The organism is Edwardsiella sp. A.80236 (assembly GCF_044540725.1).
GTDB lineage: Bacteria > Pseudomonadota > Gammaproteobacteria > Enterobacterales > Enterobacteriaceae > Edwardsiella > Edwardsiella tarda.
Window position 1 is genome coordinate 57,672 of the sequence record NZ_JBIUCY010000005.1, and the last position, 57,671, is coordinate 115,342.

Sequence of the window (57,671 nt, forward strand, 5' to 3'; positions counted from 1 at the left end):
ATGATTGCAGGAACACCGAGCTGGCGTAATCACGCAGCGAGGGGACGACCACCGCCACCGTCCGGCTCTGCCCCGATGCCAGGATCCCCGCCGCCGAGTTTGGAATATAGCCTAACTCGGCGATCGCCTGATCGATCTTGGCGCGCAGCTTAGCGGAGACCAGTTCGGGGGTGCGTAACGCGCGCGATACCGTCATCGAGCCGACACCGGCTCGTTGTGCGACCTCTTGTAGGGTGACGCGCCCGGTGCCTTTTCTCTTGCGTGTTTTTTCCATGAAGTAGGGTGTATTCACATTGATCACTGACCGTCTTACGGTAGCACAGCTTGCCGCCGATGATCAGCGCAGCGACGCGCTTTGAGCGCCGGCGGATTAATTTCGCAGCAAAATGATAGCGCTATCACGAAATCACTTCCTCGAACTAGATAGCGCTACCATTGCTCTCTACTATGCCTTTCACAAGAGAATCATTTTAAAAAAACAGCCGACATGACCAGGAGCCGATTGAATGTTGACGAAACTGCTTACCCCCAACGTCATTCAGGTTATCGAGCAGGTAACGGACTGGCGTGAGGCGATTCAAACCGCCTGTGCCCCACTGATAGCAAATAATGCGATTACCCCTGGCTATGTCGATGCCATTATTCAGTCGCATAACAAAATCGGCCCCTATTATGTGCTGGGCCCAGGCATGGCCATGCCGCATGCACGCCCGGAAGATGGCGTGAATCAATTGGCATTAGGCCTGACCGTGATTAAACACGGCGTCGAATTCGGCTCCGCCGGTAACGATCCGATTAAATTACTGATCGTATTGGCCGCCACCGATAGTAATAGCCACATCGGCATCATCGCCAAACTCGCCGAGCTGTTCGATAACCAAGACGATATCGATAGGCTGCAACAGGCAGAAAGCGTCGATGAGATCCTGCAAGTCATCGCGCGTTATTAATTACGAATTACACCGAGGGAATAATTATGAATATCACAGTGGTATGCGGTAACGGTTTAGGCACCAGTCTGATGATGGAAATGAGCATCAAGACCATCCTAAAAGATCTGCAGGTCAACGCCGAGGTTAACCATGTCGATTTAGGCTCCGCCAAAGGCACCGCCAGCGATATTTTCGTCGGTACCGCCGATATCGCCGAGCAGTTGGTCGCCCAGCAGGTCGGCGGCGAGATCGTCGCGCTGGATAACATGATCGATAAAGTGGCGATGAAAGAACGTCTGAGCGTCGCCCTGCGTAAACTCGGCGCATTGTAGTGGAGGCACTATGTCATTCTTCCGTTTTCTGATGCAGGATGTGCTATCCGAACCGGCGATATTAGTCGGCCTGATCGCACTCATCGGCTTAATCGCCCAGAAAAAACCGGTTACCGAATGCATTAAAGGCACCATCAAGACCATCATGGGTTTTGTCATTCTGGGTGCCGGCGCCGGTCTGGTGGTCAGCTCGCTGGGTGACTTCTCCGCCATCTTCCAACATGCCTTCGGCATTAATGGCGTGGTGCCGAATAACGAGGCCATCGTCTCCATCGCCCAGAAGAGTTTCGGGCGTGAGATGGCGATGATCATGTTCTTCGCCATGCTGATCAACATCGTTATCGCCCGCCTGACGCCGTGGAAGTTTATCTTCCTCACCGGTCATCACACGCTGTTTATGTCGATGATGGTGGCGGTGATCCTGGCGACCGCCGGGATGCAGGGCACGATGCTGGTGCTGGTCGGTTCGCTGATCGTCGGCTTCTGTATGGTGTTCTTCCCGGCCATCGCCCATCCCTACATGAAAAAGATCACCGGCTCAGACGACGTGGCCATCGGCCATTTCTCGACGGTATCCTATGTACTGGCCGGCTTTATCGGTAGCAAGTTCGGTAACAAAGAGCACTCTACCGAAGACATGAATGTGCCGAAGAGCCTGCTGTTCCTGCGTGATACGCCGGTGGCGATCTCGTTCACCATGTTCATCATCTTTATCATCACCTGCCTGTTCGCCGGCAGTGACTATGTGCGTGAGGTGAGCGGCGGCAAGAACTGGTTTATGTTTTCGCTGATGCAATCCATCACCTTCGCCGCCGGGGTGTACATCATCCTACAAGGTGTGCGGATGGTGATCGCCGAGATCGTCCCGGCCTTTAAGGGGATCTCCGACAAGCTGGTGCCCAACGCCAAGCCGGCGCTGGACTGCCCGGTGGTGTTCCCCTACGCCCCCAACGCGGTACTGGTTGGCTTCTTGAGCAGCTTTGCCGCCGGGGTCATCGGCATGTTCGTGCTGTACGCGCTGAACATGACGGTGATCATCCCGGGCGTGGTACCGCACTTCTTCGTCGGTGCGGCAGCGGGTGTGTTCGGCAACGCCACCGGTGGGCGGCGCGGCGCCATCCTGGGCGCCTTCGCCCAGGGGCTGCTGATCACCTTCCTGCCGGTGTTCCTGCTGCCGGTACTCGGCCAGATCGGCATCGCCAACACCACCTTCAGCGACGCCGACTTTGGCGTGGTGGGCATCCTGCTGGGCATCATCGTGCGCTGATAGCGCGACCGCCCTACCTCACAGACGCCCCGTCACCTCGCGTGATGGGGCGTTTTTTATGGTGCCAGCCTGCCCTCGCGCCCCTCACTCACGCCGACGTGACAACGTGGGCCATCAACGCATCCGCTGATGGCGGAAAACAGCGCGCACATCGCCCACGATCCCTCTATATGGGAAAACAGTACGGCAGCACTCCCGCATGGTGGAACCGTCCGGAGAACGTTGTAACGGCAAAAAATGACCCTATTTTATGGCTGAACGACAGCGAAACCACGGAGAAACTGACCGATGATACCCCGGACACACCGCCAACTCGTCAGCGTTGAAGTGACGTGGCCTGCACAAACGCTGCCTCTTCCCCTGCAACAGGTGGTGGAAGCGCTGACGCAGGGAGAAACGCCCGATCAAATTATCACCCGGATGAATTTTGTAGTGGTCAACTAATTTTGGCCACACGACCTGACTGTTCGTGGAACAGTCGCTCTGATTCATTTGGGGTTAAGCCGCCGTTATACCAGTGAGGCCTGAGAGCACTGTAGTACCCCGTGATATACCGGACTATGGATGACCGTGCTTCACCGAAGCTTTCGTAGCCCGTTGTCGGTACCCATTCACTCTTCAGACTTCGGAAGAACCGCTCCATCGGACTGTTATCCCAGCAGTTTCCCCGCCGACTCATGCTCTGTGTGATCCGGTAGCGCCACAACATCTGCCGGTATTTACTGCTGCTATAATGGCTCCCTTGATCACTGTGGAACATCACGTCTGATGGCCGTCCTCGTAACTCCCATGCCATCTGAAGTGCTTTTATGGTGAGGTCTGAGTCTGGTGAATACGATAGCGACCAGCCCACCGGTTTGCGGGCGAACAGATCCAGCACTACGGCCAGATAAGCCCATCGTTTGCCCGTCCAGATGTAGGTCACATCGCCACACCAGGCCTGATCTGGCTCTGTGGCGGTAAACTGCCGGGCAAGAAGATTCGGGATTTCAACATGCTCATTGCCCCCTCGTTTGTATTTATGCCCCGGTATCTGGCAACTGGTGATACCCAGTTCCTTCATCAGCCGCCCGGCCAGCCATCGGCCGAGTTTTACACCCTTCGTAGTGACCATCGTGGCGATGCTTCTGGCACCGGCGGAGCCCCCACTGGCGTTCCAGACTTCACTGACCAGACTACGTTTAACGGCACGGTCAGCATCAGGCTCAGTGCTGCTTTTACGTGTATAACGGTAGCTGCTTCGGTGAACACCGAACAGTCGGCACAATGAGGCTACCGGGTAGTGCGCCCTCAGACTGTCTATTACCGAGAACTGTTGAGAGAGTCCGACATCAAGAGCGCTGTAGCCTTTTTTAGGATTTCGTTTTCCATTTCAAGGCGCTGTATACGTTTTCTCATTTCCCTGAGCTCAGCCAGTTCTGGAGTTAAAGGTAACCCCGGTGGCATTTTCCCCTGGCGCTCCATACGTAACGATTTTACCCAACGGTTGATGGCAGAAAGACTGACGTTCATCGCCTTAGCCGCTTCGCTGAGGGTGTAGTGCTGGTCGAGGACCAGCTTTGCCGCTTCAAGTTTAAATTCAGCAGTAAATACTTTGCTCATTAGTTCACCTGTAAAATTTTGAGGTGAGCATAGCACCTCAACGCAGGTGGCCAAATTCAGTGTGCCACTACAGTCCCGGGCGGCTCGGTTGGATCGCATTACCTCCCGGCATACGGATTGGCTGTTGCCTCGGCGCATGGCAGCTGGCGATAGCGCTGGAGTGGCCGGGTGAGGCATCTTTTATTGTGCCTATCTGGCCCCCGCACCGCCCTCTGACGTTGGTGTGGCAACGTGGCTAATTAGCTGATCCGCTAACTGCGCCAAATCATGGGCGACAAACTGTGGCTGCGGGCCGACGCCGAGCGGTGCATTACCGGCCCGCAGCAGCATCGCCCCCTGCCAGCCCGCGCTACGGGCGCCCAGAATGTCCCAATGATGGCAGGCCACCAGACACAACGCGCTCCCCGCCAAGCCGAGTCGCTGCTCGACGGCGCGATACACCGCGGGCGCGGGCTTAAAGGCGGCGGCGAGTTCATCGACGCTGAAACACGCCGTAAAGTGGTGGGCGATCGCGGCCGCATCGAGCTGCGCGTGCAACACTTCCGCGCTGTTGTTGGTCAGCGTATACAGGGAGAATCCCGCGGCCTTCAGCCGCGCCAATGCCTGCGGCACCTCCGGCCAGACGGGCAAGGTGGCGATGGCACGCTGCAAATCATGCGACGCCCCCGCCGGAAGCGTCTTACCGTGCGTCGCGGCGACCATCTTTAACACCTCGCCGCCTAAGACGCCAAAGGGCAGCGAGTGGTGATTCAAGGTTAGGGATTGTGCATACAGCACCAACTGAGCGAACCACTCACGCAGCACGTGGGGCGAGCCGAATAGACGGTTAAACAGTGGCGCGAGATGATCGAGATCCAACAGCGTCTCGTTGACATCGAAGATCAGGGCAGGCTTATGATCCATCGTTTCCTCCGCTAGATAGCAACGGCCCTCAAGCTAACCCGCCCCAGCGTCTGAGCGCCATCGTTTTGCCGACAGTCACGCCCCAATCGCACTTTAGCGGTTAATCCGCGGGGGCGGCCTTAACCCGATGGCGGTGACGGATGCGGTGGTATCACCGGCTGGCGGGTGTAGAGCTCCAGCAGATGCGCCGCTAAATCCTGTAACATCATGGCATCCATCAGATGATCCTGTGCATGCACGGTGATCAGGTTAACGGGGAGTTGACCGCTGCCCTCATCCCGCGCGATCAGTTCGGTCTGCATCGCATGTGCGCATTGAATATACCGCTGGGCCTCCGCCAACGCGTGCTCGGCTTCATGCCTATTCCCCTCACGCGCGCGCTGGAGCGCCGCCAGCAACAGACTGCGCGCCGTACCGGCGTTAACCAACAGCTCCATAATTATGCTTTCAGCCTTATCCATGCTTATTTCTCCAGCAGCGTTAACGCCATCGTGAGTACGGCATCCCCATCCATCAAGCCATAATCTCGCATGTCGATGACCGCTACGCGTTTACCTTGCGGCTGCGCGATGGCCTGTACATGCGCTTGCTGGTAACGCACCTGAGGGCCAAGCAAAATAATATCGGCATCGGCCATATTTTCCGCAAAGGCGGCAATCGGCACGGCGCGAATCGCAATATCAACCCCGCGCTTTGCCACCGCCTGTTTCATTTTTTGCACCAGTAGGCTGGTCGACATCCCAGACGCACAACACAGTAGAATGTTTTTCACGGAGATCCTCCGTATGCTTAACGGCAACACGCACTTCGCCAGGCGAGTTAAACCGTCATGGTTTATGCTTACCCTAGCGATTCACGGAAGCGGCAATCATATGGATCGTATGCCGATCGCCACGCAACACCCGCGATGCCTCTAAGATATTGAGGTAAGGCGCCATCCCGCAATAACCCGCATCACCGATATGCTGTATATCAACACCGGCTATTTTATTCATTAGGACAATATCTCTAATGGTGGAAACATCGGCGCTCTCTTGGCTCGTACCAATAGCAGAGAGACTCAACGCCCCGCGTTGCCTGATCACCTTAACGGCTTCCGCGATCATCGCCATGGAGATACCGGGTACGGTACCCACGGCAGGCAACAGAATGATATCCGCCCCCTGATCGATAAAGGCATTAATCACCGCCAGATTGACCACCTCCTCATCGACACCGGCTCCGTGCATTTTCCCGGCAATAATTAAACCGTGATAACATTCCTTCGCCACAGCAATAGACTCGATGATGGCATGATTACTCACCCCGGCACCCGGATTGCCCGTCAAACAGATAAAATCAAACCCCATCTCGTTAGCCTTGCATAAGGTCTCACGCGTCGCCTGCCGACCAGAGGAGATGATGACTCTCTCCTCGGCCATCTTGGCCGCCGTATCGACGGGTTCGAGGTTAACACCGATAGGCCGCCCCACCAGATGCTTCAGCTGTGCAATCGGGGCACGCTCACTCGAAGTTAACCCGGCAATCTCGGGATTAAAGAGATCGAGTTTATTTAAGAGAATTAAATCAGCACCGAATGCTCTGGCCACTTCACTATTGGTGATATCATGACCGACGGGGAAACGTGTGGCGATATTCTCGGAAAGCAATGTACGCCCCTCACTGGCACGGATAGCCGACTTCAACTCCGTAGGAGACATCTGCAAGAAATCGCTAGCAAAACAGTTTAATAGCCGCTTATTCATAATCTGCTTCCTTCTCACTTTCACTCTGATATTGTTGTCTATCTACAAAAATAAAAAATGGATAATAGATTACGGTTGATAGAATAATCCCGACCAACTGAATCACGGCACCGCTCATGTGCCCCCCTGTAGCGAAATAACCACTCACCAAGGGAGGCATGGTCCATGGCATCGTCACCCCGATGGGTTTCTCGACCCAGCCATATAACATGCTGAGATACGTCACCACCGCAATTACCACGGGAGATAATAGAAAGGGGATCGCCATTTTCAGATTAAGCACAATCGGCAAACCAAAGATAAGCGGCTCGTTGATGTTAAAGATCCCCGGCAGCATGGCGAGGGAACCTAATGTTCTACTCTGCCGACTGCGCGAGAAGAATAGGAGGCATATCACCAGGCCTATCGTCGCTCCCCCGCCGCCCATCCAGACAAAATTATCCATAAACGGCTGAGTAATGATGTTGGGCAACTCCAGCCCATTCGCCAGCGCGATCCGGTTTTGATCGGTATTGATCAGCCAGATAGGCGCCATCACGGCATTGATCGTGCCGCCAGGATGAATGCCAATTAACCAAAAGAGTGAGTTGAGTACGATGGCAATCAAGGTTCCCACCAGGGTTCCCCCCAGAAAACTCAAGGGAGCATGCAGCACGGTGGCCAATACCTCATGAATATTCCCTAGGTTCGCCTTAACCAGCACAAACTGCACCCCACCCGCCAGTAAGATCATCACCGCCCCTGGGATCAACGAGATAAACGAGCGATTGACCGCCGGTGGAACCCCCTCTGGCATTCGGATAACGATGTTTCGTTGTATAAAAAAATGGAAGACTCTGGCTGTCACCATGCTGATCACTATCGCCGCAAATATCCCCTTACTTCCCATATAGTTCAGGGGATAACTTGCCGCCCCGCCACTCTCCATCAACGTAGATAAATAGGGGGTGAGGATCAAATAACAGGAGAGCGAGATCACACCGGAGGCGACACCATCCTCCTGCCATGAGGCGGTGAGATGATACGCGATGCCAAAAGAGGCAATCAGACCGATGATACCAAAAGAGCCATCGACGATTTTATCCAACCAGGGGGATACCCCCTGCTCCTTTAATAACGCGATCCAACTGTCTACCGGGAAGTTGCCAATAATGAGAAACAGCGAGCCAATGATAATCAACGGCATACACAGTACAATGCCATCCCGCAATGCGCGCAAATAGCGGTTAGCGCTTAACCGCCCCGCCTCACGTTCGATCGTCTCAATAATCATATGAGTTTATCCTTCCATGAAATCACATATGCTTTTCTTTTATTATTTGATTAATATCGTTACTCGCTAATGACACATAGCCGTCTACAGAATCGAGAATATCCCACTTTGGGATAATTATGTAAATGAACGATATTCGATTTTGGGATAGAGATCGGATATTGACTATGTCATCAATTTATTCATATGAATATCAATCAATTATAAAAACGCTGAAAGCTAGAAGGATCGAGCTGAAGATCACCCAAGCCCAGCTCGCGCAAGAGCTGGGAAAACCACAATCATTTGTATCAAAGATAGAGAGTGGCGAACGCCGACTGGATATCATTGAATTTGTCCATATCGCCCGCCAGTTATCGCTGGATCTTAATGCAGTTTTAGAGAAGATCCGCTGAGGGAAAGTTAATGAACTTTTTTAAATAAATCAGATTTTGGATAAACAGCCCCGCAGAGGATTGCTGCTGCCAGGCAATACGCTCACTTTCCGGTATTCCTGCCTGCGTCGTTATCAGCCAAGCTTGGCTGATATAATACATTACATGGAATAGTTGATAGTATATATACGTATTTTATTATGAGTTATTTAGTACGAATAGTGACCTTCCGGGAACAGAGTAAAATATTAGTGTCCGCCACCGTCATCTCCCTGCCCGGAGATTGCGGTAAATGAATCTGCAGCGCCATATAGGTCATATACGGATCCATATGGCTGACGATCATGCGATACCCGGCACAAAGATGACTCCATCGATCGTTGACCCGATGCTTCGGTCCCCCCTGCCAGGCCAAGCGCCACGGGTAACGATGGCAATCATCCGATCACTGCGCTTTCTGCTGGCCGAACCGTCGTCGTACTTTAGCTACAATCAGCTTTGCAGGAGGCCTGCTGTAGCAGCTTACCCGCCGATGCTCTGCCTCTACATAGTGATCGCAACTGTAAACATCACCGCTCTGCTCAACCACCCGCCCGTATCCATAGGTGGGCTGCAGCGGGCACAACGCCGGGCGTTCGCCCCGCCAGACCGCCAGCGTGTGATCAAAGAGCTGACGATTACCCACCCTGCATCACCACCCCGTGCGTCATACTCCACCACCGAAATAAACGGGAGAAATTCCGCCCCACCTCACGCGTCAGAAAATGGTAAATGTCCAGCGAAGCCTGTGAGGCCACGTTTGGGCTGACCCAAAAAACTATAGGGTAGGATCGTCTATTGGGGTGGGGTCCATCCAAACAGGATTTCGAGGTATCCTGAATTACCGATCCACTACAGTGTCGCAGACTCATACCACGTCTGAATCACCCCGTCATCCAGCCAAAAGTGATGGAGCCTCGAACATACAATCTAGTGATAATCACTTAACTCTTGCAATACAAGCAAGTAAATTCGACTTACAAACGGTGCATCAGTACGCAAAATTTCACGTAAAACGTAAAAAGACTGTGAATCAACCAGATAATTACGTAAAATATCACGTAAATGACTTCAATCAATCTTTTGGACGGAATTTTAAGTATGGCTAGTGTTGATGCAGATTACTGCTACTCTTTTCCAGCTATACGTGGCATCCAGGCGGGTCGACCTTTCTACATCGCTACATGCCCGATGCGCATCATACCAAAAATATTCAGCTTTGATGAAAATGATGTCCCTCCTGAGCTACGCGCACAGCGCACGCTGAATAAATCACGCATCCCCGAAATGGTGCGTTATCTTCTTGAAAACCCAAAAGATTACGTGTTTTCTGCGCTTACAGCATCCATCGCTGTTGACGTCCAGTTTGATGAGTTTCCAGGGACAAACAATCTAGGAACGTTATGCGTACCGATGGATGCACAAATTCTGATCAATGACGGTCAGCATCGTCGTAAAGCGATTGAAGATGCTTTAGAGGCACGCCCAGAGTTAGGGCAGGATAATATTCCTGTGCTATTTTTTGTCGATGAAGGGTTAAAACGCAGCCAACAGATGTTTGCCGATCTGAATAAATACGCTATTCGTCCTAGCCCGTCACTGGCATCCCTGTATGATCATCGAGATGCCAGTTCGAATCTGGCGCGTTATCTGGCAATGTCCGTAGAGCCGTTTGTCGGAATGACCGAGCTAGAAAAATCCGGTATCAGTCAACGGTCAAATAAATTATTCACGTTAAGCAGCATCAAACAAGCTACCCGTGCACTGCTAGGAAAAGATCCTAAAGAGGGTAATTTTGAAGAGTGTACCCAGGTAGCAACCCGTTACTGGCAAGCTATTTATCATGTAATGCCGGACTGGCAGTTAGCCGCAAAAAAAGAAGTTTCACCGGTTCAACTGCGGCAAGACTATATTCACGCTCACGGTATTGGTTTGCAGGCGCTCGGGCAACTGGGATATACACTGCTAACCGATTACCCAGAGCAGTGGCAAGATAAAATTGCTGCACTCAAGGCCTTTAACTGGCGCAGAAATAATCCAGATCTGATCAAACGTGCGATGCAGCACGGCAAGCTGAGTAAAACCAATACAGCGATCCAGCTCACCTGCAATGCGCTAAAAAACGCACTCTCAATTCCTCTCACTCCTGAAGAACAGGAGCTTGAAGCTCAAATGGTTGTCTCATGAGTAAATTAGTTCAGGCCTTTGATCTGGCCGAATACGAAGATTTTATTAATCAGGAGCTGTTCGCCGGACGTCCTCTGGCCGAGTATGTAGCCGAAGTACAAAGAATTTATTGTGCGGATAAGCGTCCGTGGGTGATTGGCTACAGTGGTGGTAAAGATTCTTCCGCCGTGATCACGCTGGTGTATCTGGCCTTGCTCGGTCTCCCCCCTGAAATGCGCAGCAAAGATGTGTTTGTGGTGTCATCCGATACACTGGTGGAAACGCCGGTGGTTGTGGATTTGATAAAGAAAACAATGTTGCAGATTGAAGCAGGTGCAAAACGTAATAACCTGCCAATCACTCAGCACGCTGTGACACCTAAAACCAATGAAACGTTCTGGGTGAATCTTCTGGGGAAAGGCTATCCTGCTCCCACCCGCAGTTTCCGCTGGTGTACCGAGCGTATGAAAATCAATCCGGTCAGCAACTTTATTAAAGAAAAGGTCAGTCAGTTTGATGAGGTAATTGTGGTTTTGGGTTCACGCAGCAGTGAAAGCGCTTCCCGTGCACAGGTCATCGCAAAACACAAAATTGACGGCTCACGTCTGGCCCGACACACCACACTGGCAAATGCCTTTATCTATACCCCGATTGATACTTGGGATGTGGAAGATGTCTGGAAACTTCTGCGCGGTGCGTTTCGCTATGCTCAGGATGATATTGATGAATGGGAAACCCCGTGGGGCGGTAATAACCGCCCGCTCTGGACTCTCTATATGGACTCTTCCGCACAAGGTGAATGTCCACTGGTGATCGATGAAAGCACTCCTTCTTGTGGTAACTCTCGCTTTGGCTGCTGGACCTGTACCGTAGTCACCAAAGATAAAGCGATGGAGAGCCTGATCCAGAATGGTGAAGAGTGGATGTCTCCGCTACTGAAATTCCGCGATCTGCTCGCGTTCACCACCGATCCAGCAAATAAAGACACGTTTCGAAACTACAAGCGTCGTACCGGCAAGGTCAGTTATCAGTATGCCAAAGATGGCGAGGAAATTAGTGCCGAGCGTAAGCATGTTCCTGGCCCCTACTGGCTTAAGTATCGCCAGCAGTGGCTGAAAGAGCTGCTGGAGATTGAGCGCGATTTAAATGCCCAGGGCCATACGATTACGTTAATTACCCAGCCGGAGCTGCACGCTATCCGTCAGGAGTGGTTGAAAGATCCTAATGAGCCAGACTGGTATGACACATTACCCGGTATTTACCGTGACGTATATCAGCGGGATCTGGACTGGGTAGTTGATGATCAATCACGCTTTGACGCCAGCGATGCAGATTTGTTGGTGCAGATAGCTCAGGGATTTGATGTTGCACCCGAGATGGTCATGAAGCTGATTGAATTGGAAGTGTCAATGGAAGGACTAAGCCGCCGTCAGGGGATTTTTGACAAGCTCGGTACCATTCTAAAACAGGACTGGGGCAGTCTAGAGGAGATACAGCAGCAACAGGCAACGCTACAAAAACGTAACGACCGGGATATTCATCAGGAAGAAGTCACTAGGCTGGAAGCTGAACTTCAGGTTTTACAGCGTAGAATTGTCGATTCCAGCGAATCCTCTGTTTTTGTTGAGGAGGAAAACGAACGTGCTCATTAAACAACTGGTATTACATAATTTTCGGGTATTTAACGGTACTCACACCATTGATCTGGCGCCGAGAAAGCGTCCGCACGAAGTGAATCCTCGTCCTATTGTGCTGTTTGGTGGTTTAAACGGGGCGGGAAAAACGTCGATTCTGTCGGCGATCCGTCTGGCGTTGTATGGTCGGCTGGCATTTGGCCTTGCAACTCAGCAACAGGAATATATTGAACAGCTTAGCTCGTTAATTCACAACGGCGCGAACTATAGTGAGCAACCTGAAAAGGCAGCTGTTGAATTAACCTTCACCTACAATAAGGGCGGCCATGAAGCGGAATTTACCGTTACACGAACATGGAAAAAGGGAAAGAAAGACCGACTCTCTCTGCAACAGGATGGGCAACCGCTTAGTGAGTTGGATTACGATCAGTGCCAAGGGTTTCTTAATGAATTAATCCCGCACGGCATTGCCGATCTATTCTTTTTTGACGGTGAGAAAATTTCGGAACTGGCAGAAGATGAATCTGGCAATATTCTACGCACTGCCGTACGTCGTTTATTAGGTTTAGATCTAATATCAAAACTACGCAATGACTTAATAATTTTCGTTAAGCGTCAGCAATCCAGTCAGTTAGCAAGTTCTCAACAAGAGCAGATCTCAGAACTTGAAAAACAAAGTAAAGCATTAGGCTGCCAAACTGAAGAGCTGTTGGAAAAAGCCGATTTTACTAAAACTCGGATTGAGTTTTTGTCTAAAGATATTATCCATTATGAAGGTTTACTAAATGCACAGGGCGGCGCATTTGCCCAGACTAAAGCGCAAGAAAAACAGAAAGTTGATACTTTGCTGAAAGATAAGGATCGTCTGGAAAAAGCACTTCGACAAGAGTGTGATGGATCGCTACCTTATGCGCTAGCTCCGAAAACGTTAGCCCAGTTGCTGGGGAAAATTAATGATGAAGCCCAGATTAAGCAAACTCAGAGTTTTGAAAAAGAGTTGGGTCAGTTTTTAACCAAACTTAAAAATGATATTGCATTACGTTCCAGTACCATAAGTAAAATTGCCACCGAAGCGATTACTGACAATTTGAAAGAGTATATGGCAACTAAACCTAAAGGCGATTTGCTCTTTGATATCTCTGAGCGTGAATCGGGTGTCCTCCAGCAATCAATTGAACAAGACAGCAAAAAGGCATGGCAGCGCTTCGATCTATACCGTACTCAGTTAGCTGAGATTGAACAACAACTAGAACAGGCTGCTGCCAATATTGCCCGCGCCCCGGAAGACGAGCAGTTAATGGATCTCTTTGCAGCATTACGCGATCTCGATCATAAGCGTGAAAAACAGCGGCAAAAATACCGCTCTCTTCTGGAAGAGGCTAAACGGACGAAACAGCAGCAACTGGACTGTGTTCGTCAGGTACAGAAAGCACACGACATCATCCGTAGCCAACATGGTTTGAGCAGCGCATTTAAAAATGCACAGGAGACCATTAACCTTCTCGATTATTACAGCGATGTACTAACGCAGGCGCGAGTGAAAAAATTATCTGCTAACTTTGAAATTGCCTACCACAAGCTGGCTCGTAAAGAGGATTTACAGCTTAATGCGCACATAAATCCACAGACATTTGATGTTGAACTGGTGGATGAAAAGGGGTCGGTGATTAATCGTAAGCTGCTTTCTGCGGGTGAAAAGCAGATTTATGCAATTGCTATTCTTGAAGCGCTGGCAAAAACCTCCGGGCGTGATTTCCCGGTGATTATTGATACGCCGTTAGGACGTCTGGATTCTCAGCATCGGGATAAGTTGATTAATCATTATTTCCCGGAGGCCAGCCATCAGGTAGTGCTGCTATCCACCGATACTGAAGTGGACGAGCGCTATTTCGTCGATCGACTGCGTGATGATATTTCTCATGCTTATGAGATAGTGTTTAATGCACATACCAAATCATCTGCACTAAAACCCGGTTATTTCTGGGAACTAACCAAGGAGGCAATCTGATGCTCCCAAATCGAATGATGCTTAGTCGTCAGACTGAAGACCAGCTTAAAAAACTAAAAGGATATACTGGGATAACACCCAATGTCACGGCTAGACTGGCATTCTTCCGCTCTGTGGAGAGTGAGTATCGCTTTTCCCCAGAGCAGGATAATAAAAAACTGGATGGCTCTCTAGTATTAGATAAAATCACGTGGCTAGGTGAGACTCTTCAGGCAACTGAGCTGATTCTAAAAATGCTCTATCCTCAAATGGATCAGAAAATGTTTAATAAAGCTTGGGCTGCACATGTTGAAGATGGCATAGCTTCGCTTAGAAATCATAAGAATCTTATAGGGTTGATTTTTTCTCTTTGAGAATCATTCACCAATCATATCTAATTGTAAACTGAGTAAATTATGACTTTATCTTACGAACAATTGAAAACCCTAGCAGAGATAATCACTGAAAAAAGCCTTATCGATTATATCGTGCCAGCAGGTAATTTGCTAATATCTTTATTTTTAGTTATATTAAGTTGTTATATATTTATCAAGACTCCAAAACAAACAGCGAAAAGTAAAATACACGAAAAGGAGGTGGATTTGTTATACAAAGCATTTGAGAATTTCTGTAACTTCTCTGATGCCGTGGGCCTTTACATCTCCCATAAAAAAATAAAATATAGTAGACTTAGTGATCCATCAAGTAAACCTTTAGAAAAAAACTTCTATAAAACCGAGGCTGTCTCATCAGAAAAAGCCCATCTGTCATTTTCTGAACAAAAAATGGCTTCAAATATTTTGCGATCAATAGGTTCTAATAAAGCCAACAATTTAATTGATAATTATAAAAACGAATTTGTAAAATTAAGGACTTTAGTTATTAATTTTGAGGAAAGCACTGGCCCCCATCAAATTCATGCTTATAAAATCCTTTTAGAGTCAATAGAAAAAATTGATGATGAAGTTGATAGGCTCACAAATTTAATACTGGATGAAATAAATACTTCTAAAAACATTATTATTGGAAAGATATAAGTCTTTTGGATTAAAATAAACCAAGATCATATCAAATAAAATAACTAATCACGCCCCCAAAAAAACAAGTATAACAAGGTTGCGTGATTTAGTTTAACTTCCAAGATTGATATCATTCAACATTTATCATAAGGGGTCTATCTCCATGAAAGATGGATAATACTTATAATTAGCCTGAAAATCATTGACATCTTTTTCTGCAAAAATACGAAAATCCACATCGAAATTTTCCCCTTTTGGCATTTTTTCCATTAAATATCTGACCTCTTTGCTCGTGAGGTTGGGGACATTTATTTCGTAAGAGTCTTCAGTCGAACTATAAAAATATAAACTATTCAACTTACATGAGGAAAATAATTCACTTTCATTTTGCTTAGTTATCATTATACCAAGTGTCGACATAGGGGCACCATCAGAATAGTCAAAAAAGCATATTTGATGAGCAATAAGTTTTTCCGCTATATCCAAATCAATATTCCTATTCGTTAGGATTTTATCAAGTTGAGATAGAATACATTCTCTGAGGAATTTTGAGTATTTTTTCCTATCAGACCACCCTCTTTCATCAAAGCCTACAGGGATAAACTCACTACCAATTGCCGATTCGAATTTTCTACGGTAATGGCCTGAATCTAGGTCTGGATATTCTTTTTTTAAATCATTTAATTTATACGACTCAGAATTATAGCTAAGGAAGATAACCGTACCAGATGGACATTGTTCCGTTACTGTAGCCAAATCACTAAGCATTGTATTATCAAATAGATAGTCATAATCTAACCAGAGAATTAGTTTTCTAGATAAATTTAATGTTGGTAAAACCTCATTAGAGTGGCCAAATTTAACATCTATACATTCAAAAGGCTTATTAAATCTGTATCTTCTTCTATTATTTACATCGCCTTCAATACTAATCATATCATCAATACCAAGATATTTATGCATAATGATAAAGTCGGTAAAGTACTTTGAACCAAAGCCTATATATTGATAATCAGAAAAAATACCAAAGGGAGACAAACGTAATAATACATCCCTTATCATTTTTCTTTCAATATTTTTCGCTGGCCTTATGCGATAATCGATTTTTCTTCCAGTATTAGCCATTTTTACACTCGTAACTCATATAGTAATTGAATGTCTCTTCACCAACTTCTTTATTTGTCGAAACATTTAGCGATAGTTTCGCTTTTTCAATATCAGAAGCTAATACGGTATATTGAATTGTCGCCACTTCTGGCATATCTTTTCTTTCAGCTGCAGGAGGTCTTTCAAAAACATCTGACGCTTCGATAACATTTAATTGAACATGAGTTGCATGCCCAATTGATTCATTTAATGGTTTAGAATCAAGCAATCCATTTTTAAACTGCATATCTTCTTTCGCACGTTCACGCAAAAAAGAAATAATGGGTCTCATTGCTATTTTCATATTATTCAATGCAACTCTATAGATCGAGTTATCTCTATCTACTCCAGTTTTTGTAGTTGTCCAAGGTAATTTACTTGAATCCTCACAATTAAACTCGACGACCCCTCTAAAAAAAGCATAATCAGGATGGTACTTAGGTATACCATCAAGTTGCCAACCAGTTATTCGGTTTTGGTTCGCACTTTCAACTAAACGGCCATTACAGACTATATACCATCCACCAGCCTCCAATTTTCTTTCAGATATCCCTGCTGTTATTTTTACAGAGACATTGTCAATATTAAATTCCTTACTGTAAACACCTAACTCCTCGGAATGTAGTAAAGTTAAGTGATAATTTGATACCTTTCCATCATTAATATATACATTTAGACCTGAGTTTATACTCATGAAATGAGCAGATGATATTTCTTGGCTTAATGAATTGATAAAGGTTTGCAAACTAAGTTGTTCAGAAATATCAGGGTAAATGTCAGATACAATTATCTTCGTTTCGCCATCATTGACCTCAATTGCATCATTAAATTCGATGTTAAATGTCCAATCTTTATCATCTACTTTCCATTTATCAACATCTATATCTATAGAAAATGCTTCACCTTTCTTTTTAGAGTATACCTTGAATTTTTTTCCTAATTTAAACAAGGTACGTTTCATCCCCACGCCAAATTGACCTACCGAATTTGGCGTGGCTGGATTATTTTTTGGACGACCGAATCTGAACGCGTAATTCTGTGCAGAATATATATCCATTCCACCACAGTTATCATGAATAACAAAGTTACCATCTTTATAATATATTTTTATCCAAGCGTTCTCAATGTTATTTTCTCGCGCCGCATCAACGCTATTATCTATCAAGTCCAATAAGGACCTGTCTAACGCGATATCTCTTGTAAGCATATCGATGAAAAATTCTTTTGTTGGACTAGCATCAATTGTTTTAGTCATGAAAACCCTCTTCGATACAAAATTTAAATATTTACTTAAAGCTCCCAAAACGCCTTATCTCGCATTTTTCTTATCTTTTTATCTCCATCAATGTATAAACTAAAATGCTTCTCAAGCTGCCGAATCTGCCCCATCAAAGACTCCTGCTCACCTTTATCATCAACGTTAAATACCGCCTTGATATCCGCGTTCCTTATCTCAGAAACACGATGGATTACCCAAGTTAAAATATAGGAGGCATAATTATTTTCCCCAGTCTTAAAGTGAGTGATCTCCTGAGTTGACAGGATCGCACCAACGCCATACTCACGGCCTTCTTTAAGGATCTTACGGAGGCTGGAAAAATCCTGACGCATAAAGTTATCGGCTTCGTCCACCAGAATCATTTTGGTAAGCTGACGATAATCCCCTCGCACCACCGGTTTACCGCGTTTTTGCATCTGTGCGTAAAACAGATCCAGCGTGAGCGCGACCACCAGATTTTGCACTTCTGGGGGGTAACCAGCCAGTTCAATCACAGTGACACCGTCAATCAATTCGTACAAACTGGTCATCTTCTCCGGGATTGTCTCGAATATCTTGTAACGCGCCAGTTTAGAAAGTGCTGCGTAAAGCGAATCTTCTTCAACCTTCTCCTGATCGAGGAAACGCTGCCATACATCTTCAATCGTCGGCGCAGTCCGTGACCATGTTGTCGGATCCTCCGGCGAAATGCCTGCCGCTTCGTAGCATTCTAAAATCAGATTTTCTAATTTAAGCTGCTGTTTATGGCCCAGCCCATAGGCTTTTGCCATCGTTTCCGATAGCCCACCAGCGGTATGGATTGGTAGCATTGGCGTGTCACCAAACAGAGATAAGGGGTTGTAAGGCAGCTTAAATAATTTGTACTTTTTGGCCCCTGTAGCATCAAGAAAAGCCTCATCCACATAGTCTGATTTGTAGTCGAAGATCAGCAAACCAATAGGTCTGCCATCAACGTTACAGGACTGATTACGCATCAACTGTGTGACCAGCGATTTAGTAAACTGGGTTTTACCGGTGCCCATCGTTCCAATAATGCCGGTATTGGTATTCATGAACTTCGCGGTGTTGGTTGGCTCCCAATGTAACGGACTCTGACGCGCAGCATCATGACCAAACAGGATCCGTAATGGAGTATCGCTTTTATCAGAAGTCGCCACCGGTACAGCAGGCTGTAACGACTCCGGTTCAGAAATGGACTGTGCAGTAGCCGGCGTTGTGACTTCTACCACAACTTCGGGTTGTGACGGAGTGGCATCACACTCTGGCTTAAGTCGGTATTTTTCCGGCACCCGATAACGTTCCGCCAGCGGTGGTTCATTCCCCTGCGCAGCAATTAGCGAAGGCAGCAGTGAATAAGGGATTTCAATCTGTAAGATATTCTCCGGTGTCTCTTTATAAGAGAGATCGAAGCAGGTTGCGCTGTCCACATGCGCCACGACGAAGCCGTTCGCATAGTCGGTCAACTCACCTAACTGATAGTCACCCGTTAACCACCATTCGCGTCGATCCAGCAAGGGAGCCAGTTTGTCGCTGTCCAGCACTCCATACAGGCGCAGTTTCTCCACCTGCATCAGCACCTGACGTATAAAGAGCGCCCGGTACAGCTGTGATGCCAGCGTCTGTGGTTCCAGAATGTCCTGCTGTAAGTAGCGTTTCAACTCACGAGCCTGTTGGCCTGCATAGCTGTAGTCCGGTCGCGCCCCAGTTTTAACTTCCAGCGGCAACAGATAGAGGCGGTCTTCTTTGAATCCCACAAAGAGTACATCATCAGAGATGGCACCTTTACGATAACCCTGTAAATTTCTCGATAAATCAGTCTCTTTCATTTTCAGCCCGACATTGCCGGACACGCGGATCATTTCGGCCACCGATAGCGGAATCCAGCAAATATCGGACTGGTGCAACATGGATTGCACAAATTTGTACGCGCCTATAATGCCGTGTTTCTCTTTACGCTCCCTTTCACTGGAGCGCAGCATTTTCAGCAGCCATTCACCGTTAAAGGCATTAAATTCAGCCAGCAAATGCTGACTATCAACAGCAGGTTGCCCTGTCTGGCTTCCTGTCTGGAGCAACCGCAGGAACAAATCAACCTGCTTCGTGACGGTGACGGCATCGTAGCCTGCGCAACTGGTGTACTGGTCAGAATAGTGGATAAGCACCACATCTTTCTGACTGGTGAAAAAGTCGAGGGTGACTTTAGGATCAATGATGGTGGTCCAGAGCGCGCTATTGTAAGAGTAATTGAGCAGCTGTTTAAAATTGCCACTCACGGCCAGGCCGATCCCTTGTCCATGATACTGGCTGTTGCTTTGACGTGCGGGTTGCCACAGGCAGCCGATTAGTCTGGCAAGACGCAGGGCGCAATAAGACTCAGTATCCACATCTCGCAGTCCAAAGGCGGTAAAGTAAGCATCCCCCTGCGTTTCGGCACCTTCCCCAGCGATCAACCCATGACACAATACCCCGCTTGATGCATCTTCAATGCGGATCTGGCGGCAATCTACAGGTGCTGTATTGGTGAAAAATGCTAGATGCGCATAGGCCAGCTTGTCGCTTTCTGACGGCAGGACAAACTTGCTGAACGTTAACCGGCTACGCAGCAGGTCAATCAGCATATCGGCTTCTGCCCGCCATACGCCGCTGTTCAGATCGAGATCGTTTTTAAGCTGCTCATAGCTACCACTTTCGGCAAAGTGATCGAACATATTAGGCAGCAAACGTTCATCGTAGCAGTTCACATGCACCGAAATAGCGTGCTCTTTTTCTTGCTTAAAATATTCTACTAATCCCAGAAACAGTTCTTTGGCATTCCCTTGATTAATGGCATTGATAATCAACGCACTGTTTTCAGCGCTCTGGAACAACCGGGCGTAAGCGTCCGTGAACTCATTGAGTTTGTCTTTTACCAGACGTTTAACGTAGTCATGGCTGACCTGCCGCTGGGGAACCGCGTCAATCCAGAAGCGGTTTTCTTCCACCGGCTGTAGTTGCGCGTATTCATGCTCACTGTGGTAAACAAACGGCATTAATCCGGAAACCATCAGGCGATCAAGAGTGATCGGCGGTAGTGTAGCAAATGAAGCCGAATCGTTCTGTTCCGACTCCGCAACGATAGCTTCTGCCAGTTGTAGATGGTAGGCCAGTACTAATGGGTGCAGTGGTGAGAGACGCTCATGGCTATCATTGCGGCAGATCCCCAGATGGAGAAGACGTTTCTCCTGCGCTGTCAGCGCTCTGCTCAGGCCGATTTGCTGGAGTGACTGTTCAAACGTAGTAACAATGTAGCTGACCAGTGTGCGATATTCTGCTGACCACGACACCAGACTCGGTAGGGTGTTACGACGATGATAGTAGGCAAATAACTGCTCATAGGCGTTATGGAGATCGGGGTAGCTGGCAAGAAGTTCATCCAGCGCAAACTCACTATCGTCACTTCCCGTACCTAGCAGACGTTGCTCAATTAATGAGGCTTCCAGCATCAACAACTGCTGGCGTACACCTACGACCTTGTGTTCAGTATTATCGAGTATGATGCGCCCTTTTAGTCGGTTCCAGGTTGCATTGCCCTCTTCTTTGAACAACTTATTGAAACGACTTTGGTCAAAAAGTAACGGTAACGTTAGCCCTTCTTCTGCTCCAGGCCCCTCGATGTTAAACGACAGACGGGAATCACCGGAAACGAGCGCAAACTGAACCAAGTCACTTTGATTTGCCAGCGTCTCAAAATTCACCTGAGCATAATGCTGGCAGTCGATGTCTTCGCTCTCGTCATCCAACGTAAATATCAAGTTGCCAGACTCTGCAATACGCAGTGTGTTATCTTCCAGTTGCAGGGTTATTTGATCTTTACCTGGCTCGATACGGTAACAGTGCTGAATATCGTTTAGCCAGAATTGTCCCTGCTCGACCAACAACAGGCGAAATTTATACTCTTCGGCTGAATTATTGCGGTTGGTCAGTTCGAGACTAAAGAAGCAGGGATGCCCATCAAAAGGCACCGACGCCAGAATGCGGGAAGTCTTGCCGCCCGCCCGGCTGGTGCGCCAGAAAGGTGCATTCTTTAACTGACGATTATGGGCAATCTTTATCTGGTTATCCTGAAGATCGTTACCCTGAAAACTGAACTCCAGCTCAGCTTTTGATTGTCCTGGCTGCACCTGCACCAGCAGGCTGATGTCACGTTTGCCTGCCTTACTGGCACTTTTCGCGCGTTGCCAAACCTCGCCGTTTTCGACGGAGACGTTTTCCAGCACCAGTTTTTGTTCACTATTCTGTTCTTTCTCTTTCCTGTAGTCGGAGAAATCGAGTTCACGCCAGTCATCTTTATCGTAAAAATGCTCCTGAATGAATTTTGAACTAAACTCAGGCAGCACATTCTCCAGCTGTCCACTGTAGCGTTCAACACTATCTTCTATCTGGCGATATAATTTCCGGTTTTCATTCAGTCGGGTGCGTAGCTGCTTCTGGCTATAGTTCAGTAGTTCATCATCTTTAAACAGATGAAGCTCGGAGAAATCCAGATTGCCATCATCCAGCAGGCGATACAGCGACGAAAAACCAAATACGGTCGCGCCTTCATCCAGTACCGTCGCCAGTTGATCCTCCAGCAAACAACGGGACAATTCCGAACGGTTACTGTCGGTGGTAATGAGCTTTTCCAGTTGATGACTGAAAGTTTGCGGGTACCAGATAGCATCCGGTGCCGCCACGTCTTTCGTGCTGTTAATCAGGGTATCGAGCATACTGTTGTGAATAATCAACAGCGCTGTTTGGGCAAAAATGCCGCTGCGCCCTGCAACTTCATCGCGCAAATGAGAAATGTAGTTTTCTGTGAATGCTGGAGCCTCAGCACCATGCAGTACAGGAATAAGCTGAACACCATTGCAGAGGAGGCAATCAATATATTGCCCTGACGCAATTTCCAGCCGATTGCCGTTCGCCAGAGAGACGAATGCTTCCCAGAGTTTTAGGGCATTATCGGGATCGGGAGATTTGAACTGGTAGCGCTCGCCAGGCTGAATGATGCCACCTACCCATTCAATAAAGGTTTCTGCCAGATAGGTTTCATACTGTTTTACGGACATACACGGCGTCTCCACTATCACTCATTCGCTCTACATTTCCCATGCGTTCATAAAACGCCACCAGCGTTTGCGCCGACTGGTTGTCCAGATAAAAACCGCGCTGTTCAAAACCACGCAGCAGTTCATGCAGGCGGAGTTTGTCATTTTTGCCCACAGTGAGATTGGTCAGTAACAGCAGACGATCCTGATTCAGCACCAGCACTTTCCCTGCCCGACCACGGACCTGAATGAAATCAGTGCAAATCTGGTTTTCCAGCTCGTTAATGTAGTTCTTATTTATATCCGCGCGGTTAGTTTTTTTATCCTGGAATTGCTCTATAGCAACGGATAATAGCTGTTTGAAAGCACTTTCCAGATTTGTAGCGCGTTCACGAGCTGGAAGATCTCGTTCTTCCTTACTAATAAATTTTTGTATGTAATCATTAAGCTCATCTAACACTTGATTTGGGGTGCCTGAATAACTCAAACAATCCTGATATACCTGCCAGAGAGGGCGTTTTTTCGCCCCTTTTACCTGCAACACCTCCAACGCGGAAAGTATCGGGAACAATTTTTCTCTCTGGCTGGCAAATAACCTATAGCCATAACGTTTCACCTTTTCCCGTTCGGAGCTGGCTTTTTCGCTATCAAGAATAAAAAACAGTGATTTGCTTTGTGGTTCGCCATCCTGCCAGTTGTCCAGATTGAGCGCTAGTTGAGCGCACCAGCTAAAAGCGTACAAACGTAGGGTGTTGGTCAATTCCTGTAAAAGGTACTGTGGATGTTCAGCCAGAAATGCCAGATCAGACTGAAAACACGTTACCATATACGGAAGATACGGTTGCTCTTCGGCAAACGGTCCTTTCCCCAACAGCTTTATTTTTTCATTGAGCTTATTCAGCATTTGCTGCTCGATGAAGTTCAGTCTGTCCTGTATGGGATAACTAAGGCTGAAATCTCCCATCAAATTGGCAAACAGCGTACCAAGTCGTTTATCTGCCGTAGAACCCGCACTAATTTTTTCACCATTAAACTGGGCGTGGAACAGTAAAAAAAGTGGGGAGATACGGAAAATATCCTGACTGGAAAAATACATCCGTTCCAGCACGGACCAGAATGCAGGCTCATCAAGCAGCTCCTGCAGATGTGTTTTACAATCTTCACGGAATTGTTCGGAATCGTAAGCTTCGATTTTACGTTTCAGGGCGTAGCTAAGGACCAGACCGGTGACGAATTGCCAGCTAATATCGTTATTTTTATTGCGCACAGGCAGGTAACTATCCAGTTGATTGTTGCCCACTTTTAACTCGTTTGCGATAGGGTACATTCTGCTAACCCTCCATACCGCTAATAGTGATCATATCGTCATCCGCCTTTGCACGATAAACCCGTTGTCTGCCATCATAAAATTTGATTTCGCTGCTGGATTTAGCCTGCTCCGCGATCAACTCAACAATTTCATCCAGTAACACGATGGCATTTTTATCGTATTTATTCGGACGATAGCCATTATTCAACTTGTCCAGTAATTCGAACAAATTAAGCCCGATATGGATATGCGGCAGTGGATTTCGCCCCACCTTTAAATAGACATCGAAGCCAGTTGGATGAGCCGTATGTTTATTACGGATAGCATCCCAATCAGGCTTCACCTCTACCGGTGCGGTTATTTTTACCCCACCAAACTCACCCAAAAAGAACTCTTCTTTTTGCATACTTAATTCAGGTGCTTTGCGGTTAGCATAGCGCTGTATACCCGCGATAAGCTCAAAAGCATAGAAGCGATTCAGTGATCTTTTTTGCTCCGGATCTGCTGTGTAATTTCTATGCAAATGCCAGATTTCTGAGTAACGTTCAAACAACGATTCGTTAAAGAACGCGGAAAATCTCCGATGATAATCATTACCCAACGACTCATGCTGCAACAGCCAGAAAAGCCGGATCAAGGAGGTTGCGTCACCGGGCTTAACGCTCTGGCGATCAAACTTAATGTGCAACGGCTCAAGTGCGGCTAAAAAATCATCGAGATCAGCGTCAACCAGTCCCAGTTCATAGCGCAAAACAAACTGATCAAGTTCATAGGTGTGCAATCTGGCGGGATCAAAATCGGAAACTTTTTTAATCAGATCATTTTCTGCACCGATGAAGAGATTATCAAATAAGTAGCCAGGCCCCATCAACAGATGATGCAGAAAGTCCAGCAGCGTTCGGGTCGTGACAAACTGGTCTTTAATCAACCGCGCTTTAAAGAGCTGTGTAATTAATACATTCTGCACGCCAGTCATGCAAAGCAATTTAAAGTTTGCGACCTCTTTTAGATCTGGATTAATTAACTCATCGCGTCGAAAGATAAACTGAAATAAATTGTTATCATCGTCTCGAGTTAAGTTATCTAATAAGGCTTTAATAAATGATGAATAGTTTTTATTTTCGTTAAACTGGAATTTAGGATAGTGTTCAAAATCAAAAAAAGAACAATTCTCGTTACGATAAGGACGGCTTGCATCCTGCTGCCCTGATAAAAATGAGTCAATTGCAGACCGGATCACCTTATGGCATTCAGCACCTTCTCGGGCAAAGTTGGCAAGCATTCCGGTGTTGATGCCAATGAGCAATGGAGATGACTGCTGATGATGATTAGCAAATAACTCATTCAAAGCATCAATAGCTGATTGTCGAGGTGCAAAACTATGAGTGGCATCCAGATGGAAAATAAATCGCCGCTGATAACGCGGATCTGACTGACAGCGGGTTAAAATTTCGGACTTTCCGTCCCCGCTACTACCACACAAAAAAATGATTTCACCGGGTCTAGCAACATCCAGATAGCGTTGCAATTCAGTTTCAATCTCTTGTTTAACAAAGAGTTGTTCCTTTAACTGATCGAACTCATCCTTCTGACGGTGTGTCACGGTGGTGACGGAAAACGAAGATGACTTCGCAAGTACACCCAACGCTTTACGTAATGTGATTGCGCTCATAACTTCATGTTCTCTAAAGTAAGAATTCGCCTATTCTATAAAAGCTAACCCACGATATCTATAGGCCCTTTGACACAATCATTACGAGCGATTTCAACATAGTATCTTTCCCTATTCGTACAGCGTTACCAATGATACAAAACACTTCCAAAGACGGCGGGTCAAATCCAAATCTATCAACCAGCCTCCAAAGTGAGGCTAGTTGAGCTGGTTGATTAGTTGTACCTTAATTAAACATACACACTAAATATTACCCCGATTAATCTTCGCATAGTCAAACGGCGTAATCCCACTCTCCCGATTCGCATCCAGAAAATCAGCCCACCATTGCAGCATCAACTTGCGTTCATCCAGATGCTCTGCTTTATGAATGTAAGCCGCACGTACTAAGTTACGTTCCATATGGCTCATTTGCCGCTCTACAGCATCCCTTGACCACAGCCCTGACTCAATCAGCGAGCTACATGCCATAGTCCTGAAGCCATGCCCACAAACCTCCACCTTAGTGTCATACCCCATAACACGCAGCGCCTTATTCACCGTGTTTTCACTCATCGGTTTACGAGGGTTATGATCGCCAACAAAAACAAAATCACGCTCGCCACTAAACTTGTGAACCTGTTTCAGAATTTCTAATGCCTGGCGAGACAGCGGTACTAAGTGAGGTGTACGCATTTTAGAACCACGTTGCGAATGCTTAACACCTTCTATAGCTTCTCGTTCTGCCGGGATTGTCCACATTGCCCTTTCAAAATTGATCTCGGACCAACGGGCAAAGCGCAATTCACTAGAACGAATAAAAATTAATAACGTTAGCTCAACAGCCAGACGGGTTAAAGGCCGTCCGGTGTAGCTATCAATTCGGTGGAGTAGTTCAGGTAAGCGTTTCAGTTCAAGTGCTGGTCGATGGACACGATTACTTGAAGCAACTGCCCCAGCCATCTCCTGAGCAGGATTGTAATCAATCAAACCGCTTTGCACTGCATAACGCATAATCGCATTGGTACGCTGCTGAAGACGCGAAGCCACTTCAAGACGCCCTGTAGCCTCAACTACTTTGATAGGCACAAGGAGATCGCGCGTACTAAAACTATCAATACTTCGCTTCCCAATCGCTGGGAACAAATTATCTTCCAGGCTCTTCAGCACCCGCCGACTATGTTCTTCTGACCATTTTTTATTTGCTGCGTGCCACTCTCTAGCAACTGACTCAAAGGTAATAGCTTCTTTCGTCTGTTCTTCTTTCACAGCACGTTTGTGTTCGCGAGGATCGATTCCAGCAGCAACGAGCCTCCTAGCCTCTTCTCTTTTTTGACGGGCATCAGCTAATGAAGTTTCAGGATAAACCCCAAACGCCATCAGATGCTGCTTGCCACCAAAGCGAAAGCGGAACCGCCAGTACTTTGAGCCATTGGGATGAATAAGCAAAAACATGCCATCCCCATCGACAAGGGTGTACTCCTTTTCCTGCGGTTTTGCAGAACGCACTTTGATATCTGTCAGAGCCATAAAAGTTCTCCTTCCATGTGCCGCTGTGAGTATACAACCATTATCGAACCAGCATATATACTCGGTTCTATACTCACAAGCGACTTGATGTGGGTTGACTCAGATTGACTTCTGTTGAAAGGAAAATCGCGGAAAGCCTTGTGTGGCGCGGATTTAAGGCACAAAAAAAGACGTCCGTTGACGTCTATTTATGTTCCGATGGTGCCGAAGGCCGGACTCGAACCGGCACGTATTTCTACGGTTGATTTTGAATCAACTGCGTCTACCGATTTCGCCACTTCGGCACTGAAGGGGATGCGGAAAACAGGTGCATTATACCTAGTGGGCGTCGCCTTGCAACAGTTATCCACTCGCGATCTTTTCAAGTGCTGAAAAAAACGGCGCTCGCAGGCGGGTAAGTTTTTCAGAGGGTTAGCCCAAGAGGCGCGGCGCCCCCGCTCCGCCGCCCGGTGCGTTTCATCCGGGCAAAAAAAAGCGGGCCATCCGGCCCGCCTGGTATCACGGCTAACGCATCGGCTTAGTTGATCTTCACCGGCATGCCGGAGCGAGCCTTCAGCGCCTCGTCCACCGCATGGGTGTTGACGCTCGGATCGGCGATAATCTTGGTCACCGCGGCGTTGAGCTGGATCGGCACCGGCGCGCGTGACTGCCACTCTGCCTCGGTGGTAGAGAGCGGGTTGTGCACCTCGATATAGCGCGAACCGTCCGGCTCCACAGTAGCCTTCACCGGCTCGTTGATAAACTGTACGCGCGTCCCCACCGGGATGTTCTCGAACAGCCACTTGATGTCCGGGTCGCGCAGACGCACACAGCCGTGGCTGACACGCAGACCGATACCGAAGTTGGCGTTGGTGCCGTGCACCGCATACAGGCGGCCAACATACAGGGCGTACAGCCCCATCGGGTTATCGGGACCGGCCGGGAAGACGGCAGGCAGGTACTGGCCGTTGGCGGCGTACTCTTCATGCATCTTCTTGGTCGGGGTCCAGGTCGGGCCCGCCTTCTTACGCTGTACCGAGGTCACCCAGTTCATCGGGGTATCACGGCCCAGCTGGCCGATACCGATCGGCAACACCACCACCGTCTTACTGCCTTTCGGGTAGTAATACAGGCGCATCTCGGCGCTGTTGATCACGATCCCCTCGTGGGGCGTGTTCGGCAGGATCAGCTGCTGCGGAATCGTCAGGCTACGGCCTGCGCGCGGCAGATAGGGGTCGACGCCGGGGTTAGCCTCCAGCATGTTGCTCAGCCCCATCTGGTATTTCGCAGCGAAATGCTCAAGTGGGTACTTACTATCTTCCGGGACTTGGATGTGCAGATTCTCACCAACCACTCGGCTGTTGTTCGCCGGCAGGGGGTATACCACGGCAAACGCAGACTGCATGCAGGCAGCCGCGGCCAGAAGTACCGTGAAAAGCGCACGGATACTCATTTTCATGTTTCTCTTTCCTGTTGGGTGCTTAACGCCGCGCAGGCGGTTGTTCGATTTAGGTTACAGTCCTCACAGACCGCTGCGCATTATATGTTCACGGAAGACAAAGAGGAAAAAATAACTGCACTACAGTATAAAATTTCCCACTATCACGCCCGTGCGCGTCCCTAATGTAAAGCGTAGCAAGGTTACCCTTGCATGTGCGCCACGTCACATTCATTTTTACCCCCCGCAGCACTCTGCGGCGCTTTTTTACAAAATTTCCCGGCAAAAGCGCTGCTGTGCAGCGCGGGCAAGCATTACTATACTTACCCCTCTTATTCCCTTGCGTTCTGAATGACATGGATACTCATTTTCGCCCCTTTTTTTCCCTGGCCGCGCTGGCCATCGGCTGTGTGCTGAGCGGAGTATCCGCCCATGCCGCCACCCCGGATGCCCAGATCCGCGCCATCGTCGATCGCTATGCCGAGCATATCTTCTATAACAGCGGTGCCACCGGCATGGCGCTGGTCGCCATCGACGGTAAAGAGCAGCTGTTTCGTAGCTACGGCGAGACCCGCCCCGGCAACAATCAGCGGCCACGCCCCGACTCGCTGATCCGCATCGCCTCGCTGACCAAGCTGATGACCAGCGAGGTTCTGGTCAAACTGGACGCCGAAGGGAAGGTCAAGCTGACCGATCCCCTGTCGCGCTATGCCCCGCCAGGAAAGCGAGTGCCCACTAACGCCTCGGGACGGCCGATCCGCCTGATGCATCTGGCCTCGCACACCAGCGGCCTGCCGCGTGAGCAGCCGGGTGGCGCCGCCAACCGGGCGGTGTTCACCTGGCCGACCTACAGCCAGCGTTGGCAGTGGCTGCAACGCGCCCGGCTGAGCGTCGCGCCGGGTAGCGCCGCCGCCTACTCGAACCTGGGTTACGATCTGCTGGCCGATGCCTTGGCCCACGCCACCCGCCAGAGCTACCCGGCGCTGTTTCAGCGCCTGATCACCCGTCCGCTGGGCATGAGTAATACCACCTACACCCCGACGGCGGCGCAGTGCGCGCGCCTGATGATCCCGGCGCGCAGCGCCAGCCCGTGCATCTCCTCGCTGGCGGCCATCGGCAGCGGTGGGGTCTACTCCACCCCGGACGACATGCGCCGCTGGATGCAGCAGTTTCTGGCCGGCGGTCAGCAGCCGCGTAGCCCCTACGCCGCGCGCCTGTTGAAGATGTACTACCCACGCGCCAAGCTGAATCAGGTGAAGGGGATGGATGTGCCGGGTAAGGCCGCCGCCTTGGGGCTGGGCTGGGTGGCTATGGCGCCGCAGGATGGCCATCCGGGGATCATTCAGAAGACCGGCGGTGCCGGGGGCTTCATCACCTATATGGCGCTGATCCCGGAGAAGAACATCGGGGTATTCGTGGTGGTCACCCGTAGCGACCTGACGCGCTTCAAGAACATGAGCGATGGGGTGAACGATCTGGTCAGCGCCTTGGCGGCGCAAAAGCGTTAAGGCCTAAGGCCAAGGGGAAGTCGCGCGAAGTGAGTCATCACTGACATCGCACCAGTCAGCCAGTCTGGCTAGCGCCCTCTGCGCTCACGCCTCACCCAGAGGGTTTACTCATCAGATACCAGCGGGGCGCCCTTAGGAGCCCCGCTTATCTCATCCCTACACCGTTAGCTGCGGCGCAGCAACAGGTAGATACTGATCGCCAAGAACAACGCGCTGGGCAGTACCGCGCCGATCACCGGCGGCACGTTGTACACCAGGCTCATCGGGCCGAAGATCTGATCCAGCACGTAGAAGACGAAGCCGAAGCAGATGCCGGTCAACACCCGCACCCCCATCGGCACGCTACGCAGCGGACCGAAGATGAACGACAGCGCCATCAGCATCATCACCGCCACGGAGAGCGGGGCGAAGATCTTGCTCCACAGATTGAGCTGATAACGGTTGGACTCCTGGCCGCTCTGCTGAAGGTACTTCACATAGTGATACAGGCCGCTGATGGAGAGCGAGTCGGGACTGACCGCCACCACCCCCAGCTTGTCCGGCGTCAGGTTGGTCTTCCACACCCCGCTCAGGGTGCGCGAACCGGTGATCTGCGCAGGGTTTGTCAGGTTGGACTCCTCCACCTGGGTCAGCTTCCACTGCTTGCCGTCGAAGGTGGCCGCCGTCGCGTAACGCAGCGAGGTCAGTTTACGCTGGTCGTTGAGTGTGTAAATACTCACCCCCGCCAGGGTGCGGTCGTTCACCACCTGGGAGATATAGATAAACTGGTTGCCATCTTTGGCCCACAGGCCGCCCTGGGTCGACAGCAGCGAGCCGCCGTACATCTGCTGGGCACGGTAGTTACGCGCCGCCTGATCACCCTGCGGCGCTACCCACTCGCCGATGGCCATGGTCAGCAGCACCAGCGGAATGGCGGTCTTCATCACCGCCGACGCCACCTGCATGCGGGTAAAACCGGCGGCCTGCATCACCACCAGTTCGCTGCGCTGCGCCAACATCCCCAGGCCGAGCAGCGCACCGAGCAGCGCCGCCATCGGGAAGAAGATTTCGATATCCTTGGGGATGCTCAACAGGGTGAACAGCCCGGCGCCCGCCACGGAGTAATCCCCCTGGCCCACCTTGCGCAGCTGGTCGACGAACTTGATGATGCCAGACAGCGACACCAGCATGAACAGGGTCATCATGATGGTGTTGAAGATGGTGCGGCCAATATAACGATCGAGAACGCCAAACATCAGGCCACTCCTTTTCCGCTCAGGCGCGCACGAATGCGGCGCATCGGCACGGTATCCCACAGATTAAGCGCCAACGCCAACAACAGGTAGCCGCCGTTCACCGCCCACATCCAGATCATCGGATCCAGCTTGCCCTTGCCGCCGTTGGAGCGCAGCGAGCTCTGCAACAGGAAGAAGATCAGGTAGAGCAGCATCGCCGGTAGCATCGACAGCACCCGCCCCTGGCGTGGGTTCACCACGCTGAGCGGCACCACCATCAGCGCCATCACCACCACCGAGAACACCAACGTCAGGCGCCAGTGGAACTCGGCGCGGAAGCTCGACTCGTCGGAGTGCCACAACGCGGACATGCTCGCCTGATCGGCGTTGTTCGGATCCAGCATCGTCGACTTGTGGCCGATGAGGGCGGAGTAGTCGACGAAGTCGGTGATGCGGAAGTCGCGCAGCATCGCGGTGCCCTCGTAGCGCGTTCCGCTATCCAGCACCACCTTCTGCCCGCCATCCTTCATCTCGACCAGATGGCCGCTATCCGCCACCACCACCGAGGGGCGCTGCGAGCCGCTCGGGCGTAGCTGCGCCAGGAAGACGTCGTGGAATTTCTTGTCCTTCACGTTGCCGACGAACAACACATAGTTGCCGTCTTGCGAGGGTTGGAACTGCCCTTCGGCCAGCGATGCCAGGCCGGGGTTGGCCTTGGCCTCCGCCATCACCTCATCGGAGTGCAGCGAGGACCAGGGGCTGAGCCAGAAAGCGTTGGCCAGCGCCAATGCCCCGGTGAAGAAGGCCAGCACCATCGCCGCCTTGATCAGCACCGTCTTGCTCAACCCACAGGCGTGCATCACCGTGATCTCGCTTTCCGTATACAGCCGACCTAGGGTCATCAACAACCCTAAAAATAGGCTGAGCGGCAAGATGAGCTGAGCCATCTCCGGGATCCCCAGCCCAAGCAGGGAAAACACCAGGTTGGTCGGGATATCGCCATTCACCACCGCCCCTAAAATCCGCACCATCTTTTGGCAAAAAAAGATCAAGAGCAGAATAAACAGGATGGCGACCTGACTCTTAAAGGTTTCCCGTACTAGATATCTAATGATGATCACGCTTATTACGCCTGTGAAAACTTGTATTTTTGCAGGAAAATAGATAATTTCTACGCTAACGCGCCATTTTTATGATGATTATGGCCGCGGCAACAATGGGTAGCACGATTACAGCCTTGGCTGCCTGGGTGGCGTAAAACAGCTCGCCGGGACCGTGACCAGATCCCAAAACGCCAACCACTTGTCAGGTAAACTGATTGTACTGCAAACCGATTGTACCGTAATCGTTAGTCACGAAAACGACAAATTTAACTGCCGCCCGCGCGAAAAAACAGCAAAAGCCGCAACGGAAGCCGGGTCATCGCTATGTCGGCATGATTTTACCGTTAGGCAGCCTAAAACGTGTGGCAATAATTGTTTCTAGTCAGTTCAACGGCAAGGGGCCGTAACGTCTTTGAGTATAGTTTATCCGCCCCTCTGGCCGCTGTCTTTAAGATTCAGGAGAGTGCATGGAGTTCAGTGTAAAGAGCGGTAGCCCGGAAAAGCAGCGTAGCGCCTGCATCGTCGTCGGTGTATTCGAACCTCGCCGCCTGTCCCCGATTGCCGAACAGCTCGATAAGATCAGTGATGGCTATATCAGCGCCCTGCTGCGCCGCGGCGAGCTGGAGGGTAAGGTCGGGCAGACGCTGTTGCTGCATCATGTGCCCAACGTACTCTCGGAGCGTATCCTGCTGATCGGCTGCGGCAAAGAGCGTGAGCTGGATGAGCGCCAGTATAAGCAGGTGATCCAAAAGACCATCAACACCCTGAATGACACCGGCTCGATGGAGGCGGTCTGCTTTCTCACCGAGCTGCACGTCAAGGGGCGCAACACCTACTGGAAGGTGCGTCAGGCCGTCGAGACCGCCAAGGAGACCCTGTATACCTTCGATCAGCTGAAGAGCAACAAGGTCGAGCCGCGCCGTCCGCTGCGTAAGATGGTGTTCAACGTGCCGACCCGCCGCGAGTTGACCAGTGGCGAGCGCGCCATTCAGCACGGTCTGGCCATCGCCGCCGGGGTGAAGGCGGCCAAAGATCTCGGCAACATGCCGCCGAATATCTGTAACGCGGGCTACCTGGCTTCCCAGGCGCGTCAGCTGGCCGACAGCTACGCTGGCTCCGTCACTACCCGGGTGATCGGCGAACAGCAGATGAAAGAGCTGGGCATGAACGCCTACCTGGCCGTCGGCCAAGGCTCGCAGAACGAATCGCTGATGTCGGTGATTGAATATAAGGGTAACCCGAACCCGGACGCACGCCCGATCGTGTTGGTGGGTAAAGGGCTGACCTTCGACGCCGGCGGCATCTCCCTCAAGCCGGGCGAAGGCATGGACGAGATGAAGTACGACATGTGTGGCGCCGCCTCGGTGTATGGCGTGATGCGCATGGCCGCCGAGCTGCAACTGCCGCTCAACATCGTCGGGGTGCTGGCCGGCTGTGAAAACATGCCGGGCGGGCGCGCCTATCGTCCGGGGGATATCCTCACCACCATGTCCGGCCAGACCGTCGAGGTGCTCAACACCGACGCCGAAGGCCGTCTGGTGCTGTGCGACGTGCTGACCTATGTCGAGCGTTTCGAACCGGAACTGGTGGTAGATGTCGCCACCCTGACCGGCGCCTGCGTCATCGCCCTGGGTCATCACCTGACCGGCCTGATGGCTAACCACAACCCGCTGGCCTCCGAGTTGCTGAGCGCGGCGGAACAGGCGGGCGATCGCGCCTGGCGTCTGCCGCTGGGGGACGAGTTCCAGGAGCAGTTGGACTCCAACTTCGCCGACATGGCCAACATCGGTGGCCGTCCGGGTGGGGCGATCACCGCTGCCTGCTTCCTGGCGCGCTTCACCCGCAAATATAACTGGGCACATCTGGACATCGCCGGTACCGCCTGGCGCTCCGGCAAGGCCAAGGGCGCCACCGGCCGTCCGGTGGCGATGCTCTCCCAGTTCCTGCTCAATCGCGCAGGCCTCAACGGCGAAGAGTGATCCCGCCTCTCCCCTCCCGCACGGGAGGGGAAGCATGAATATTCCCGCCATTGCTGTAGAATAGTAAGGCAGGGCCGTCCAACACACGGGCGGCCACGCCGTGTCACCGCTCCCGGCGGCACGGCCATCACCAAGCAGGATAGATCCGACTCCCGATGAAACAGGCAACCTTTTATTTGCTGGAGCAACCGCAGGCGGCGGATGCGCCGGACGATGTGGAAACGCTGGCCTGCGAGCTGGCGTGCCAACACTGGCGCTCCGGTAAGCGCGTGCTGTTGGCCTGTGCCAGCCAGGCGCAGGCCGAGCGCCTGGACGAGGCGCTGTGGGCGCGCGATCCGCAGCAGTTTGTGCCGCATAATCTGGCCGGGGAAGGACCGCGCTTCGGCGCGCCGGTGGAGCTGTCCTGGCCGGGCAAGCGCGGCAGCGCGCCACGCGAGCTGTTGATCAGCCTGTTGCCCGACTTCGCGGATTTTGCCACCGCTTTCCATGAAGTGATAGACTTCGTGCCTTACGAAGACGCATTAAAGCAGTTGGCGCGCGAACGCTATAAAGCCTATCGCAGCGTCGGCTTTCACTTGACCACGGCGACGCCGCCAACTCACTGACCGATCAGACGAAACAGACGAAGAATGGAAAAAACATACAACCCGCAAGACATCGAACAGCCGCTGTACGCGCACTGGGAACAGCAGGGCTACTTTAAGCCGAACGGCGACACCAGCAAAGAAAGCTTCTGCATCATGATCCCGCCGCCGAACGTCACCGGCAGCCTGCATATGGGCCACGCGTTCCAGCAGACCATCATGGACACCATGATCCGCTACCAGCGCATGCAGGGTAAAAACACCCTGTGGCAGGTGGGGACCGACCATGCCGGTATCGCCACCCAGATGGTGGTTGAGCGTAAGATTGCGGCCGAAGAGGGCAAGACTCGCCACGACTATGGTCGCGACGCCTTCATCGACAAAATCTGGCAGTGGAAGGCCGAATCCGGCGGCACCATCACCCGCCAGATGCGCCGTCTGGGCAACTCCGTCGACTGGGAGCGCGAGCGCTTCACCATGGACGATGGCCTGTCCAACGCGGTGAAGGAAGTCTTCGTCCGTCTGTATCAGGAAGATCTGATCTACCGCGGCAAGCGTCTGGTCAACTGGGACCCGAAACTGCGCACCGCCATCTCCGATCTGGAAGTGGAAAACCGCGAGACCAAGGGCTCCATGTGGCACCTGCGTTACCCGCTGGCCGACGGCGCCAAGACCGCTGACGGCCAGGATCACCTGGTGGTCGCCACCACCCGTCCGGAGACCCTGCTGGGGGATACCGGCGTGGCGGTCAACCCGGAAGATCCGCGCTACAAGGATCTGATCGGTAAGTTCGTCATCGTCCCGCTGGTCAACCGCCGCATCCCGATCGTCGGCGACGAACACGCCGACATGGAGAAAGGCACCGGCTGCGTGAAGATCACCCCGGCGCACGACTTCAACGACTACGAGGTGGGTCGTCGCCACCAGCTGCCGATGATCAACATCCTCACCTTCGACGCCGACATCCGTGATCAGGCGCAGGTGCTGGACACCAACGGCGTCGAGTGCGATGTCTACAGCAGCGAGCTGCCAGCCGAATTCCGCGGCATGGAGCGTTTCGCCGCCCGTAAGGCCATCGTCAAGGCCTGTGACGAGGCCGGCCTGCTGGTCGAGATCAAAGCGCATGATCTGACGGTGCCTTACGGCGACCGTGGCGGCGTGGTCATCGAGCCGATGCTGACCGACCAGTGGTACGTGCGTGCCGCCCCGTTGGCCAAACCGGCCATCGAAGCGGTCGAGAATGGCGACATTCAGTTCGTGCCGAAGCAGTATGAGAACATGTACTTCTCTTGGATGCGTGACATCCAGGACTGGTGTATCTCCCGTCAGCTGTGGTGGGGTCACCGCATCCCGGCCTGGTACGACGCCGACGGCCACGTCTACGTAGGTCGCAGCGAAGAAGAGGTGCGCAGCGAGAACGGCCTGGGCGCCGAGGTGACGCTGACCCAGGATAACGACGTGCTGGACACCTGGTTCTCCTCCGCCCTGTGGACCTTCTCTACCCTAGGCTGGCCGGAGAACACCGAGGCGCTGAAGACCTTCCACCCGACCAACGTGCTGACCAGCGGCTTCGACATCATCTTCTTCTGGATCGCGCGCATGATCATGATGACCATGCACTTCATCAAGGATGAAGACGGCAAGCCGCAGGTGCCGTTCAAGACCGTGTATATCACCGGCCTGATCCGCGACGACGAAGGGCAGAAGATGTCCAAGTCCAAGGGCAACGTCATCGATCCGCTGGATATGATCGACGGCATCAGCCTGCCGGCGCTGCTGGAGAAGCGCACCGGTAACATGATGCAGCCGCAACTGGCCGAGAAGATCGCCAAGCGCACCGAGAAGCAGTTCCCGGAGGGCATCGAGCCGCACGGCACCGACGCCCTACGCTTCACCCTGTCCGCCCTGGCCTCGACCGGCCGTGACATCAACTGGGACATGAAGCGCCTGGAAGGCTACCGTAACTTCTGTAACAAGCTGTGGAACGCCAGCCGTTTCGTGCTGATGAACACCGAAGGCCACGACTGCGGCTTCAACGATGGCGAGAAGATCTACTCGCTGGCCGATCGCTGGATCCTGGCGGAGTTCAACCGCACGGTGAAGGCCATGCGTGAGGCGCTGGACAGCTACCGCTTCGATATCGCCGCCAATATCCTGTACGAGTTCACCTGGAACCAATTCTGTGACTGGTATCTGGAGCTGGCTAAGCCGGTGATCAACGGCGGTAGCGAGGCCGAGTTGCGCGGCACCCGCCACACCCTGGTGACCGTGCTGGAAGGGCTGCTGCGTCTGGCACACCCGATCATCCCGTTCATCACCGAGACCATCTGGCAGCGCGTCAAGCTGCTGGCCGGCATCGATGCCGACACCATCATGCTGCAGCCCTATCCGCAGTATGACGCGGCACAGGACGACGCCCAGGCGCTGGCCGATCTGGAGTGGATCAAGCAGACCATCATCGCGGTACGTAACATCCGCGCCGAGATGAACATCGCCCCGAGCAAGCCGTTAGAACTGCTGCTGCGTGACACCGATGACAACGCGCAGCGTCGCGTGGAGCAGAACAGCAGCTTCATCCAGTCGCTGGCTCGTCTGCAGAGCATCACCCTGCTGCCAGCCGGCGACAAGGGCCCGGTCTCCGTCACCAAGCTGGTCGATGGCGCCGAGCTGTTGATCCCGATGGCCGGTCTGGTCGACAAGGCCGCCGAGCTGGATCGTCTGGGCAAGGAAGTGGCCAAGATCGACGGCGAGATCGCCCGCATCGAAGCCAAACTGTCCAACGAAGGCTTCGTGGCGCGTGCCCCGGAGGCGGTGGTCGCCAAGGAGCGCGAGAAGCTGACCGGTTATGCCGAGGCGAAAGCCAAGCTGATCGAACAGCAGGCGGTGATCGCCGCGCTGTAAGCCGTCGCACACGCTAAAGACACGGGGGCCTGACGGCCCCCGTTTTGTTTCCTGTACGCTTAACGCCTAACCTTTCTGCGCCATCGCTCGGCCTGCCGCGCCCGTGCGGCTATACTCAGCAACAGCGTCATCATTCACTTTCTGCGGAGAAGAGACAGGTCATGCTCGGCCTCTCCCCCGCGTGGCCACGCCGCACACGGCGCCGCCTGATGCGAGGAGCCCGATGGATAGCCGCCGATCCGAATCCCGCGAACCCTTGAGTCTGCATCCTAACCGTTGGGATGTCGTCGCCTTTCCGCTGATCATCAGTCTGATCGCCATGATGGCCATCGGCTTCCACCAGACGTTGCAACCCCTGGCCAGTCTAGAGAAACAGAGTATCTCTCTGGCTCCCGCCGCTCTGCCGGAGTATGCCCTGCGCACCACCCTGCGCATGTTGGTCGCCATGCTGGCCTCGCTGCTGTTCACCCTGATCTACGGCACCCTGGCGGCCAAGAGTCGACGCGCGGCCAAGGTATTGGTGCCGATGCTGGACATCCTGCAATCGGTGCCGGTGCTCGGCTACATCTCCTTCACCGTCACCTTCTTCGTCGCCCTGTTTCCGGGGCGGGTGCTCGGGGTCGAGTTGGCGGCCATCTTCGCCATCTTCACCAGCCAGGCGTGGAACATGACCTTCAGCTTCTATCAGTCCCTGCGTACCGTGCCGTCTGATCTCGACGAGGTGGCGCGCGGCCTGCACTTCACCGGCTGGCAACGCTTCTGGAAGCTGGATGCGCCCTTCGCCATGCCTGGGCTTATCTGGAACATGATGATGTCGATGTCCGGCGGCTGGTTCTTTATCGTCGCCTCGGAGGCGATTACCGTCGGCCATACCCACTTCGTCCTGCCGGGCATCGGCGCCTATCTGGCCGAGGCGATCCTACAGCGCGATCTGCACGCCATCGGCTGGGTACTGCTGACCATGGTGGCGGTGATCCTGGCCTATGATCAGCTGCTGTTTCGCCCGCTGGTCGCCTGGGCGGATAAGTTCCGCATGGAGACCACCCGTTCGGCCACGCCCCCTACCTCCTGGCTGTTTAACCTGCTGCGCCGCACTCACCTGTTCCATCGCCTGTTCGCCCCCTTGGGCCAACTGCTGGGCTGGCTGGCACGCCTGCCGCTACGCTGCCCACGCCGCCGCCCGGCGCAGAGGGCGGTCACGCCGAGCCGCATCGGGCCGACGATTGACCACCTATGGGGGGGCGCGATCCTGCTGCTAACCCTCTATCTCAGCGTGCGTGTCGGGGCGTATGTGCAGAACGGCGCCTCGCTGCACGAGGTGGGCCATGTGTTCCTGCTGGGCCTGATCACCCTGCTGCGCGTCAGCCTGCTGATCCTGATCTCCTCGTTAATCTGGGTGCCACTCGGGGTGCTGATCGGCCTGCGTCCGGCGCTGGCCGCGAAGATCCAGCCGCTGGCCCAGTTCCTGGCCGCCTTCCCGGCCAACCTACTATTCCCGGTGTTCGTCATCGTCATCGTCCATTTCCGCCTCGACCCCGACATCTGGTTGTCGCCGTTGATCGTGCTGGGCACCCAGTGGTACATCCTGTTCAACGTGGTGGCGGGCACCATGAGTTTCCCCAATGACTACCGCGAGGCCGCCACCAACTTCCATATTCACGGCTGGCAGTGGTGGCGCCAGATCATGCTGCCCGCCGTCTTCCCCTACTATGTCACCGGGGCGATCACCGCCGCCGGGGGCGCCTGGAACGCCAGCATCGTGGCGGAGTATGTGCAATGGGGTGACACCCGGCTGATCGCCCATGGTCTGGGGGCCTACATCGCCGAGAACACCGCCAGCGGCAACTTTCCCCATATCATCCTGGGGATCGCCATGATGGCGCTGTTCGTCACCCTGTTTAACCGCCTGCTGTGGCGCCCGCTGTACGCCTACGCCGAGACACGCTTTCGCGCCCACTAACCCCATTCGAGGAGGATCATCATGACCGACGCTCGCCCTTCGCTCCCGCCCGCCGCCCCGGCGCCGATCTTGGCCGTGCGCGCCGTCGATCATGGCTACGAGCAGGCGCATGGCCGACAGACCATCCTCCAAGGGGTGAACCTGACCCTGCAGACGGGCGAGATCGTCGCCCTACTCGGCCGCTCCGGCTCCGGCAAGTCCACCCTGCTGCGCATCATCTCCGGCCTGATCGCCCCCAGCTCCGGCGAGGTCGAGTATCTCGGCGCCCCGCTCCAAGGCCCGGCCGACGGGGTGGCGATGGTATTCCAGACTTTCGCCCTCTTTCCCTGGCTGACGGTGCTACAGAACGTGGAGGCGGGGCTGGAGGCACAGGGGATGCCCGCCGCCGAGCGCCGTCCGCGCGCGCTGGCAGCCATCGATCTGATCGGCCTGGATGGTTTCGAGAACGCCTACCCGCGCGAACTCTCCGGCGGCATGCGGCAACGCGTCGGCTTTGCCCGCGCCTTGGTGGTCGACCCCACCCTGCTGTTGATGGACGAGCCGTTCTCGGCGCTCGATGTGTTAACCGCCGAGACCCTGCGTACCGATCTGCTCGATCTGTGGAGTGAGGGCAAGCTGCCCATCAAGTCGATGCTGATCGTCACCCATAACATCGAGGAGGCGGTGTTCATGTGCGATCGCATCCTGCTGCTCTCCTCGCACCCCGGAAAGATCATCGCCGAGATCGCCGTCCCCTTCCGCCACCCGCGCAACCGCCTCGATCCCGCCTTCCGTCATCTGGTGGATGAGGTCTACGCCCAGATGACGGCACGCAACAGCGACAACACCCTGCGCCACGAGCTACGCCTCGGCTCCTGGCTGCCGCACGTCTCCACCAACCTGATCGCCGGGCTGTTGGAGAGCCTCTCCGCCGCCCCCTATCACGGGCGGGCCGACATGCCGGATCTGGCGCTGGCGCTCCACATGGAGGTCGACCGGCTGTTTCCCGTCGCCGAGGTGCTGCAACACCTGGACTTTGCCAGCGTGCAGCAGGGCGACATCATCCTCACCCCGGCCGGTGAACAGTTTGCCGCCATGGATACCCAGCCGCGCAAGGCGTTATTCGCCGAACACCTGCTGCGTCATGTCCCCCTGGCGATGCTGATCAAGAGCGTGCTCGACGAGCGCCCGGGCCATCGCGCGCCGCGGGTACGCTTCGAGCAGGAGTTGGAGGATGCCCTCTCCGATCAGGCCGCGCGTGAGACGCTGGATAGCGTGATCAACTGGGGGCGCTACGCCGAGATCTTCTCCTATAACGATCAGACGGAGACCTTCAGCCTGGAGGATGTGGAGTTCTAACGCCGTGCCGTCGCCCTGATGGCACTTGCATTCAGGCGGGTTAGGGTGCTATTTAAAGAATTCCCTTATCCGCCCACTTGCACATGGACCGTCCCATGACCGAGCCACACACCGCCGATATTCTCATCCGCCCGCTGACCCCCGCCGACAACGCCGCGATCGCCGCCGTGATCCGCCGCGTCTCCGCCGAGTGTGGCCTCAGCGCCGACAAGGGGTTCACCGTCTCCGATCCCAATCTGGATCGTCTGGCGCAGAGTTACGCGGCGGCGCGCAGCGCCTACTGGGTGGTCGAGCTCAACGGCGAGGTGGCGGGCGGCGGCGGCATCGCCCCGCTGGAGGGGGCCGCGGCGCACCTGTGCGAGCTACAAAAGATGTATTTCTTACCGGCGCTGCGTGGCCGCGGGATCGCGAAGCGTTTGGCGTTGCAGGCGCTGGACTTCGCCCGGGGCCAGGGGTTCACCCACTGCTACCTGGAGACCACCGCCACCCTGCTCGACGCCATCGCCCTGTACCAACATCTGGGATTTTCGCGCATCGACCAGGCGCTGGGCGCCACACGCCATGTCGACTGCGAGGTACGCATGCTGCGCGCGCTCTGATCGGCGTGGCCCATAGACAAAAAAAGGGAGCCGCTCGGCTCCCGGAGACGCGCTCGACGCGCGTTATCAGCGGTGATTAGTGGCGACGACCGTCGTCATCTTCGTCGACGTCATCCTCGTCATACTCCCCCTCGTCGTCGCCCTCTTCGCCGTCCGGATCCTCAAAGTAGGTTCCCCAGCCGTCGTAGCTGACGCCGTGCTTCTCCGCCAGGGTCATCAACTGCTCAACCTGTGCGTCGATGGTGTCGGCATTTAAGCCCACCTCACTGATCACATCACAGCACATCAGTAGGACGCCCTCTTCGACCTCCAGCTCTTCGGCGTCGGTCACTTCGTAGCCCAGCTTGAACGCCTCGACGGCGGCCTGCTCTAACGTCTCAAAGCGCTCCGCCGACAGGTGGTGCTCGATGGTGTACAGCGCATCCGGATCGCTGCCGTCATCCAGCAACTCTTCGATAATCATGCGGGTTTCTTCACGCTGTTCTTCTAGCAGCTCTCGGTTTGCCATTTCACTGATCCTCAATCGCTAAGCCTTTCGCGCATTCTCCCACAGGCGGCGACGCCTCACCACTCCCACAAAAACAATATTTCCGCCCCAGGGGTTGAAATTGAATTTTAATACACATAATGTGAATATAAATTCATCACTACATCGCATCTCACAACGGAGACAGGCCATATGGATCAGCTTAATCAGCATCACTTCCTGCGCTTACTGGATTTCACCCCACAACAGATTGCATACCTAATCAATCTTGCCGCCGAGCTTAAGCACGCCAAGAAACAGGGGAGTGAGGTGGCGCGTCTGACAGGAAAGAATATCGCCCTGATCTTCGAGAAGGACTCCACCCGTACCCGCTGCGCCTTCGAGGTCGCCGCCCATGATCAGGGGGCCCACGTCACCTATCTCGGCCCGAGCGGTAGCCAGATCGGCCATAAGGAGTCGATCAAGGACAGCGCGCGCGTGTTGGGACGGATGTATGACGCCATCCAATACCGTGGCTTCGGTCAGACGGTGGTAGAGACGCTGGCGCACTACGCCGGGGTGCCGGTGTGGAACGGGCTGACCGATGAGTTCCACCCCACGCAGATCCTGGCGGACTTGCTCACCATGCGCGAACACTGCGCCAAGCCGCTATCGGCCATCAAGCTGGCATACCTCGGCGATGCGCGCAACAACATGGGCAACTCGTTGCTGGAGGGGGCGGCGTTGATGGGCATGGAGTTGCGCCTGGTGGCCCCGCGCGCCTTCTGGCCGGAGGCGGCGCTGGTGGCTCAATGCCAGGCGGTGGCAGAGCAGACCGGTGCCAAGCTGATCCTGACGGAGGAGGTCGCCGAGGGGGTACAGGATGCGGACTTCCTGTATACCGATGTCTGGGTCTCAATGGGAGAGGCCAAGTCCGTCTGGCAGGAGCGTATCGCCCAGTTGCTGCCCTACCAGGTCAACATGCAGACGCTGCAGCTGAGCGGCAATCCCCAGGTGAAATTCCTGCACTGCCTGCCCGCCTTCCATGACACGATGACCGCCGTGGGGAAACAGATGGCCGAACAGTATGGCTTACACGACGGGATCGAGGTTACCGACGCGGTGTTCGAGTCGCCGCACAGCATCGTCTTCGATCAGGCGGAGAACCGCCTGCATACCATCAAGGCGGTGATGGTGGCGACACTGGCCGGCGCCTGACGCCGCTATCGGGGCGGCCTCGGCCTTACCTGGCCGTACCGCCCTCTCGCCCTTAGTCGGCCAACAGGCCGAGCGCACGCGCATCCAGCTTGATCACCGCCTTGCACACCGGTGCGGGAGCCCCCAGCGCACACAACGGCTTATGCACCTCGCCCGGATAAAACACCACAAAGTCACCCGGCTGCAACGTCAAAGACTTCTCCTGTAGGCCACCTGCTCCCAGCGGCAGGAAGGCGATATCCTTATCCGCCAACCGATCCTCGCCGGGCACCCCAGGAGCCAGGTTGCTAAAGCCCATACCCTCCTGCCCCTCCAGCACAATCTGCACATCCAGATAGCGGGCGTGGTATTCGGCACGGCGCGTCTCGGCGGCGGCGGTCTCGTCGTGGGCGATCAAGACAAACTGGCGCTGGGCGTCGATCTCATAGCGTCCTGCCGGCGTCGCCGCGCTGAAGTTGGCCATCACATACTCGATCGCCTGGCGGATCGCCACCGGCAGATAGGGCATCTGGGCGAGGTAGTGAACATTACCCGTCAACATGATTTTTCATTCCTTTGTTTATAAAACCATGTTTTATTTTATCGGGAAGTGGACGACGTAACTGCGCCGCCCGCCACATTTATCGGTGCGGGCGCCAGAAAGAAAAAAGGTCTCGGCAGCCGCCGAGACCAAGTAGGGACACTCACTCAAAAATTATCATGACAAGTTAGGGGAAAATAGCGTATCAAGCCTTACGCCAAGGCCTGCGCCAGCAGGGTGATCGGATGCTCGCAGCGCTTGCTGGTTGACATCTCGATCTGCCACTTGCAGGTCTCGCAGTCGGTCACCACCAGATCCACCCCACTGGCTTCGATCTGGCGGAACAATCCGGCGCCGATGCCTTGGGCGGTCTCGTAGTTCTCCTTCTTGAAACCGTAAGTACCGGCGATCCCGCAGCATTGAGAGTCGAGGATGATCAGCTCGACGCCGGGGATCATCTGCAACAACGCCAGGGTATAGGGCGCCCATCCCATGCGTTCCATATGGCACGGCGTATGGTAGGCGATCTTCAGATTCAGCGGCTTGAGGGGCAGCGTGCGGCCAGCGTCGAGCAGGCGATAGAGATGACGCGTCGCCAGCTCCACCCGATCCCGCACCGGCGTGGTATCGATATCCAACACATGTGGATACTCGTCGCGCAGCATAAAGGTACAGCTCGACGAGGTCGCCACCACCGGGATCCCCTTCTCTAACACCGCTTCGCTCAGGGAGTCGGCGTTCACCCGCGCCTGCTTCTTGGCCTGCTCGATGAAGCCGTTGGCCACCAGCGGCACGCCGCAGCACTTCTCGCGCGACAGCAGTTGAACCCCGATGTCCATGGCATTAAATACCCGCACCAGATCCTTGCCCAGCTGCGGGTGGTTGTAGTTGACGTAGCAGCCGTGGAAAAACGCCACCTGCTCCGTGAAGCGTGCCTGCTCGCTCGCCTGCTTGCGCATCCAGCTACGGAAGGTGCCGTGGGAGTATTTGGGCAACTCACGACGATGGTCGATCTTCAACGCCTTATCCAGCAGTTGACGCACCGGCTTCAGACCGGTGGTGGCGTTGATCAACGGCGCGAACGGCGTCGACAGCGTCCCCATCAGATCGGTATGGCTGAGGATGGCGTCGCGCAGCTTCGGCTTGTGATTACCGTACTGGGTCTTGGCGCGCAGGATGATGTCGCCGATCTTCACGTCGGACGGGCAGGCCACCTCGCAACGCTTACAGTTGGTGCAATACTTCAGCGCCTCATCATACAGTTGCGGATCTTTCAGCCGCAGACGCTCGCCATCCGGGCCGGCCTGCTTCGGGCCGGGATAGGCCGGGTTAACCTTCGCCACCGGGCAGTAGGTGGTGCACACGGTGCATTTGATGCATTGTTCAAAGCTGTTGTCAGCAGGCAGACTCATTGTGCCTCCTCCGCCAAAATCTGTTGCGCGGCGTGCAGGGCGGTAAGCAGGGAGACCCCGGCGCCACAGCCCTGATGGATCGGATCATAACCGCCCAGCACGGCGCCGGCGGCATACAGGTTATGCAGGGTCGCGCCATCGACGCGGGCGCGTTGGCTGGCGTCGGTACGCACCCCAAATTGGAGATAGGGTTGCGGGGCAAACATCGATGCCTGGCACCACGCGCCACGCTCGGCCTCCGCGATCACCTCCAGGCCAAACACCGGCTCGCGCACGCCGGCAAAGTCGGCGCGTAACCCGTTGCTAAAGAAGCTACCGCTGGCCAGCACCACATGGCGAGGACGCAAGGGAATGTCGCCGTGGTTGCGGGTATACAGGCGCGTCACGCGCCCCGCCTCACACTCGGCACTCACCACCGTGTCGCCCGGCATGATCAGGCCGCCCAACGCCTGGAAACGGCGGCGCAGCTGCTGATGAATATGGATCCCTAACACCGACGGCGGCAGGGTCGGCAACAGCATCAACGGGCGTGAGACCGCCGCGCGTAGCTGCGCCAAGGCATCGTCGCAATCCACCCCGATACAGGCGGGCAGGAAGATGGCGTCGACGTCGGCCGCGTGGCGATTGAGTTCGTCGGCCAGCAGGCGGCGATTCTCCGCCACGTCGAGCACCCGGGCGATGTTGACCGCACGGAACTCGCTCGGGTTGGCGCGTAGGCGATCCAACGCCGGCAGCGTCAGCTCCACCACCTGGCAATGCGCACCCTGCTCCTGTAGGGAACCCGCCACCAATTGCGGCTGGAAGTCGAGAAATCCCTCGATGCCCGCCACCAGAATACGTTGCCACGGCAGCGCGCTCGCCACATCGCTGACCGGCACCTCATTCGGGCTCAACCAAGTCAGGCGACGGGTCCCCAGCGGGGTCACCCGCAGGTGGTTGCGTCGATGATCGCCGACCAGCGCCAGACCGCTACGCTCCAGCAGGCGCTCGGCCTCCAGCGCATAACGGGAAAAGTGCTCGCCGCCCAGCAGGCTATAGGGGTGCTGCGGCGCCTGACGCTGCAGCTCGTCGATCGCCGCACACGGCTCGGTGACCGCCGTACCATCCGGCAGGCGCGACAACAGATCGAAGGAGCCGGAGGAGAAGTGCAACGCGCTCTGCCCGGCGCTGACGATGGCGCAACGCTGTCCGGCCTCCGCCAGGCGAATGCCGCACACCAAACCGGCCAGACCGCCGCCGATCATCACCGTATCAAATTTCATCGTCATTCTCCCCACGCTGCGGCGGCACGGCATCCATACCGCACAACCCCTGGTAAACCCAACTGGTAAATTCGCTTTCGCGTAATGCATCGCCCCAAGCGATCGGGCGGATCCCCTTCCAACGCTCGTTCAGGAAGTGAGAGAGCTGCTCGATGGATTGTTGCGGCGTGGTGACCTTAAAGCGATTCAGCAGACCGGCGGCGCGGCACGCGCACAGCTCGCCCTGGCAGGTCCCCATCCCCACTCGGGTACGACGGCGCAGATCCACCAGGTTATTCACCGTCAGGGAGTCGACCGCGTAGCGGACCTCACCGGCGGTCACCGCCTCGCACTCGCATACCAGGCTGCTATTCAACCGATCGCCGCTCAGCAGACGGTCGGCGCGATCGCCATGGCGATACACCGCCGAGCCGCGGATCGGCGCCGGTAGGGAGATCACCTTGCGCAGCGTCTCTTCAGCCGACTGTTCAGAGCCAGGCAGCGGCTCGCTGGCGGTGGTACAGGGCGTGGTGACGCCCAACTTCTCGCACACCTTATCCGTGGCCCATTCGGCCATCAACCGGTAGGTCATCAGCTTGCCGCCGGTGATGGTGATGAACCCCTCCATCCCATCGCGCGCGGCGTGATCGAGCAGCACGATACCGCGGCTCACGTTACGACCGCTCGGGTCATCGTCGCTGGCCACCAACGGACGAACCCCGGCATAGGCGCGCAGGATGCGGGTTGCCGCCAGCTTCGGCGCCAACTTTTCGCCTTCACGGATCAGGACATCGACCTCCTGCGGCGTGACCAGCATGTTATCGATCTGATCGTAGTCGATATGGGTCGAGGTGGTGCCGATCAGCGAGATGGTGTCGCCCGGCACCAGGATGTCGGCATCCGCCGGCTTACGGCAGCGGTTGATCACCATGTTGTTGATGCGGTGGCCGAGGATCAGCAGCGCCCCCTTGGCGGGGAACATCTTGATGCGCAGATCGGCGTATTCGGCGATGTGCTGCCCCCAGATCCCGGCGGCATTCACCACGATCTGCGCGTGAATGTCGTAGCGCTGCCCCGACTTATGGTCGAGAACGCGCACCCCGTTGACCCGATCGCCTTGGCGCAGCAGGCCACACACTTCGTGATAGGTCAGTGCCTGGGCGCCATGTTCGCGCGCATCCAGCATGTTGGCCGCCGTCAGGCGGAAAGGGTCGACCGTGCCATCCGGCACACGTACCGCCCCAATCAGACGCGGGTTAGCCGCCGGCTCAAGGCGCAGCGCCTCAGCCGGATCGATGGCCTGCGCCTCGATACCGGCGGCCCGGCAGGCCTCGACAAAACGCGGTTGATAGGCCAGATCGTCTTCCGGCAAGGTGATAAACAACCCATCGGTGCGCTCGACACAGTGGCGGGCGATGCGTTTTAGAATGCGGTTCTCTTCAATACATTCACGCGCTGATTCACCGTCGGTCACCGCATAACGGGCACCGCTGTGTAGCAAACCATGATTACGGCCTGTCGCGCCCGTGGCGATGTCGTGACGCTCCAGCAGAATACAACGCAGGCCGCGGCGCGCGCAGTCACGGGCGATACCGGCGCCGGTGGCGCCGCCGCCGATAATGACGACGTCAGTTTCCTGTGATGCGGGGCTCTGTAACATGAGTGGCTCCCAAGCCAAAGAGTGGTAATGCGCTTAGTAAGCCATATTGCGGACTAAAAATGTTTGATAAGGAGCAAATACGCGCACAAAACGAAAATAGAAAGACCATAAAAGCTCATCAATGTGATCAATATCACCCTAGCGCGACGCATATATCATACAAATTACCTTATTTTTTTACTCAATCGGTTAATTTGTCGCTCAATTTCATAAAAGTGTAACAATATGAGGACTCTCTCACAGTCTGATTGTTCGCAATTGCCTATCCTGCGCTCGAAAATGAAAACGAAAAGGGTATCTGGCGGCATAATTCACTGCTAGGCGCGCCTATTTTGTTTTTTTACCTATGAGCGTGTGCCTTAACCGATTTCACTGGGGAAGCGGATTTAGGACCAAACAAACAATAAATAACGTCATCGGAGAGAGTTATGTTAAGCATGTTTAAGCCCGCGGCGCATAAGTCGCGGTTGCCAGACGCGCAGATAGACCCGACCTATCGTCGTCTGCGCTGGCAGATTTTTATGGGGATCTTCTTTGGCTACGCCGCTTACTACCTGGTGCGTAAAAACTTCACCCTGGCGATGCCCTACCTGGTCGAGCAAGGCTTCTCCCGTGGCGATCTCGGTTTTGCCCTCTCCGGCATCTCCATCGCTTACGGCTTCTCTAAATTCATCATGGGGTCGGTCTCTGACCGCTCCAACCCGCGCGTCTTCCTGCCAGCCGGCCTGATCCTGGCCGCCGTGGTGATGTTGGTGATGGGCTTCGTCCCGTGGGCCACCTCCAGCATCATGGTGATGTTCGTACTGCTGTTCTTGTGCGGCTGGTTCCAGGGAATGGGGTGGCCGCCGTGTGGCCGTACCATGGTGCACTGGTGGTCGCAGAAGGAGCGCGGCGGGATCGTGTCGGTATGGAACTGCGCCCATAACGTGGGCGGTGGCCTGCCGCCGCTGCTGTTCCTGCTGGGGATGGCCTGGTTCAACGACTGGCATGCCGCACTCTATATGCCCGCCTTCGCCGCCATCCTGGTCGCCCTGTTCGCCTTCGCCATGATGCGTGACACCCCGCAATCCTGCGGCCTGCCGCCGATCGAAGAGTATAAGAACGACTACCCGGACGACTACTCCGCCAAGGCGGAGCAGGAGCTGACCGCCAAGCAGATCTTCATGCAGTATGTCTTCCCCAACAAGCTGCTGTGGTATATCGCCATCGCCAACGTATTTGTCTATCTGCTGCGTTACGGCATCCTGGACTGGTCACCGACCTACCTGAAAGAGGTGAAACACTTCGCGCTGGATAAGTCCTCCTGGGCCTACTTCCTGTACGAGTATGCCGGTATCCCAGGGACCCTTATCTGCGGCTGGATGTCTGACAAGGTCTTCCGCGGTAACCGTGGTGCCACCGGGGTGTTCTTTATGACCCTGGTCACCATCGCCACCATCGTTTACTGGCTTAACCCGGCGGGTAACCCCAACGTCGATATGACCTGCATGATCATCATCGGCTTCCTGATCTATGGTCCGGTGATGCTGATCGGCCTGCACGCCCTGGAACTGGCACCGAAGAAAGCGGCCGGTACCGCGGCAGGCTTCACCGGCCTGTTCGGCTACCTGGGTGGCTCCGTGGCCGCCAGCGCCATCGTCGGTTACACCGTCGACTTCTTCGGCTGGAACGGTGGCTTCATGGTGATGATCGGCGGCGGCATCCTGGCCGTCATCCTGCTGCTGGTGGTGATGATCAACGAGCACAAACAGCATCTGCGCGAGCAAGCAGAGAAGCGAGCCTAAGCCTCAACGGCGGCGCCTCATGCGCCGTCCTGCTTAACCGAAGGCTGTGCCGCGCATGCGGGGTGCAGCCTTTTTTGTAGCCTTAACCCCACCAGAGATAAGGATAATTCTATGAAAATTAATGCAATAGTAGCCAGTCTCCTGCTCGGCGGCACCTTGGCGATGAGCGCCTATGCCGCGAATGATAAAGTGGTCATCGCTCACCGTGGCGCCAGCGGCTATCTGCCGGAGCATACCCTGCCAGCCAAGGCGATGGCCTACGCCCAAGGCGCTGATTTTCTAGAGCAGGACCTGGTGATGACCAAGGACGATCAGTTGGTGGTGTTACATGACCACTATCTGGACCGGGTAACCGACGTCGCCGAGCGCTTCCCCAACCGAGCGCGTAAGGATGGCCGCTACTACGCCATCGACTTCACCTTAGATGAGATCAAATCGCTCAAATTCACCGAAGGGTTCGATCTCGAAAAGGGTAAGAAAGTACAGAGCTATCCGGGCCGCTTCCCGATGGGGAAATCCGACTTCCGCGTGCATACCTTTGAGGAGGAGATCGAGTTTGTCCAGGGGCTCAACCACTCGACCGGTAAGAACATCGGCATCTACCCCGAAATCAAGGCGCCGTGGTTCCACCAGCAGGAGGGTAAAGACATCTCCGCCAAGGTGTTGCAAGTCCTCAAACAGTACGGCTATAGCGCTAAGGATGACAACGTCTACCTGCAATGCTTCGATGCCAACGAGCTCAAACGTATCAAGCATGAGCTGATGCCGAAGAACGGACAGAACCTCAAGCTAGTACAGTTGATCGCCTACACCGACTGGAACGAAACCCAAGAGAAGAAGCCGGACGGTACCTGGGTCAACTACAGCTACGACTGGATGTTTAAACCGGGCGCGATGAAACAGATCGCCCAATATGCCGACGGCATCGGGCCGGATTACCACATGCTGGTCAGCGCCGACTCACGCAAGGGCGACATCAAGCTGACGGAAATGGTGAAGGAGGCGCATGCCAACAAGATGGCGGTCCACCCCTACACCATCCGGGCCGATAAGCTGCCGGACTACGTGAGCAACGTCGACCAGCTGTATGAGGTGATCTACAACCAGGCGGGCGTCGATGGGGTATTCACCGACTTCCCGGACAAAGGCGTGCAATTCCTGCAGAAGCAGGGGCAGCATCAGTAAGTCGTCACCGGGGGGATAGCGGCACCTCTCCCCTCTCCTCGCATTGTGGCGGGTCGGGCGTCATCATCGCCATGCCTCAGCGACACGCTCCCCCGCCCACTCGCGTCGAGTTCATTCTCGCCAACGCGAGCACAGTCTCATCGATCAAAACTCTGCCATACTAGAGCACGGCGGCGCATCCCCTTCCCCTTTGCGCACGCGCCGCCCGCTAACCGGAGGCCCGCATGAAACTGATCGGCAGCTATACCAGTCCCTTTGTGCGTAAGATCTTTGTGCTGCTGTTGGAGAAGCAGCTCACCTTCGAATTCGTCAGCGACAACCCCTATCTCGACGACGCACGCGTGCTCGCCGTCAATCCGCTGGGTAAGGTTCCGGCCCTGATCGCCGACGACGGGGAGATCGTCTTCGACTCCCCTCTGGTCGCCGAGTACCTCGACGCGTTGACGGCGGCCCCCCGTTTCCTGCCGCAGGATCGTACCGAGGCGTTGCGTGTACGCCAGGTCGAGGCGTTGGCCGATGGGATCTGCGACGCCGCCGTCACCATCGTCCGCGAGCTACGCCGTCCGGCGGAGCGCCAAGATAGCGCGGAACTACAACGCCAACGCGCCAAGATCCAGCGCGGATTGGATGCGCTAGAGCGGCAGGTCGCCGAACGGCGCTGGCTGAATGGGCCAGAACTCAACCTGGCGGATATCGCCACCGGCTGCTGCCTGAGCTACCTCAACTTCCGCCGCGTCTATCCCAACTGGTGTGTCGGGCGCCCGGCCTTGGTCTGCCTGGCGGAACGTCTATTCCAACGCGACAGCTTCCTGCGGACCGTACCGCCTGCCGACTAAGGCGGACACCGGCGGCGGCATGTCACTGTATTCCTCCGCCGCCAGCCTTTATCATGGGGGAAATGTCGCCCAGCGTAGCTAGCAGATAAAGGTACGGAATAGTCCAATGAGTTCAGATCATCAGGCGCTTTACAGCCAGATCCCCGCGATCGACACCCTGTTGCGTACGCCGCCCTGCGTCGCCCTACAGGCGCAATACGGCAGTCAACTCGTGACCCAGACCCTGCGGGCGCTGCAACAGCAGGCCCGCGATGCCATTCAACAGCATCAGGCGTTACCCGACTGGTGCGTGGACTGGGCGCAGGCCTGTGCCAGGCAGATCGCCACCGCCCTCACCCCCGCCCTGCGCCGAGTCTTCAATCTGACCGGAACGGTACTGCATACCAACCTGGGGCGGGCGCTGCTGGCCGAGCAGGCTATCGCCGCCGCCAGCCAGGCGATGGAGAGCGCGGTCACCCTGGAGTACGATTTGGACGATGCCGGACGCGGCCACCGCGACCGCGCCATCGCCGATCGGCTGTGCGCCCTGACCGGAGCCGAGGATGCCTGCCTGGTGAACAACAACGCGGCGGCGGTGCTACTGATGCTGGCCGCCCTGGCGCCGGGACGCGAGGTGATCGTCTCGCGCGGTGAACTGGTGGAGATCGGCGGCGCCTTCCGCATCCCTGACGTGATGACCCAAGCCGGCTGCCGCCTGCATGAGGTGGGCACCACCAACCGCACTCATCTGCACGACTACCGCCAGGCCATCAATGAACAGAGTGCGCTGTTGATGAAGGTGCATACCAGCAACTACGCCATCAGCGGCTTCACCGCCGCCGTCGGCGAGGCCGAGCTGGTCGCCTTGGGGCATGAGCATGGCCTGCCGGTGATCAGCGATCTGGGCAGCGGTTCGCTGCTGGACATGACCCGCTACGGCCTGCCGGCCGAACCGATGCCGCAACGCCTGCTGGCCGACGGCGTCGATCTGGTCAGCTTCTCCGGCGACAAGCTACTGGGCGGGCCGCAGGCTGGGATCATCGTGGGACGGCGCGATCTGATCCGCCGCCTGCAACGCCATCCGCTCAAGCGCGCCCTACGCTGTGGCAAGATGACCCTGGCGGCGCTGGACGCCACCCTGCAACTCTATCAACAGCCGGAGAAACTGAGCCAGGCGCTGCCCACCTTGCGCCACCTGACGCGCGAGGCCGGTGCGATCGCCGCCTGCGGCGAACGCCTACTCAGCCAGCTACGCCCCCACTACCAGGCGACATTCGACCTGGCGTTGGAGGCGTGCCTCTCTCAGATCGGCAGCGGCTCGCTACCGGTGGATCGCCTGCCCAGCTACGCCATTACCATCACGCCTCGCGATGGACGCGGCGGCACCCTGACGGCGCTGGCCGAACGCTGGCGCGCCCTGCCTTGCCCGGTCATCGGCCGGATCCAGGAGGGTAAACTGTGGCTCGATCTCCGTTGCCTAGAAGATGAACAGGCGTTACTACAGGAGCTGTGCCAATGATCATCGCTACCGCCGGACACGTCGATCACGGCAAAACCACCCTACTGCACGCCTTGACTGGGGTCGATACCGACCGTCTACCGGAAGAGAAACGGCGCGGCATGACCATCGATCTCGGCTACGCCTACCTCCCCTTGGCGGATGGACGCGTGCTCGGCTTTATCGACGTGCCCGGACATGAGAAGTTTCTCGCCAACATGTTAGCCGGCATCGGCGGCATCCCACACGCCCTGCTGGTGGTCGCCTGCGATGACGGCGTGATGGCGCAGACGCGCGAACATTTACTGCTGCTGCGTCTGGCGGGGCGCCCGACACTGACCGTGGCGCTGACCAAGGCGACGCGGGCGGATGAGGCGCAGCGAGCACGAGTTCGCGCCCAGGTGCAGGCCCTGCTGGCCGAGCAGGGCTGGCCCGACGCGCCGCTGTTCGAGACGGATGCCCTCAGCGGCCTGGGCATCGACGCCCTGCGTCAACACCTGCTTAGCCAGAGTGCGGCTCCGGCCCGCGTCGATCGCCGCTTCCGCTTGGCCATCGACCGCGCCTTCAGCGTCAAAGGCAGTGGCTTGGTGGTGACCGGTACCGCGCTGGCGGGCCGAGTACGCGTCGGCGATACCCTGTGGCTGACTGGCTGCGACAAGCCGGTGCGGGTACGTACCCTGCACGCCCAGAATCGCGACACCCTGGAGGCCGAGGCGGGCCAACGTGTGGCGCTGAACATCAGCGGTGACGTCGAGAAGGCGCAGATCCAACGCGGCGACTGGCTACTGGCCCAACGTCCCGCCGTTCCGCCGGCCCAACGGATCCTGGTGGCGTTGGATGGCGTCGCCCCGTTGCAACACTGGCAACCGTTGCATCTGCACCATGCCGCCCGCCACATCACCGGGCGCCTCTCGCTGCTGGAGACGCACTCCACCGCCCAAGGGGAGGATCTGGCGGAGCTGATCCTCGATCAGCCCCTGTGGCTGGCGGAGGGCGACACGCTGATCCTGCGCGACATCGCGGCGCGCCACACCCTAGGGGCCGCGCGGGTGTTACAGCTCACGGCGCCACGCCGGGGTAAGCGCCAACCCGCCTTCCTCGAGACGCTACGTCGCCTGACACAAGCGAGCGACGATGCCGCGGTGCTGGCGTTACGCTTGCCCAACGCGACGCTCAGCGTCGCCGAGCTGGGTTGGGCGCGTCAACTGAGCGACAGCGCCTGTCAGGCGCTGCTGGCGCGCGACGATCTGCTGCTGGTCGGCGACCATCTGCTCAGTCGGACGACGGCAGAGCAGCTGCGCCAACGCCTGCTGGAGACGCTGGCGCAATACCATCAACAGCATGGCGATCAGCTCGGTGTCGGGCGCGCTCGCCTGCGACGCATGGCGCTGCCGACCGAAGCGGAAAGCCTGGTGTTCCATCTCCTCGGCGAGTTGCTGGCCGAAGGGGCGCTGTGCAACAGCCGGGGGTGGTTACATCTACCGCAGCACAACATCGCCATGACGCCGCCACAGCTCGCCCTGTGGCAACGCGCCGCCCCACTGTTTGCCGATGACCCCTGGTGGGTGCGCGATCTGGCGACCACGCTCGGCGCCGAGGAGGATGAGATGCGCCAAACGCTACGCCAGGCGGCGCTGCTCGGCCACATCACCGCCGTGGTGCGTGACCGCTACTATCGTACCGAACGCCTCTACCAATTCGCCGATCTGATCCGCCAGATGGATGTCCGCCAAGGCAGCACCAGCGCGGCCGACTTCCGTGATCAGCTCGGCATTGGCCGTAAGCTGGCGGTACAGATCCTCGAGTTCTTCGATCGCAGCGGCTTCACTCGGCGACGCGCCAACGACCATCTGTTACGCGATCGTGCGCTCTTCTGTAGCGATGAAGTCAATTAAGTGATGCGAAAAAGTTGCTAAATCTGTGAGCCACAGCGGATATTACTCGGTGGTCGGTGTCGAGGCGGCGGAATGCCGCCTATGCTGACAGGATGACTGCGTTATTGCCTGTTACCCGCCAGCCTCGCTGGCGCCATCTGCCAAGGAGACAGTAATGACCGATCACCACCCCTTTACACCGGCCAGCGCCGGCTCTCCGCTACAACTCAAGGCGCGCTACGACAACTTCATCAACGGCCAGTGGCAAGCGCCCGTCGACGGCCACTACTTCATCAACCTAACGCCCATCACCGGCCAACCCCTGTGTGAGATTGCCAGCTCGGGGCGGCGCGACGTCGATCTGGCATTAGATGCCGCCCATGCCGCCCGCCAAGCCTGGGGGGAGACCTCGGTGCAGCAGCGCGCCACCCTGCTGAATAAGATCGCCGATCGTATGGAGCAGCACCTGGTGCAGCTGGCCCACGCCGAGACCTGGGACAACGGCAAGCCGATCCGCGAGACCCTCAACGCCGACGTACCGCTGGCCATCGACCACTTCCGTTACTTCGCCGCCTGTATTCGCGCCCAAGAGGGCGGAATTAGCGAGCTGGACCATGAGACCGTCGCCTACCACTTCCATGAGCCCCTCGGCGTCGTCGGCCAGATCATTCCCTGGAACTTCCCACTGTTGATGGCCTGCTGGAAACTGGCGCCGGCGCTGGCTGCCGGTAACTGCGTGGTCCTCAAGCCCGCCAAACTGACCCCGATGTCGATCCTGGTACTGATGGAGTTTATCGGCGACCTGCTCCCGCCTGGGGTAATCAACGTGGTCAACGGCTCAGGGGGCGATATCGGCGAGTACCTGGCCACCTCGCCGCGTATCGCCAAAGTCGCCTTTACCGGCTCGACCGAAGTCGGCCAACGCATCATGGGCTACGCCGCCCAGAATGTGATCCCGGTGACCCTGGAGCTGGGCGGAAAATCGCCCAATATCTTCTTCGAGGATGTGATGGATCGGGAGGATGCCTTCTTCGACAAGGCATTGGAGGGGTTAGCCATGTTCGCCTTCAACCAGGGCGAGGTCTGCACCTGTCCCAGCCGGGCGCTGATCCAGGAGTCGATCTACGAGCGCTTCATCGAGCGGGCCCTGCGGCGCGTCGAGGCCATTCGCTGTGGCAACCCCCTCGATCCCCATACCCAGATGGGCGCCCAAGTCTCCGCCGGCCAGATGGAAACCATCCTGAACTACATCGCCCTGGGGCAGCAGGAGGGGGCGCAGTTACTGACCGGCGGCGGCGTGCAGCGCCTGGAGGGGGCGTTGGCCCAAGGCTACTACCTGCAACCCACCATCCTGCGCGGTGACAACGCGATGCGCATCTTCCAAGAGGAGATCTTCGGCCCGGTGCTGGCGGTGACCACCTTCCGCGATCGCGATGAGGCGCTGGCGTTGGCTAACGATAGCCACTATGGTCTCGGCGCCGGTGTCTGGACGCGTAACGGCACCCTGGCCTACCAGATGGGGCGGGGTATTCAGGCCGGTCGCGTCTGGACCAACTGTTACCACGCCTACCCGGCCCACGCCGCCTTCGGCGGCTACAAGCAATCGGGGATTGGCCGCGAGACCCATAAGATGATGCTGGAACACTACCAGCAGACCAAGTGCCTACTGGTCAGCTACAGCGACCGGGCGCAGGGCTTTTTCTGATTTTTATTTTTCACCGCTCCGCGACCCGCCGCTCTGGCGGGTCGCCCTATTCATAAACGCATATTCGCGTTACACTTTTTATTATTTCCTTTAGCACGAATCGCCATGAAAAGACTGTTCCACCGCGTCTATAACCTGTTTCACCCCTCTTGGGTTCTCGCCCTATTGGTCGCCCTCGAAGGCTACCTGTTTGCCGAACCGGTGGTGATCCAGGCGTTTCGTTATGTCCCCGGCGCCTTGCAGACCTTCCACAGTTGGAAAGAGGCGCTCTCCATGGTGAACCTGTTGGAGATCCCGCGGGTAATGCTGGGGGTGGCGCTGATCCTGATGTCCATCGGCCTGGTGTTACGCGCCCGTGTCGCCTGGGCATTCACCCTGCTGCTGCTGCTCGCCATCGCCATCTTGTCGCTGATCCAGGATCCCAGCCTGCCCATCT

Annotated in this window: 45 protein-coding genes and 1 tRNA gene (2 of these 46 cut by a window edge); 24 read left to right on the top strand and 22 right to left on the bottom strand. The window is 55.1% G+C overall.

The annotated features are described in order from the left end of the window. Positions 1–274: the 5' end (the start) of a LacI family DNA-binding transcriptional regulator gene (locus ACEQFP_RS06305; RefSeq protein ID WP_116605390.1), read on the bottom strand. 761 nt of this gene lie to the left of the window's left edge; 274 of the gene's 1,035 nt are visible here — the first part of the coding sequence; the start codon lies at positions 272–274; its stop codon lies off the left edge, out of view. Between the two features lie 232 nt (positions 275–506). On the opposite strand from ACEQFP_RS06305, the gene ACEQFP_RS06310 reads away from it, so the two are divergent. The 3 genes from ACEQFP_RS06310 to ACEQFP_RS06320 are packed head-to-tail and all read left to right on the top strand — an operon-like array spanning position 507 to position 2,531. Continuing rightward, positions 507–950 carry a PTS sugar transporter subunit IIA gene (locus ACEQFP_RS06310; RefSeq protein ID WP_035597866.1) on the top strand — a complete coding sequence of 148 codons (444 nt, stop codon included), beginning with the start codon at positions 507–509 and terminating at the stop codon, positions 948–950. Positions 951–976: 26 nt separating this feature from the next. Further along, a complete protein-coding gene (locus ACEQFP_RS06315) occupies positions 977–1,264 on the top strand; it encodes a PTS sugar transporter subunit IIB (RefSeq protein WP_005289977.1) in 288 nt (95 codons plus the stop codon). Positions 1,265–1,274: 10 nt separating this feature from the next. Then, on the top strand, positions 1,275–2,531 hold the full coding sequence (locus tag ACEQFP_RS06320; RefSeq protein ID WP_005289975.1) for a PTS ascorbate transporter subunit IIC: 1,257 nt from the start codon (positions 1,275–1,277) through the stop codon (positions 2,529–2,531). 436 nt (positions 2,532–2,967) lie between these two features. Here ACEQFP_RS06320 and ACEQFP_RS06325 read toward each other — a convergent pair. The 6 genes from ACEQFP_RS06325 to celB all read right to left on the bottom strand — a co-directional run bounded on the left by ACEQFP_RS06325 (position 2,968) and on the right by celB (position 8,054). Further along, positions 2,968–4,133, bottom strand: a protein-coding gene (locus ACEQFP_RS06325; RefSeq protein ID WP_370547192.1) for an IS3 family transposase whose coding sequence is annotated in 2 segments (ribosomal slippage) — positions 2,968–3,878 and positions 3,878–4,133 — 1,167 coding nt in all. Because the reading frame shifts where the segments join, the coding sequence is not laid out codon by codon here. Between the two features lie 189 nt (positions 4,134–4,322). After that, positions 4,323–5,036: a haloacid dehalogenase type II gene (locus ACEQFP_RS06330; protein ID WP_370547191.1), complete on the bottom strand. Its 714-nt coding sequence runs from the start codon at positions 5,034–5,036 to the stop codon at positions 4,323–4,325. Between the two features lie 119 nt (positions 5,037–5,155). Then, positions 5,156–5,497, bottom strand: coding sequence for a PTS lactose/cellobiose transporter subunit IIA (locus tag ACEQFP_RS06335; protein ID WP_370547190.1), 342 nt, complete (start codon positions 5,495–5,497; stop codon positions 5,156–5,158). A gap of 2 nt (positions 5,498–5,499) precedes the next feature. Continuing rightward, positions 5,500–5,808 carry a PTS sugar transporter subunit IIB gene (locus tag ACEQFP_RS06340; protein ID WP_005296233.1) on the bottom strand — a complete coding sequence of 103 codons (309 nt, stop codon included), beginning with the start codon at positions 5,806–5,808 and terminating at the stop codon, positions 5,500–5,502. Positions 5,809–5,881: 73 nt separating this feature from the next. Continuing rightward, positions 5,882–6,781, bottom strand: a complete 900-nt coding sequence (locus tag ACEQFP_RS06345; RefSeq protein ID WP_068872168.1) for a PEP phosphonomutase — start codon at positions 6,779–6,781, stop codon at positions 5,882–5,884. Next, entirely contained in the window at positions 6,774–8,054 is a 1,281-nt protein-coding gene (celB, locus tag ACEQFP_RS06350) for a PTS cellobiose transporter subunit IIC (protein WP_396464035.1), read from the bottom strand. The genes ACEQFP_RS06345 and celB overlap by 8 nt, the downstream gene beginning before the upstream one ends. Before the next feature lie 125 nt (positions 8,055–8,179). Between celB and ACEQFP_RS06355 the strand changes: the two genes are divergently transcribed. The 6 genes from ACEQFP_RS06355 (at position 8,180) to ACEQFP_RS06380 (ending at position 15,291) form a co-directional block, all read left to right on the top strand. Beyond that, the gene (locus ACEQFP_RS06355; protein WP_098142850.1) at positions 8,180–8,449 is read left to right on the top strand and encodes a helix-turn-helix domain-containing protein; all 270 of its coding nucleotides are present in this window, start codon (positions 8,180–8,182) and stop codon (positions 8,447–8,449) included. 1,119 nt (positions 8,450–9,568) lie between these two features. Beyond that, a complete protein-coding gene (gene dndB, locus ACEQFP_RS06360) occupies positions 9,569–10,654 on the top strand; it encodes a DNA sulfur modification protein DndB (RefSeq protein ID WP_370547188.1) in 1,086 nt (361 codons plus the stop codon). Further along, entirely contained in the window at positions 10,651–12,285 is a 1,635-nt protein-coding gene (gene dndC / locus ACEQFP_RS06365) for a DNA phosphorothioation system sulfurtransferase DndC (RefSeq protein WP_109728486.1), read from the top strand. The genes dndB and dndC overlap by 4 nt, the downstream gene beginning before the upstream one ends. Then, positions 12,275–14,275: a DNA sulfur modification protein DndD gene (gene dndD, locus ACEQFP_RS06370; RefSeq protein ID WP_370547187.1), complete on the top strand. Its 2,001-nt coding sequence runs from the start codon at positions 12,275–12,277 to the stop codon at positions 14,273–14,275. The genes dndC and dndD overlap by 11 nt, the downstream gene beginning before the upstream one ends. Beyond that, entirely contained in the window at positions 14,275–14,628 is a 354-nt protein-coding gene (dndE, locus tag ACEQFP_RS06375; protein WP_223035440.1) for a DNA sulfur modification protein DndE, read from the top strand. The genes dndD and dndE overlap by 1 nt, the downstream gene beginning before the upstream one ends. A gap of 42 nt (positions 14,629–14,670) precedes the next feature. Next, on the top strand, positions 14,671–15,291 hold the full coding sequence (locus ACEQFP_RS06380) for a hypothetical protein (protein ID WP_223035441.1): 621 nt from the start codon (positions 14,671–14,673) through the stop codon (positions 15,289–15,291). A gap of 126 nt (positions 15,292–15,417) precedes the next feature. On the opposite strand, the gene ACEQFP_RS06385 is transcribed toward ACEQFP_RS06380, so the two are convergent. The 8 genes from ACEQFP_RS06385 to ACEQFP_RS06420 form a co-directional block, all read right to left on the bottom strand. Then, positions 15,418–16,398, bottom strand: coding sequence for an O-methyltransferase (locus tag ACEQFP_RS06385; protein WP_223035442.1), 981 nt, complete (start codon positions 16,396–16,398; stop codon positions 15,418–15,420). Then, complete coding sequence (locus tag ACEQFP_RS06390) at positions 16,391–17,674, bottom strand: ATP-binding protein (protein WP_370547186.1); 1,284 nt, start codon at positions 17,672–17,674, stop codon at positions 16,391–16,393. The genes ACEQFP_RS06385 and ACEQFP_RS06390 overlap by 8 nt, the downstream gene beginning before the upstream one ends. Before the next feature lie 35 nt (positions 17,675–17,709). Further along, the gene (gene dptH, locus ACEQFP_RS06395) at positions 17,710–22,785 is read right to left on the bottom strand and encodes a DNA phosphorothioation-dependent restriction protein DptH (protein ID WP_370555208.1); all 5,076 of its coding nucleotides are present in this window, start codon (positions 22,783–22,785) and stop codon (positions 17,710–17,712) included. Beyond that, positions 22,766–24,091 carry a DNA phosphorothioation-dependent restriction protein DptG gene (gene dptG, locus ACEQFP_RS06400; protein WP_370547184.1) on the bottom strand — a complete coding sequence of 442 codons (1,326 nt, stop codon included), beginning with the start codon at positions 24,089–24,091 and terminating at the stop codon, positions 22,766–22,768. Before dptG ends, dptH begins: the two co-directional genes overlap by 20 nt. Positions 24,092–24,095: 4 nt before the next feature. After that, positions 24,096–25,745, bottom strand: a complete 1,650-nt coding sequence (dptF, locus tag ACEQFP_RS06405; protein ID WP_370547183.1) for a DNA phosphorothioation-dependent restriction protein DptF — start codon at positions 25,743–25,745, stop codon at positions 24,096–24,098. 243 nt (positions 25,746–25,988) lie between these two features. Beyond that, a complete protein-coding gene (locus ACEQFP_RS06410) occupies positions 25,989–27,254 on the bottom strand; it encodes a tyrosine-type recombinase/integrase (RefSeq protein WP_370547182.1) in 1,266 nt (421 codons plus the stop codon). A gap of 199 nt (positions 27,255–27,453) precedes the next feature. Further along, positions 27,454–27,538 (bottom strand) — tRNA-Leu (locus tag ACEQFP_RS06415). Between the two features lie 233 nt (positions 27,539–27,771). Continuing rightward, on the bottom strand, positions 27,772–28,692 hold the full coding sequence (locus ACEQFP_RS06420) for a L,D-transpeptidase family protein (protein ID WP_005289907.1): 921 nt from the start codon (positions 28,690–28,692) through the stop codon (positions 27,772–27,774). A 335-nt stretch (positions 28,693–29,027) separates the two neighbouring features. Between ACEQFP_RS06420 and ampH the strand changes: the two genes are divergently transcribed. Beyond that, the gene (gene ampH, locus ACEQFP_RS06425) at positions 29,028–30,179 is read left to right on the top strand and encodes a D-alanyl-D-alanine-carboxypeptidase/endopeptidase AmpH (protein ID WP_370547181.1); all 1,152 of its coding nucleotides are present in this window, start codon (positions 29,028–29,030) and stop codon (positions 30,177–30,179) included. A gap of 164 nt (positions 30,180–30,343) precedes the next feature. Here ampH and lptG read toward each other — a convergent pair whose 3' ends face one another. Together lptG and lptF are read right to left on the bottom strand one after the other, a co-directional pair. After that, positions 30,344–31,414: an LPS export ABC transporter permease LptG gene (gene lptG / locus ACEQFP_RS06430; RefSeq protein WP_047059084.1), complete on the bottom strand. Its 1,071-nt coding sequence runs from the start codon at positions 31,412–31,414 to the stop codon at positions 30,344–30,346. Beyond that, positions 31,414–32,514 (bottom strand): LPS export ABC transporter permease LptF, encoded by a 1,101-nt coding sequence (lptF, locus tag ACEQFP_RS06435; RefSeq protein ID WP_337977634.1) that lies wholly within the window; start codon positions 32,512–32,514, stop codon positions 31,414–31,416. Before lptF ends, lptG begins: the two co-directional genes overlap by 1 nt. A 449-nt stretch (positions 32,515–32,963) precedes the next feature. Here lptF and pepA point away from each other — a divergent pair, with 449 nt between their 5' ends. The 6 genes from pepA (at position 32,964) to ACEQFP_RS06465 (ending at position 41,857) form a co-directional block, all read left to right on the top strand. Continuing rightward, the gene (gene pepA, locus ACEQFP_RS06440) at positions 32,964–34,475 is read left to right on the top strand and encodes a leucyl aminopeptidase (RefSeq protein ID WP_005289896.1); all 1,512 of its coding nucleotides are present in this window, start codon (positions 32,964–32,966) and stop codon (positions 34,473–34,475) included. A gap of 155 nt (positions 34,476–34,630) precedes the next feature. Further along, positions 34,631–35,080, top strand: a complete 450-nt coding sequence (locus ACEQFP_RS06445; RefSeq protein WP_370547180.1) for a DNA polymerase III subunit chi — start codon at positions 34,631–34,633, stop codon at positions 35,078–35,080. Between the two features lie 24 nt (positions 35,081–35,104). Further along, positions 35,105–37,960: a valine--tRNA ligase gene (locus tag ACEQFP_RS06450; RefSeq protein WP_005289892.1), complete on the top strand. Its 2,856-nt coding sequence runs from the start codon at positions 35,105–35,107 to the stop codon at positions 37,958–37,960. 223 nt (positions 37,961–38,183) lie between these two features. Beyond that, positions 38,184–39,920: an ABC transporter permease gene (locus ACEQFP_RS06455; protein WP_396464042.1), complete on the top strand. Its 1,737-nt coding sequence runs from the start codon at positions 38,184–38,186 to the stop codon at positions 39,918–39,920. Positions 39,921–39,941: 21 nt separating this feature from the next. Next, a complete protein-coding gene (locus tag ACEQFP_RS06460) occupies positions 39,942–41,258 on the top strand; it encodes an AAA-associated domain-containing protein (RefSeq protein WP_109579346.1) in 1,317 nt (438 codons plus the stop codon). 95 nt (positions 41,259–41,353) lie between these two features. Then, entirely contained in the window at positions 41,354–41,857 is a 504-nt protein-coding gene (locus ACEQFP_RS06465) for a GNAT family N-acetyltransferase (RefSeq protein ID WP_005296197.1), read from the top strand. A gap of 76 nt (positions 41,858–41,933) precedes the next feature. Here the strand turns inward: ACEQFP_RS06465 and rraB are convergent, their stop codons facing one another. Further along, on the bottom strand, positions 41,934–42,365 hold the full coding sequence (rraB, locus tag ACEQFP_RS06470; protein WP_005289885.1) for a ribonuclease E inhibitor RraB: 432 nt from the start codon (positions 42,363–42,365) through the stop codon (positions 41,934–41,936). A gap of 171 nt (positions 42,366–42,536) precedes the next feature. On the opposite strand from rraB, the gene argF reads away from it, so the two are divergent. After that, positions 42,537–43,541 (top strand): ornithine carbamoyltransferase, encoded by a 1,005-nt coding sequence (argF, locus tag ACEQFP_RS06475; protein ID WP_005289883.1) that lies wholly within the window; start codon positions 42,537–42,539, stop codon positions 43,539–43,541. Positions 43,542–43,593: 52 nt separating this feature from the next. On the opposite strand, the gene ACEQFP_RS06480 is transcribed toward argF, so the two are convergent. The 4 genes from ACEQFP_RS06480 to glpA form a co-directional block, all read right to left on the bottom strand. Further along, the gene (locus ACEQFP_RS06480; protein ID WP_005289881.1) at positions 43,594–44,082 is read right to left on the bottom strand and encodes a YhcH/YjgK/YiaL family protein; all 489 of its coding nucleotides are present in this window, start codon (positions 44,080–44,082) and stop codon (positions 43,594–43,596) included. A 191-nt stretch (positions 44,083–44,273) separates the two neighbouring features. Then, positions 44,274–45,473, bottom strand: coding sequence for an anaerobic glycerol-3-phosphate dehydrogenase subunit GlpC (gene glpC / locus ACEQFP_RS06485; protein WP_005289875.1), 1,200 nt, complete (start codon positions 45,471–45,473; stop codon positions 44,274–44,276). Beyond that, complete coding sequence (gene glpB / locus ACEQFP_RS06490) at positions 45,470–46,735, bottom strand: glycerol-3-phosphate dehydrogenase subunit GlpB (protein ID WP_005296191.1); 1,266 nt, start codon at positions 46,733–46,735, stop codon at positions 45,470–45,472. Before glpB ends, glpC begins: the two co-directional genes overlap by 4 nt. Then, the gene (gene glpA / locus ACEQFP_RS06495; RefSeq protein ID WP_005289871.1) at positions 46,725–48,374 is read right to left on the bottom strand and encodes an anaerobic glycerol-3-phosphate dehydrogenase subunit A; all 1,650 of its coding nucleotides are present in this window, start codon (positions 48,372–48,374) and stop codon (positions 46,725–46,727) included. The genes glpB and glpA overlap by 11 nt, the downstream gene beginning before the upstream one ends. 428 nt (positions 48,375–48,802) lie before the next feature. On the opposite strand from glpA, the gene glpT reads away from it, so the two are divergent. From glpT to kch, 7 genes are all read left to right on the top strand, one after another. Further along, complete coding sequence (gene glpT / locus ACEQFP_RS06500; protein ID WP_109610940.1) at positions 48,803–50,158, top strand: glycerol-3-phosphate transporter; 1,356 nt, start codon at positions 48,803–48,805, stop codon at positions 50,156–50,158. A 111-nt stretch (positions 50,159–50,269) separates the two neighbouring features. Then, positions 50,270–51,343: a glycerophosphodiester phosphodiesterase gene (glpQ, locus tag ACEQFP_RS06505; protein WP_005289865.1), complete on the top strand. Its 1,074-nt coding sequence runs from the start codon at positions 50,270–50,272 to the stop codon at positions 51,341–51,343. Positions 51,344–51,567: 224 nt separating this feature from the next. Next, on the top strand, positions 51,568–52,179 hold the full coding sequence (locus ACEQFP_RS06510; RefSeq protein ID WP_005289863.1) for a glutathione S-transferase: 612 nt from the start codon (positions 51,568–51,570) through the stop codon (positions 52,177–52,179). 106 nt (positions 52,180–52,285) lie between these two features. Then, complete coding sequence (selA, locus tag ACEQFP_RS06515; RefSeq protein ID WP_396464046.1) at positions 52,286–53,677, top strand: L-seryl-tRNA(Sec) selenium transferase; 1,392 nt, start codon at positions 52,286–52,288, stop codon at positions 53,675–53,677. Next, positions 53,674–55,551, top strand: coding sequence for a selenocysteine-specific translation elongation factor (gene selB, locus ACEQFP_RS06520; protein ID WP_396464048.1), 1,878 nt, complete (start codon positions 53,674–53,676; stop codon positions 55,549–55,551). The genes selA and selB overlap by 4 nt, the downstream gene beginning before the upstream one ends. 154 nt (positions 55,552–55,705) lie before the next feature. After that, entirely contained in the window at positions 55,706–57,235 is a 1,530-nt protein-coding gene (locus ACEQFP_RS06525) for an aldehyde dehydrogenase family protein (RefSeq protein WP_005289856.1), read from the top strand. Between the two features lie 105 nt (positions 57,236–57,340). After that, positions 57,341–57,671: the 5' portion of a voltage-gated potassium channel protein gene (gene kch, locus ACEQFP_RS06530; protein WP_005289854.1), read on the top strand. The gene runs 956 nt beyond the window's last position; only the first 331 of its 1,287 coding nucleotides appear in the window; it begins with the start codon at positions 57,341–57,343; its stop codon lies off the right edge, out of view.

Bases quoted from the DNA above. Each gene is read 5' to 3' on its own strand.
- ACEQFP_RS06310 (WP_035597866.1), top strand. From the start codon at position 507: ATGTTGACGAAACTGCTTACCCCCAACGTCATTCAGGTTATCGAGCAG.
- ACEQFP_RS06315 (WP_005289977.1), top strand. From the start codon at position 977: ATGAATATCACAGTGGTATGCGGTAACGGTTTAGGCACCAGTCTGATG.
- ACEQFP_RS06320 (WP_005289975.1), top strand. From the start codon at position 1,275: ATGTCATTCTTCCGTTTTCTGATGCAGGATGTGCTATCCGAACCGGCG.
- ACEQFP_RS06330 (WP_370547191.1), bottom strand. From the start codon at position 5,036: ATGGATCATAAGCCTGCCCTGATCTTCGATGTCAACGAGACGCTGTTG.
- ACEQFP_RS06335 (WP_370547190.1), bottom strand. From the start codon at position 5,497: ATGGATAAGGCTGAAAGCATAATTATGGAGCTGTTGGTTAACGCCGGT.
- ACEQFP_RS06345 (WP_068872168.1), bottom strand. From the start codon at position 6,781: ATGAATAAGCGGCTATTAAACTGTTTTGCTAGCGATTTCTTGCAGATG.
- celB (WP_396464035.1), bottom strand. From the start codon at position 8,054: ATGATTATTGAGACGATCGAACGTGAGGCGGGGCGGTTAAGCGCTAAC.
- ACEQFP_RS06355 (WP_098142850.1), top strand. From the start codon at position 8,180: ATGAACGATATTCGATTTTGGGATAGAGATCGGATATTGACTATGTCA.
- dndB (WP_370547188.1), top strand. From the start codon at position 9,569: ATGGCTAGTGTTGATGCAGATTACTGCTACTCTTTTCCAGCTATACGT.
- dndC (WP_109728486.1), top strand. From the start codon at position 10,651: ATGAGTAAATTAGTTCAGGCCTTTGATCTGGCCGAATACGAAGATTTT.
- dndE (WP_223035440.1), top strand. From the start codon at position 14,275: ATGCTCCCAAATCGAATGATGCTTAGTCGTCAGACTGAAGACCAGCTT.
- ACEQFP_RS06380 (WP_223035441.1), top strand. From the start codon at position 14,671: ATGACTTTATCTTACGAACAATTGAAAACCCTAGCAGAGATAATCACT.
- ACEQFP_RS06385 (WP_223035442.1), bottom strand. From the start codon at position 16,398: ATGGCTAATACTGGAAGAAAAATCGATTATCGCATAAGGCCAGCGAAA.
- ACEQFP_RS06390 (WP_370547186.1), bottom strand. From the start codon at position 17,674: ATGACTAAAACAATTGATGCTAGTCCAACAAAAGAATTTTTCATCGAT.
- dptH (WP_370555208.1), bottom strand. From the start codon at position 22,785: ATGTCCGTAAAACAGTATGAAACCTATCTGGCAGAAACCTTTATTGAA.
- dptG (WP_370547184.1), bottom strand. From the start codon at position 24,091: ATGTACCCTATCGCAAACGAGTTAAAAGTGGGCAACAATCAACTGGAT.
- dptF (WP_370547183.1), bottom strand. From the start codon at position 25,745: ATGAGCGCAATCACATTACGTAAAGCGTTGGGTGTACTTGCGAAGTCA.
- ACEQFP_RS06410 (WP_370547182.1), bottom strand. From the start codon at position 27,254: ATGGCTCTGACAGATATCAAAGTGCGTTCTGCAAAACCGCAGGAAAAG.
- ACEQFP_RS06420 (WP_005289907.1), bottom strand. From the start codon at position 28,692: ATGAAAATGAGTATCCGTGCGCTTTTCACGGTACTTCTGGCCGCGGCT.
- ampH (WP_370547181.1), top strand. From the start codon at position 29,028: ATGGATACTCATTTTCGCCCCTTTTTTTCCCTGGCCGCGCTGGCCATC.
- lptG (WP_047059084.1), bottom strand. From the start codon at position 31,414: ATGTTTGGCGTTCTCGATCGTTATATTGGCCGCACCATCTTCAACACC.
- pepA (WP_005289896.1), top strand. From the start codon at position 32,964: ATGGAGTTCAGTGTAAAGAGCGGTAGCCCGGAAAAGCAGCGTAGCGCC.
- ACEQFP_RS06445 (WP_370547180.1), top strand. From the start codon at position 34,631: ATGAAACAGGCAACCTTTTATTTGCTGGAGCAACCGCAGGCGGCGGAT.
- ACEQFP_RS06450 (WP_005289892.1), top strand. From the start codon at position 35,105: ATGGAAAAAACATACAACCCGCAAGACATCGAACAGCCGCTGTACGCG.
- ACEQFP_RS06455 (WP_396464042.1), top strand. From the start codon at position 38,184: ATGGATAGCCGCCGATCCGAATCCCGCGAACCCTTGAGTCTGCATCCT.
- ACEQFP_RS06460 (WP_109579346.1), top strand. From the start codon at position 39,942: ATGACCGACGCTCGCCCTTCGCTCCCGCCCGCCGCCCCGGCGCCGATC.
- ACEQFP_RS06465 (WP_005296197.1), top strand. From the start codon at position 41,354: ATGACCGAGCCACACACCGCCGATATTCTCATCCGCCCGCTGACCCCC.
- rraB (WP_005289885.1), bottom strand. From the start codon at position 42,365: ATGGCAAACCGAGAGCTGCTAGAAGAACAGCGTGAAGAAACCCGCATG.
- argF (WP_005289883.1), top strand. From the start codon at position 42,537: ATGGATCAGCTTAATCAGCATCACTTCCTGCGCTTACTGGATTTCACC.
- ACEQFP_RS06480 (WP_005289881.1), bottom strand. From the start codon at position 44,082: ATGTTGACGGGTAATGTTCACTACCTCGCCCAGATGCCCTATCTGCCG.
- glpC (WP_005289875.1), bottom strand. From the start codon at position 45,473: ATGAGTCTGCCTGCTGACAACAGCTTTGAACAATGCATCAAATGCACC.
- glpB (WP_005296191.1), bottom strand. From the start codon at position 46,735: ATGAAATTTGATACGGTGATGATCGGCGGCGGTCTGGCCGGTTTGGTG.
- glpA (WP_005289871.1), bottom strand. From the start codon at position 48,374: ATGTTACAGAGCCCCGCATCACAGGAAACTGACGTCGTCATTATCGGC.
- glpT (WP_109610940.1), top strand. From the start codon at position 48,803: ATGTTAAGCATGTTTAAGCCCGCGGCGCATAAGTCGCGGTTGCCAGAC.
- glpQ (WP_005289865.1), top strand. From the start codon at position 50,270: ATGAAAATTAATGCAATAGTAGCCAGTCTCCTGCTCGGCGGCACCTTG.
- ACEQFP_RS06510 (WP_005289863.1), top strand. From the start codon at position 51,568: ATGAAACTGATCGGCAGCTATACCAGTCCCTTTGTGCGTAAGATCTTT.
- selA (WP_396464046.1), top strand. From the start codon at position 52,286: ATGAGTTCAGATCATCAGGCGCTTTACAGCCAGATCCCCGCGATCGAC.
- selB (WP_396464048.1), top strand. From the start codon at position 53,674: ATGATCATCGCTACCGCCGGACACGTCGATCACGGCAAAACCACCCTA.
- ACEQFP_RS06525 (WP_005289856.1), top strand. From the start codon at position 55,706: ATGACCGATCACCACCCCTTTACACCGGCCAGCGCCGGCTCTCCGCTA.